At 53.7% G+C, this 57,671-nt stretch carries 47 protein-coding genes and 1 pseudogene (2 of these 48 running past the window's edge); 17 read left to right on the forward strand and 31 right to left on the reverse strand.

All coding sequences use genetic code 11. The features are described 5' to 3' along the window. On the forward strand, positions 1 to 64 hold the end of the coding sequence (locus HA50_RS29385; protein WP_084880910.1) for an MFS transporter. The gene continues 1,250 nt to the left of window position 1, outside the view; only the last 64 of its 1,314 coding nucleotides appear in the window; its start codon lies off the left edge, out of view; it ends in the stop codon at positions 62 to 64. 43 nt (positions 65 to 107) lie between these two features. Here HA50_RS29385 and HA50_RS29390 read toward each other — a convergent pair whose 3' ends face one another. Further along, on the reverse strand, positions 108 to 908 hold the full coding sequence (locus HA50_RS29390; RefSeq protein WP_084880911.1) for a MetQ/NlpA family ABC transporter substrate-binding protein: 801 nt from the start codon (positions 906 to 908) through the stop codon (positions 108 to 110). A gap of 227 nt (positions 909 to 1,135) precedes the next feature. On the opposite strand from HA50_RS29390, the gene HA50_RS29395 reads away from it, so the two are divergent. Both HA50_RS29395 and HA50_RS29400 read left to right on the forward strand, forming a co-directional pair. Then, positions 1,136 to 2,251, forward strand: a complete 1,116-nt coding sequence (locus tag HA50_RS29395; protein ID WP_084880912.1) for a metallophosphoesterase — start codon at positions 1,136 to 1,138, stop codon at positions 2,249 to 2,251. A 379-nt stretch (positions 2,252 to 2,630) separates the two neighbouring features. Continuing rightward, positions 2,631 to 4,991, forward strand: a complete 2,361-nt coding sequence (locus HA50_RS29400) for a glucose/quinate/shikimate family membrane-bound PQQ-dependent dehydrogenase (protein ID WP_084880913.1) — start codon at positions 2,631 to 2,633, stop codon at positions 4,989 to 4,991. A 58-nt stretch (positions 4,992 to 5,049) separates the two neighbouring features. Here HA50_RS29400 and HA50_RS29405 read toward each other — a convergent pair whose 3' ends face one another. The 4 genes from HA50_RS29405 to HA50_RS29420 form a co-directional block, all read right to left on the reverse strand. Beyond that, positions 5,050 to 5,850 carry a pyrroline-5-carboxylate reductase family protein gene (locus tag HA50_RS29405; protein ID WP_084880914.1) on the reverse strand — a complete coding sequence of 267 codons (801 nt, stop codon included), beginning with the start codon at positions 5,848 to 5,850 and terminating at the stop codon, positions 5,050 to 5,052. Continuing rightward, positions 5,847 to 7,031, reverse strand: coding sequence for a M20 aminoacylase family protein (locus HA50_RS29410; RefSeq protein WP_084880915.1), 1,185 nt, complete (start codon positions 7,029 to 7,031; stop codon positions 5,847 to 5,849). Before HA50_RS29410 ends, HA50_RS29405 begins: the two co-directional genes overlap by 4 nt. Positions 7,032 to 7,093: 62 nt before the next feature. Then, a complete protein-coding gene (locus tag HA50_RS29415) occupies positions 7,094 to 7,795 on the reverse strand; it encodes a GntR family transcriptional regulator (protein WP_084880916.1) in 702 nt (233 codons plus the stop codon). 136 nt (positions 7,796 to 7,931) lie between these two features. Continuing rightward, a complete protein-coding gene (locus HA50_RS29420) occupies positions 7,932 to 8,153 on the reverse strand; it encodes a hypothetical protein (RefSeq protein ID WP_084880917.1) in 222 nt (73 codons plus the stop codon). 145 nt (positions 8,154 to 8,298) lie between these two features. On the opposite strand from HA50_RS29420, the gene HA50_RS29425 reads away from it, so the two are divergent. Genes HA50_RS29425 through HA50_RS29450 form a run of 6 tightly spaced genes read left to right on the forward strand, consistent with a single transcriptional unit; the run spans position 8,299 to position 13,537 of the window. Beyond that, entirely contained in the window at positions 8,299 to 9,405 is a 1,107-nt protein-coding gene (locus tag HA50_RS29425; RefSeq protein WP_084880918.1) for an ABC transporter substrate-binding protein, read from the forward strand. A 36-nt stretch (positions 9,406 to 9,441) separates the two neighbouring features. Further along, the gene (locus HA50_RS29430) at positions 9,442 to 10,335 is read left to right on the forward strand and encodes a branched-chain amino acid ABC transporter permease (RefSeq protein WP_084880919.1); all 894 of its coding nucleotides are present in this window, start codon (positions 9,442 to 9,444) and stop codon (positions 10,333 to 10,335) included. After that, positions 10,328 to 11,200, forward strand: a complete 873-nt coding sequence (locus HA50_RS29435; RefSeq protein WP_084880920.1) for a branched-chain amino acid ABC transporter permease — start codon at positions 10,328 to 10,330, stop codon at positions 11,198 to 11,200. Before HA50_RS29430 ends, HA50_RS29435 begins: the two co-directional genes overlap by 8 nt. Then, a complete protein-coding gene (locus tag HA50_RS29440; protein ID WP_084880921.1) occupies positions 11,197 to 11,976 on the forward strand; it encodes an ABC transporter ATP-binding protein in 780 nt (259 codons plus the stop codon). The genes HA50_RS29435 and HA50_RS29440 overlap by 4 nt, the downstream gene beginning before the upstream one ends. After that, positions 11,973 to 12,692 (forward strand): ABC transporter ATP-binding protein, encoded by a 720-nt coding sequence (locus tag HA50_RS29445; RefSeq protein WP_084880922.1) that lies wholly within the window; start codon positions 11,973 to 11,975, stop codon positions 12,690 to 12,692. The genes HA50_RS29440 and HA50_RS29445 overlap by 4 nt, the downstream gene beginning before the upstream one ends. Further along, entirely contained in the window at positions 12,689 to 13,537 is an 849-nt protein-coding gene (locus HA50_RS29450) for a VOC family protein (protein ID WP_084880923.1), read from the forward strand. The genes HA50_RS29445 and HA50_RS29450 overlap by 4 nt, the downstream gene beginning before the upstream one ends. Here the strand turns inward: HA50_RS29450 and HA50_RS29455 are convergent. The 8 genes from HA50_RS29455 to HA50_RS29490 form a co-directional block, all read right to left on the reverse strand. After that, on the reverse strand, positions 13,534 to 15,123 hold the full coding sequence (locus HA50_RS29455; protein ID WP_139811095.1) for a hypothetical protein: 1,590 nt from the start codon (positions 15,121 to 15,123) through the stop codon (positions 13,534 to 13,536). The two genes, HA50_RS29450 and HA50_RS29455, sit on opposite strands and share 4 nt — an antisense overlap. Before the next feature lie 75 nt (positions 15,124 to 15,198). Beyond that, entirely contained in the window at positions 15,199 to 16,383 is a 1,185-nt protein-coding gene (locus HA50_RS29460; RefSeq protein ID WP_084880925.1) for a hypothetical protein, read from the reverse strand. Positions 16,384 to 16,413: 30 nt separating this feature from the next. Next, complete coding sequence (locus HA50_RS29465) at positions 16,414 to 18,048, reverse strand: hypothetical protein (RefSeq protein ID WP_139811096.1); 1,635 nt, start codon at positions 18,046 to 18,048, stop codon at positions 16,414 to 16,416. Between the two features lie 148 nt (positions 18,049 to 18,196). Then, a complete protein-coding gene (gene narI / locus HA50_RS29470) occupies positions 18,197 to 18,874 on the reverse strand; it encodes a respiratory nitrate reductase subunit gamma (protein ID WP_084880927.1) in 678 nt (225 codons plus the stop codon). Next, entirely contained in the window at positions 18,874 to 19,563 is a 690-nt protein-coding gene (gene narJ, locus HA50_RS29475) for a nitrate reductase molybdenum cofactor assembly chaperone (protein WP_084880928.1), read from the reverse strand. Before narJ ends, narI begins: the two co-directional genes overlap by 1 nt. After that, positions 19,563 to 21,098, reverse strand: a complete 1,536-nt coding sequence (narH, locus tag HA50_RS29480; RefSeq protein ID WP_084880929.1) for a nitrate reductase subunit beta — start codon at positions 21,096 to 21,098, stop codon at positions 19,563 to 19,565. Before narH ends, narJ begins: the two co-directional genes overlap by 1 nt. After that, on the reverse strand, positions 21,095 to 24,832 hold the full coding sequence (locus HA50_RS29485; protein WP_084880930.1) for a nitrate reductase subunit alpha: 3,738 nt from the start codon (positions 24,830 to 24,832) through the stop codon (positions 21,095 to 21,097). Before HA50_RS29485 ends, narH begins: the two co-directional genes overlap by 4 nt. A gap of 16 nt (positions 24,833 to 24,848) precedes the next feature. Continuing rightward, the gene (locus HA50_RS29490) at positions 24,849 to 26,222 is read right to left on the reverse strand and encodes a NarK family nitrate/nitrite MFS transporter (RefSeq protein ID WP_084880931.1); all 1,374 of its coding nucleotides are present in this window, start codon (positions 26,220 to 26,222) and stop codon (positions 24,849 to 24,851) included. Positions 26,223 to 26,726: 504 nt separating this feature from the next. On the opposite strand from HA50_RS29490, the gene HA50_RS29495 reads away from it, so the two are divergent. Next, positions 26,727 to 26,996, forward strand: a complete 270-nt coding sequence (locus HA50_RS29495; RefSeq protein ID WP_084880932.1) for a hypothetical protein — start codon at positions 26,727 to 26,729, stop codon at positions 26,994 to 26,996. A gap of 47 nt (positions 26,997 to 27,043) precedes the next feature. Here HA50_RS29495 and HA50_RS29500 read toward each other — a convergent pair whose 3' ends face one another. The 3 genes and pseudogenes from HA50_RS29500 to HA50_RS29510 all read right to left on the reverse strand — a co-directional run bounded on the left by HA50_RS29500 (position 27,044) and on the right by HA50_RS29510 (position 28,195). Next, the gene (locus HA50_RS29500) at positions 27,044 to 27,394 is read right to left on the reverse strand and encodes a TehB family protein (RefSeq protein ID WP_084880933.1); all 351 of its coding nucleotides are present in this window, start codon (positions 27,392 to 27,394) and stop codon (positions 27,044 to 27,046) included. Positions 27,395 to 27,445: 51 nt separating this feature from the next. Beyond that, a pseudogene (locus tag HA50_RS29505) lies at positions 27,446 to 27,787 on the reverse strand (MBL fold metallo-hydrolase); the annotation flags it as partial. A gap of 174 nt (positions 27,788 to 27,961) precedes the next feature. Further along, on the reverse strand, positions 27,962 to 28,195 hold the full coding sequence (locus HA50_RS29510) for a DUF2526 family protein (protein ID WP_084880935.1): 234 nt from the start codon (positions 28,193 to 28,195) through the stop codon (positions 27,962 to 27,964). A 155-nt stretch (positions 28,196 to 28,350) separates the two neighbouring features. On the opposite strand from HA50_RS29510, the gene norR reads away from it, so the two are divergent. Continuing rightward, entirely contained in the window at positions 28,351 to 29,868 is a 1,518-nt protein-coding gene (norR, locus tag HA50_RS29515; protein WP_084880936.1) for a nitric oxide reductase transcriptional regulator NorR, read from the forward strand. 25 nt (positions 29,869 to 29,893) lie between these two features. Here norR and fliD read toward each other — a convergent pair whose 3' ends face one another. From fliD to HA50_RS29550, 7 genes are all read right to left on the reverse strand, one after another. Further along, on the reverse strand, positions 29,894 to 31,306 hold the full coding sequence (gene fliD, locus HA50_RS29520; protein ID WP_084880937.1) for a flagellar filament capping protein FliD: 1,413 nt from the start codon (positions 31,304 to 31,306) through the stop codon (positions 29,894 to 29,896). A 210-nt stretch (positions 31,307 to 31,516) separates the two neighbouring features. Next, positions 31,517 to 33,247: a penicillin-binding transpeptidase domain-containing protein gene (locus HA50_RS29525; protein WP_084880938.1), complete on the reverse strand. Its 1,731-nt coding sequence runs from the start codon at positions 33,245 to 33,247 to the stop codon at positions 31,517 to 31,519. A gap of 370 nt (positions 33,248 to 33,617) precedes the next feature. Further along, the gene (locus tag HA50_RS29530) at positions 33,618 to 34,547 is read right to left on the reverse strand and encodes an arginase family protein (RefSeq protein WP_084880939.1); all 930 of its coding nucleotides are present in this window, start codon (positions 34,545 to 34,547) and stop codon (positions 33,618 to 33,620) included. 132 nt (positions 34,548 to 34,679) lie between these two features. Further along, positions 34,680 to 35,915: a type II toxin-antitoxin system HipA family toxin gene (locus HA50_RS29535; protein ID WP_084880940.1), complete on the reverse strand. Its 1,236-nt coding sequence runs from the start codon at positions 35,913 to 35,915 to the stop codon at positions 34,680 to 34,682. Continuing rightward, positions 35,905 to 36,156, reverse strand: coding sequence for a helix-turn-helix domain-containing protein (locus tag HA50_RS29540; RefSeq protein WP_084880941.1), 252 nt, complete (start codon positions 36,154 to 36,156; stop codon positions 35,905 to 35,907). The genes HA50_RS29535 and HA50_RS29540 overlap by 11 nt, the downstream gene beginning before the upstream one ends. A gap of 105 nt (positions 36,157 to 36,261) precedes the next feature. Beyond that, the gene (locus HA50_RS29545; protein WP_084880942.1) at positions 36,262 to 37,398 is read right to left on the reverse strand and encodes an HlyD family secretion protein; all 1,137 of its coding nucleotides are present in this window, start codon (positions 37,396 to 37,398) and stop codon (positions 36,262 to 36,264) included. A 4-nt stretch (positions 37,399 to 37,402) separates the two neighbouring features. Further along, the gene (locus HA50_RS29550; protein WP_084880943.1) at positions 37,403 to 37,726 is read right to left on the reverse strand and encodes a DUF3302 domain-containing protein; all 324 of its coding nucleotides are present in this window, start codon (positions 37,724 to 37,726) and stop codon (positions 37,403 to 37,405) included. Positions 37,727 to 38,009: 283 nt separating this feature from the next. Between HA50_RS29550 and pqiB the strand changes: the two genes are divergently transcribed. Further along, on the forward strand, positions 38,010 to 39,677 hold the full coding sequence (gene pqiB / locus HA50_RS29555; RefSeq protein ID WP_084880944.1) for an intermembrane transport protein PqiB: 1,668 nt from the start codon (positions 38,010 to 38,012) through the stop codon (positions 39,675 to 39,677). Here the strand turns inward: pqiB and malT are convergent. Continuing rightward, positions 39,648 to 42,350, reverse strand: coding sequence for an HTH-type transcriptional regulator MalT (gene malT / locus HA50_RS29560; RefSeq protein ID WP_084880945.1), 2,703 nt, complete (start codon positions 42,348 to 42,350; stop codon positions 39,648 to 39,650). The two genes, pqiB and malT, sit on opposite strands and share 30 nt — an antisense overlap. Before the next feature lie 285 nt (positions 42,351 to 42,635). Between malT and malP the strand changes: the two genes are divergently transcribed. Beyond that, on the forward strand, positions 42,636 to 45,035 hold the full coding sequence (gene malP / locus HA50_RS29565; RefSeq protein WP_084880946.1) for a maltodextrin phosphorylase: 2,400 nt from the start codon (positions 42,636 to 42,638) through the stop codon (positions 45,033 to 45,035). Continuing rightward, on the forward strand, positions 45,032 to 47,053 hold the full coding sequence (malQ, locus tag HA50_RS29570) for a 4-alpha-glucanotransferase (protein WP_084880947.1): 2,022 nt from the start codon (positions 45,032 to 45,034) through the stop codon (positions 47,051 to 47,053). The genes malP and malQ overlap by 4 nt, the downstream gene beginning before the upstream one ends. A gap of 137 nt (positions 47,054 to 47,190) precedes the next feature. Here the strand turns inward: malQ and malM are convergent, their stop codons facing one another. The 3 genes from malM to malK all read right to left on the reverse strand — a co-directional run bounded on the left by malM (position 47,191) and on the right by malK (position 50,669). After that, the gene (malM, locus tag HA50_RS29575) at positions 47,191 to 48,120 is read right to left on the reverse strand and encodes a maltose operon protein MalM (RefSeq protein ID WP_084880948.1); all 930 of its coding nucleotides are present in this window, start codon (positions 48,118 to 48,120) and stop codon (positions 47,191 to 47,193) included. 95 nt (positions 48,121 to 48,215) lie between these two features. Continuing rightward, the gene (locus tag HA50_RS29580) at positions 48,216 to 49,517 is read right to left on the reverse strand and encodes a maltoporin (protein WP_084880949.1); all 1,302 of its coding nucleotides are present in this window, start codon (positions 49,515 to 49,517) and stop codon (positions 48,216 to 48,218) included. 42 nt (positions 49,518 to 49,559) lie between these two features. Next, positions 49,560 to 50,669: a maltose/maltodextrin ABC transporter ATP-binding protein MalK gene (gene malK, locus HA50_RS29585; protein ID WP_084880950.1), complete on the reverse strand. Its 1,110-nt coding sequence runs from the start codon at positions 50,667 to 50,669 to the stop codon at positions 49,560 to 49,562. A gap of 361 nt (positions 50,670 to 51,030) precedes the next feature. Here malK and malE point away from each other — a divergent pair, with 361 nt between their 5' ends. The 3 genes from malE to malG are packed head-to-tail and all read left to right on the forward strand — an operon-like array spanning position 51,031 to position 54,720. After that, positions 51,031 to 52,221, forward strand: a complete 1,191-nt coding sequence (malE, locus tag HA50_RS29590) for a maltose/maltodextrin ABC transporter substrate-binding protein MalE (protein WP_167379278.1) — start codon at positions 51,031 to 51,033, stop codon at positions 52,219 to 52,221. Positions 52,222 to 52,281: 60 nt separating this feature from the next. Further along, on the forward strand, positions 52,282 to 53,820 hold the full coding sequence (malF, locus tag HA50_RS29595; protein ID WP_084880951.1) for a maltose ABC transporter permease MalF: 1,539 nt from the start codon (positions 52,282 to 52,284) through the stop codon (positions 53,818 to 53,820). A 9-nt stretch (positions 53,821 to 53,829) separates the two neighbouring features. Further along, positions 53,830 to 54,720, forward strand: coding sequence for a maltose ABC transporter permease MalG (malG, locus tag HA50_RS29600; protein WP_084880952.1), 891 nt, complete (start codon positions 53,830 to 53,832; stop codon positions 54,718 to 54,720). A 91-nt stretch (positions 54,721 to 54,811) separates the two neighbouring features. On the opposite strand, the gene HA50_RS29605 is transcribed toward malG, so the two are convergent. The 4 genes in view from HA50_RS29605 to HA50_RS29620 are tightly spaced (at most 11 nt apart) and all read right to left on the reverse strand, a layout consistent with a single transcriptional unit that may run on beyond the window. Further along, positions 54,812 to 56,005, reverse strand: coding sequence for an ABC transporter substrate-binding protein (locus HA50_RS29605; protein ID WP_084880953.1), 1,194 nt, complete (start codon positions 56,003 to 56,005; stop codon positions 54,812 to 54,814). 4 nt (positions 56,006 to 56,009) lie between these two features. Beyond that, positions 56,010 to 57,032, reverse strand: a complete 1,023-nt coding sequence (locus HA50_RS29610) for a CobW family GTP-binding protein (protein ID WP_084880954.1) — start codon at positions 57,030 to 57,032, stop codon at positions 56,010 to 56,012. Next, positions 57,032 to 57,322 (reverse strand): hypothetical protein, encoded by a 291-nt coding sequence (locus HA50_RS29615; RefSeq protein WP_084880955.1) that lies wholly within the window; start codon positions 57,320 to 57,322, stop codon positions 57,032 to 57,034. The genes HA50_RS29610 and HA50_RS29615 overlap by 1 nt, the downstream gene beginning before the upstream one ends. Before the next feature lie 11 nt (positions 57,323 to 57,333). Next, a protein-coding gene (locus HA50_RS29620) for an SDR family NAD(P)-dependent oxidoreductase (protein ID WP_084880956.1) crosses the window boundary here: on the reverse strand, positions 57,334 to 57,671 show its 3' end. It continues 409 nt past the right edge of the window; 338 of the gene's 747 nt are visible here — the last part of the coding sequence; its start codon lies off the right edge, out of view; the stop codon is at positions 57,334 to 57,336.

A 57,671-nucleotide genomic window follows, 5' to 3' on the forward strand; every position in this document is an offset into this window, starting at 1 on the left:
CCTGAAACCATCAGAAGGGTTGGGGGATATGCAGCAGGATAAACTCGCAACCTATAAGCATTAACGGCATAGGCTGTGACGGCGCAATAAATTGCGCCGTCACAAAATTACCAGCCTTTAATGATATCGCCTTTATAAATTTCGTTCGCTTTATTAAGCACTTCCGGTGACTGGAACGCTTCTTTCAGCTTCTGAATATTCGGGCTGTCTTTATTATCTTCACGCGCCACAATCGCGTTCACATACGGGGACGCTTTCCCTTCCATAAACATGCCATCACGTGAGGCGGAGAGATTCGCCAGCGCCGCGAAGTTATTATTGATGATGGAAACGTAGACCTGCGGATCATCGAGCGTACGAGCCAGCTGCGGTGTGTCCACTCCAACAAATTTAAGGTTTTTCGGGTTGGCGGTGATGTCGAGTGTGGTTGGCAGCAGGCCGGCTTCGGGTTTCACGCTAATCAGCCCCTGGGCCTGCAACAACAGCAGGCTGCGTCCGAGGGTGGTGGCTTCGTTAGAAATAGTGATAGTGGCACCATCAGGCAGATCTTTTAACGATTTGATTTTGCGTGAATAGCCAGCGATGGGGAAAACAAAGGTGTTGGTGATCACCGCAAAATGGTAACCACGCTCTTTTGACTGCATTTCCAGATAAGGCAGGCTCTGGAAGGCATTGGCATCGACATCTTTGTTGAACAGAGCTTCGTTAGGTTGCACATAGTCATTGAAGGCCACCACATCGACATCCAGATGATACTTGTCATGGGCAACCTGCTTTACGGTATCCCACAGTGCCTGATCGGGACCGGTGTTGATCGCCACTTTGACACTGTTGTTGCTGTCTTTATTACAGGCGCTGAGTAGCGTCACTGAAGCAGCCAGCAGCACGGAGACTAATTTCTTATTCATAACGAAGTTCCTTTCTAAAAATCTGATGATCTCTACCTGCGTAACAGGTCGGGTACAGGGAGCGCACTATAATCTACATCTGGACGTCTGTACATCCAGATGGAAATCGTTTGCTGAAAATTACAGCGCAGCTGGCGTCGGATTTCGCCAGTTTTGAAAAGTCGCTGCCATGTTTTTCGCCGATAATAGCGCGCTAAAACTTTGCCTAATTTCCAGGGAATATCACGATGTTTCACCTGATTTTCAGCATACCCGGCTGGTATGTCATCGCGCGTTTTATCGCTCCCCTGGCGTTGCCGCTTGGGGTGAAGATTCTGTTCTCGGCTGTGGTGTTGCTTGCCACGCAGTATCTGTGGTTGAGTCGTTTTACCTCCGGCAGCATCATGTCGCCGGAAATGCCGCGTCCGGTGATTATCCTGTTCAACTGGGCTTTCTGCGCGGTGCTGTTTCTCGCCATGCTGCAGGTGCTCATCGATGCGGTGGGGCTGATCGCGCTGTTGGCGGGGCATCCGCTGGTGATTTCGCCCGAGGTTCGTTACCTGGCTGGGGGCATCGCCATGCTGCTGGCCGCAGTGGGTGTACATCAGGCGATACGCGTCCCACCGGTGAAAGATGTGGTCTTCAACATTAAAAACCTGCCCGCTGAGTTTGAAGGTTATCAGTTGTTGCAGCTGACGGACTTACACATCAGCAAACTGTTTAATGGAAAATGGACAGCGAAGATGGTGGAGAAGGCGATGGCGCTGGAGGTGGACCTGATTGTCGTCACCGGTGATGTGATTGATGGCACGCTGAACAATCGACGCAATGATGTTGCACCGTTACAGGGCCTGAGCGCGCCTGATGGCGTGTTTGCCATTACCGGCAATCACGAATATTTCTTTGAGCAGGCGCGCTGGACGGAACATCTCGCCGCGCTCGGGCTGAAGCCCTTGCTTAACAGCCATGCGGTGGTGACCCGCGATGATGCCAGCCTGGTCATTGTCGGCGTAACCGATGCGTCGGCCCCTGGCCGAGGTGCGCCGGGACCGGATTTGGCCCGTGCCTTGTCGGGTGCGCCGCTCAATGCACCGGTGGTGTTGCTGGACCATCAACCGCGCAACGCGCGCCAGAATGCGGCGCAGGGAGCGGATGTACAGCTATCCGGCCACACCCACGGCGGCCTGATTGCCGGGTTTGATCGCCTGTTTGCTAAACCGAATGGTGGATTTGTTTCCGGGCTTTATGCCGTAGAAGGTATGCAACTCTACGTCAATAACGGCACGGCGCTGTGGCCGGGCATGGCCGTGCGTTTAGGACGTCCTTCTGAACTGACGCGCATTACGCTGAAAAGAGCAAACTGAGTGATGGGGGCGCGTAGCCCCATCACTACTGTGCGCGATAAATCGCGCCGCTACGGCTCCGTGCGATTATTGGCCTGGTCGGCATAAATGCCGCCCCCACAGGCGTAAGGTGCGAATTTATTCGCACCAGGGATTGACGCTCAAGACGGTAGCTACGAGTGATATCGTTTCCACTTAAACTCCATTTCATCAAACCCTCCATATCGATAACTTCAATTCAGAAATAAATAACAACAATTAAACATTTGATAAATAAGTTAATTTGTAATTTTTAGAGGAAATTAGCACAGAATTATAATGTAAATACTTTGTGATAACGTTTACACTAATGATGTAAATTATTTACAGTTGTCACGTTTCCCCCTGCAAGGTTAATAAAATGTCACGGGCATCCCGAATTTTAAATTTGTTAACACTCATCTTTTCAGTGCTTTGTGCTGCATGGCTGCTGATTGGTGGTGTCTGGTTACTGTCGCTGGGCGGCAGTGCTTATTACCTGATTAGTGGTCTGGCAATGGCGGCGTTTAGCTGGCTGTTGCTGAAGAAAAAGCGCAGCGCGCTCTATCTTTACGCCGCGATTCTGTTTCTTACTGCTATCTGGGCCTGGCATGAAGCCGGGAGCGATTACTGGACGCTGGTTCCGCGTCTGGATATCTGGGTGTTGTTGGGTATCTGGTTGATCCTGCCTTTCAGCTATCGTCAATTCTCCACCACTAACAAAAAGCCGCTCGGTGCGATGCTGGTCGCCCTGTTGGTGAATGTGGCGTTGCTGGCGGGTTCTGCGCTGCACGATCCGCAGGAAATCAACGGCGAACTGCCGTTAACCGATAAGGCACCGGCTGCCTCCACGGTTCCGGCTGAAGACTGGACTGCGTATGGCCGTACGCAGGAAGGGGTGCGCTACTCACCGCTGCAACAAATCAATGAGCACAACGTTAAAGATTTGCAGGTTGCCTGGCAGTTTGAGACCGGCGATCACAAAACCGCCAATGACCCCGGTGAAATCACTAACGAAGTGACGCCGCTGAAAGTCGGCAACATGCTGTATCTCTGCACCCCGCACCAGATCCTGATTGCTCTGGATGCGGCGAGCGGCAAAGAGAAATGGCGCTTTGATCCCAAACTGAAATCGGATCCGACCTTCCAGCACATTACCTGCCGTGGCGTCTCTTACCATGAAATGTCAGCAGTGGCAGAAGGCAGCGCCAGCCAGCCTGCCAGCTGTGCACGTCGTATCTTCCTGCCGGTGGATGATGGTCGTCTGTTCGCGCTCGACGCGCAAACCGGTGAGCGTTGCCCGTCTTTCGCTAACAACGGCGAACTGAATCTGCAACATCAGCAGCCGAATGCCTATCCGGGCGGCTATGAGCCGACATCTCCGCCGATCGTGACCGATAATATGGTGATTGTGGCGGGTTCGGTAACTGACAACCTGTCCACGCGCGAACCTTCTGGTGTTATCCGTGGTTTTGATATCAACAGCGGCAAGCTGGTGTGGGCCTTCGATCCGGGCGCGAAAGATCCGAATGCGCTGCCAGCGGATGGCGAAACCTTTACCGCCAACTCACCGAACTCCTGGGCTCCGGCAGCCTACGATGCCAAACGCGACATCATCTATCTGCCGATGGGTGTGTCCACGCCAGATATCTGGGGTGGCAATCGCACCGCCGATCAGGAACGTTTTGCCAGTGGGTTGTTAGCGCTGCATGCCTCCACCGGTAAACTGGCCTGGTTCTATCAGACCGTACACCACGATCTGTGGGATATGGATCTGCCGTCACAACCGACGCTGGCAGATATCACTGACAAAGACGGCAACACCGTTCCGGTGGTGTATGTCCCGGCTAAAACCGGCAACATTTTTGTTCTGAACCGTGAAACCGGCAAGCCAGTGGTCCCGGCACCGGAAACCCCGGTTCCGCAAGGCCCGGCCAAAGGTGATCATCTCAATCCCAACCAGCCATTCTCTGAGCTGACCTTCCGTCCGCAGCAGAAATTGCAGGGCAAGGATATGTGGGGTGCCACCATGTTCGATCAGCTGGTGTGCCGCGTGATGTTCCATCGTCTGCGCTACGAAGGCCCGTTTACGCCGCCTTCTGAGCAGGGCACGCTGGTATTCCCAGGTGACTTCGGCATGTTCGAATGGGGCGGTATTGCGGTGGATACCGATCGTCAAATTGCGATTGCCAACCCGATGGCAATGCCGTTTATCTCCAAACTGATTCCGCGTGGTCCGGGCAACCCGATTGAGCCGGGTGCCGATGGTGCTGCGGGCTCCGGTTCCGAATCGGGCGTGCAGCATATGTACGGTGTGCCTTATGGTGTGGAACTGAATCCGTTCCTGTCACCGTTTGGTCTGCCATGCCTGCAACCTTCGTGGGGCTTTGTTTCCGCGATCAACCTGCAAAATCATCAGATCGTCTGGAAAAAACGCATTGGTACGGTGCGTGACAGCGCCCCGGTGCCGTTACCGTTCAAAATGGGTGTGCCGATGTTAGGCGGCCCGGTCACCACTGCCGGTAACGTGTTCTTCGTGGCGGGTACGCTGGATAACTATCTGCGCGCCTATAGCGTCCGTGATGGTCAGTTGCTGTGGCAGGCACGCCTGCCTGCGGGTGGTCAGGCCACACCGATGACTTATGCGGTCGATGGCAAGCAGTATGTGGTGATTATGGCGGGCGGACACGGTTCATTCGGCACCAAACTGGGCGATTACGTTATCGCTTATAAACTGCCGTAAGCCTGATTGTCTCTGTCAATCTCGCCCCCGTCGGGTTCTCCGGCGGGGGCGTTTTCGTTTAATTTCCGGATAATTCGGTGGTTCTGCGCAATGCCGCCAGCACGCTTTGCTGTAGCCCGGCAGCAAAATCACTTTTGTTCAGTTCAAAAATTCCATTGATGCCAACGCCGCCCGGAGAATTGTTGATATCCATCAGCTGGCGCGGATGGCACTGTTTCAGCTTCAGCATCTCCACTGCGCCGATAAGATTTTCATACACCGCCTGAGTGGATTGCGTGCGGGTCAGTCCCGCCAGTACCCCTGCATCCGTTAACGATTCGATAAAGTAATAAACGTAGTTCACCCCGGCGACGGCAAAGGCAGTGAAGGCGTCAATCAGGCGTTCCTCCAGCAACATCACCTTGCCAAAACTCTCCAGAAACGGCAGCAGCGGGCCGCGTTCGACATGTGGGTTAAACGCTACGCCACTGAAGCCCAGCCCGGTATCGGTGAGGGTATTGGGGATGATGCGCGCGATGGGGCGCGTGGCACCCAACAGCGATGCCAGTTTCTCCAGCGTCACTCCGGCGATGATCGAGATGACGGTAGTGGTCGGGGTGGCATACTGATTAATCTGTGCGGCAACCGTGGCCAGATCATCCTGGGGGCGGATGCCCAGCACAATGTAGTCGGCACTGGCCAGCGCCGCGGCTTCCGGCAGGGTGCTGGTGAGTTGATAACGCGTCTGGAGCAGCGCAATGCGCGCCGGATCGATGTCCGAAAGGGTGACGCGACTGGCGGATAATGTGTGACGTTGTAACGCTGCGCGGATAATGGCTTCAGCCATCTGTCCGGCACCAAAGAAGTGGATGTGGCTCATCGGGGCATCTCCTGGTCAGAAAAACGCGAAGGCAATGACCGTTCCACCAGTGAAACCCACAAGCCGATACCAGGGGCGATCAGGTCATCATTGAAATCATAATTCGGGCTGTGCAGCGAAGCGGACGGCGTCGCGCCATCCGCGCCGAGCCATAAATAGGCTCCGGGACAGGCCTGCAACAGATAAGCAAAATCCTCAGCCGCCATTGAGGGACGCGGATTGTCATGCACACAGGTGATAGCAGGCGTCGCGAGGGCGGCCTGGCGCAATGCGTCAGCCTGGCTGGCGTGGTTTTCGGTGACCGGGTATCCATAGGCCCACTCGACGCTCCCCGTGACACCCAGGGCCTGCGGGACAGTGCGGGCATAATCGTCGATTAACTGCCAGCAACGCTCGCGCGTCGCGGTGCTCAGGCAGCGCAGCGTGCCAGCCAACGTCAGGCGATCCGGGATGACGTTAATCGCTTCCCCGGCGTGAATCTGCGTCACGCTGATCACACATTGCTCCAGCGGCGACAGGCGGCGTGCGGCGATGGTTTGCAATGCCAGTACCAGCTGCGAGGCGGCGATAATCGGGTCAGCGCCCAGTTCCGGCATGGCAGCATGGCAGCCTTTACCCTGCAACGTGATGGTGAAGTTATCCTGCGATGCCATCATGACCCCAGGACTGATGGCGCATTCACCCAGCGGCAGGCCGGGCCAGTTATGCAGTGCAAATACCGACTGCATCGGAAAACGGCTGAATAAACCGTCCTCAATCATCAGGCGGCCACCTCCGGCATTCTCTTCTGCGGGCTGGAAAATAAAACAGACGGTGCCGCTAAACTGGCGCGTTTGCGCTAAATGACGCGCGGCCCCGAGCAGGATGGCGCTGTGTCCATCATGGCCGCAGGCGTGCATCGCTCCCGCATGGATCGATTGCCAGTCACAGCCAGTGCGTTCCTGCATCGGCAACGCATCAATATCGGCGCGTAGCCCGATAGTGGGGCCTGGCCCGTTGTGCAGGACCGCCACCATACCGGTCCCGGCAATACCACGATAGACTTCCAGACCAAATCCGCTTAATAACTCAGCGATCTTTTCTGAAGTTTTGATTTCCTGTAAACCAATTTCCGGGATGCGATGCAATTCCCGCCGCCAGTCAATCGCCTGACGGATCAGCTCCTGAGAAATATCTCCCATAGCGCCCCGCAATATCAAAGGTAATAACATGGCGGTGTAAATAACCGCCGCTAATTAATGATTCAAAGACTTAAATATATCCGAGCCAGGCCTTCTTTGGTCACCGCCACGGCATGCTCTGAACTCAGGGAAATATGTTGTTCCATTAAACGGACGCCTTTATCAATATCACGGGCGCGCAGCGCAGCAATAATTTCCACATGTTCGTCGTAAGCGTTATTACGGCGTACCGGGGCTTCCAGATCGATACGACGGAAGAAGCGGCTGAGGGAGTTTAAACTCTCCAGCATCTCGTATAGCCGGGTATTGCGGGCGATACGGGCAATCTCCATATGAAACTGCTCATCCACCTGGGCAATGCGCGCCCAGTAGTCGGCATCCTGCAACTCGGGGGGATGAAGGGTGACGTTTTCCCAGATGGCGGTAGTTCGCGCAATATCTTCATCGCTGGCGCGCAGGCAGGCAAAGCGAAAGGTGGATTGCTCAATCACCATGCGCACTTCATACAGTTCACGCACACCGTCTGGCGTCAGATCGCGCGAATAAAAGCCCCGGTTCGGCACAAAGTTCATAAAACCTTCCTGCGCCAGACGGTTCAGCGCCTCGCGCACCGGGGTGCGGGAAACCCCCAGTTCTGCCGCCAGCTCGACCTCATTGACACGTTCGCCAGGACGAAACTGGTAGTCGATTGCCAACAGCTTAACCTTCTCGTACACCTTTTCCACGCTGTCGGCACTGCGGATTTTCTTTTTTGCGATGACCAATGCTGTCCCCTTAATTCTCTGCTGCATCGTGACTACCGCAGCGCTATTTTTAAATTGTTAGCACAGTCTCGTGGCGTAACTCAACAAATAAATGCATACACTTCTGCGTGCACCCTCTCAGGCAATTCCGCTTTATTTAAGACGTCATGATTATGTTTATTTGCACCATAAAATGACAGCGCTGCACCAAAATAGACTTAAGTGTATTCACTTGTGCATTATGAACAACCCTGCCTGATTGGTTTTTTAATCCCGCGATCGTTTGCCAGGTAAAATTATTTCTGCGGTCACCGGCGTTGTATTTGTTGAGTATTTTCTCACCAGCGGCAGCAAGTCGCTGCTTCATCATCCCAGCCATTGCGGCGCATGGCACAGCCTTTGCTTAATACACAAGTGTATGCACTTCTGCATCGACTTTGCTTCACCTCGCCAACATCAGGGCCCCCTTGTGGGGATAGATACCGGCCTCAGAGCCGGAACTCATTGAAAACTGGAGAAAGATCATGAAAAAGATGTTCCCCTTTTCGGCTGTTACGGGTGTTTTGTTGTCACTGGTTGCACATAATGCGCTGGCGGATATCACGCTGGGGGCGATTTTGCCGCTCACCGGAACCAGCGCCAGCATTGGTGAAGATCAGCGTCGCGGTATCGAACTGGCGGTGAATCAGATCAATGCCGCGGGGGGTGTGAATGGTGAAAAATTACAGGTCATGGTGGAAGACTCAGCAGGTAGCCCGGTGACGGGTCTGAGTGCGGTGCGCAAGCTGACGCAGGTCAACAAAGTGCCGCTGGTGGTGGGGGATTTCTCCTCCAGCGTCACTATCCCGGTGGGACAATATCTGGTGAAGAACCAACTGCTGCATATCAATATTTCCGGTACCAGTGCCGATATCCGCAAAATCGGTAAAACCTCGTGGAGCGTGATTGGTCTTGATGATCTTTCCGCGCGTTTCTCAGCCGCAGATGTGCGCAAACTGGGCTACAGCAAAGTGGCGTTTGTCGCGCCAGATGGGGCCTACGGCCAGGGCATGGCACAGCAATTCACCAAAGCGTTTGAAGCTGCTGGCGGCAAAGTGGTGGCGAAGGTGCTGTATACCAGCGGCCAGCCTTCTTATCGCCGGGAACTGGAGCAAATCTCCCGCGCCCAGCCCCAGGCTTACGTGTATACCAGCTACGGCCAGGATGCCATCGTCCTGAACCGTGAAGCCTGGGAACTCGGCCTGCACAACACCCCGTGGTACGGCATGTATCTGACCATGGCGATTGCCGACTCTCCCGCGCAGTACACCAACGGCCAGTTGGGGATGGAAGTAGGGGGTGCCAGTGGTAATCAGGCGGCGGAAGCCTACAACCAGCAATATCAGGCGCAGTTCAAAGAGAAACCGCGCTCCGTCTACGGTAGCTATGCCTATGACAGCATCATGCTGGCTGCCGCCGCGATCAAGCAGGCGCACAGCAGCGCACCGGCAGCCATGATCAGCGCCATGCAAACCGTCGCACCAGGCTTCAGTGGCCTGACCGGCAAACTCGATCTGGATAGCGATAACCAACGCCAGAGCCAACCGTATCTCAACGTGAAAGCACAGAACGGTGAACTGGTGGCGCGCTAACCCGTGCCTTTACGGTCTTGATTGCAGGAAAACGCTATGTTGCCGTTTATGCTCGATACGCTAATGCGCACTGCCGATTTATCGCTGGTAGCGCTGGGGTTAAGCCTCGTTTATGGGTTGGTGCGTTTTGCCAATATCGCCCATATGCAATACGCCATGATCGGCGCGTTTCTGACCGCCGGGGGGTTGCAGCTCGGTATGCCGCTGTTGCTGGCGATGCTGCTGGCCGCTGGGTTGTGCGGCCTGTTGTCGGTGCTGCTGCATCACTGGGTGTTTCAGCCGTTGCTGAAGAGTGGCACCGCCAACGCCATGATTGGATCGCTGGCGGTGTCGATGGTGATCATCGCGGTGATGTTAGGGGCCGAAGGATCGGCTCCCGTCAGCTTTAACCTGCCGATTGGCAGCATGTGGGAGTTTGCCGGTGCACGTATCTCCAGTGATCGGTTATTCAGCCTGTTGATTACGTTGACGCTGATCCTCGCCTTTGCGCTGGTGTTGTTCTGGACTCCTCAGGGGCGTGCGGTGCGCGCGCTGGCCAGCAATCGTGAGCTGGCGGCGGCATCGGGACTGAATGCCAACGCCATTGTGCATGTGGTGAATCTGGTGGCCGGGATGCTCGCCAGCCTCGGGGGTTCGATGATGGCGATGCAGGGCAGTGCCTACATCAACCAGGGTAATGACCTGATGTTGCCGGTGCTGGCGGCCGCCATTCTCGGTGGGCTGGGTAACCCGCTTGGGGCGGTGTTTGGTGCGTTACTGATCGCCATCACGGAAACCTTCATCACCAATGTCGATTTCGGCAGTCTGATTGACGGGCAAATGGCCTTTGTGCCGGTGACCTGGGTCAATGCCTGCTCGTTTGTCATGCTGCTGCTGGCGTTATGGCTGCGTCCTTTTGGCTTGTTTAACCGCGAGGTGCGTCGTGTCTGATTTTCTCCTCAACATCTTCTGTCTGGTGGGTATCTACGCCGTTGTCGCGCTGGCGCTCAATCTCCAGGCAGGTTACGCCGGACTCCTCAACTTCGGCCACATCGCTTTCGTCGGTATCGGTGCCTACGCAGTGGCATTGAGCAGCCAGTTCGGCTGGTCATTGTGGTTAGACTTACCGGCAGGTATCGCCGTTGCCATGTTAGTCAGCCTGCTGATGGCGACACTGGGTCGTCAGCTGGCGGCGGATTACTGGGGCATCGCGACGCTGGCATTGGCGGAGATCATTCGCATTGTCATTACCAATGAGGATCAGATAACCGGCGGCGCACAGGGGATTGGCGGCATCAGCGCGCCCTGGAACGGCGGGCCATGGGGGTTCGCTATGGTGATCCTGCTGGCGGTGATACTGAGTACCGTAGTTTCGCTACGCTTTGCCGCCAGTCGCTTTGGCCGTGCGCTGCGCCTGATGCGTGAGCAACCGCAACTGGCCATGTGCATGGGTTACTCGCTGCCGTGGCTGAAATGTCGGGCGCTGATGAGCAGTGCGGTGATGGGTAGCCTGGCAGGGATGCTGCTGGCCTGGTACACCAACTACGCCAGCCCGGATTATCTGCTGTCATCCGAAACCTTTCTGATCTGGAGCATGGTGATGATTGGCGGGCTGGGCAACGTGCGCGGTGTGCTGCTTGGTGTACTGGTGGTGGAGACGTTATACAACCTGATTCCGTTCGCCAAGGACTACTTACACTTCAGCGCTGATCTGACCGGCGCATTGCGCCTCGGTCTGGTCGGACTCACTTTACTGCTCTGCCTGCTGCTGCGTCCGGCGGGTCTGCTGCCGGAAAAATTGAGGGTTTTATCATGACACCCATTTTACAGGTCACGGACCTGAGTAAAGCCTTTGGCGGTAACAAGGTGTTGACCTCCGTCAGCTTCAGTCTGGCGAAGGGGGAAATCCTCGGCCTGCTGGGGCCGAATGGCTCAGGCAAAAGTACCCTGCTGAACACCATCTCGGGCTTTGCGCCCGCGGACAGCGGCAGCATACGTTTTGCCGAGCACGCGATTGACCGTCTGCCCACGCATCGCATTATCGCTGCCGGTATCGCCCGTACTTTTCAGTTACCGGCGATGCCGGAAAAAATGACGGTGCTGGAAGTGGTGATGGCTGCCGGGACGCGCGCCCATGGTTTGTGGAGTGGTTTGCTGGCCTTGCGGCAGGCACGGAAAATCGAACGGCAGGATAAAGAGAAAGCATTGCATTTGCTGGAAGTGATGCTGCTCAGCAAGGTGAAAAACTTGCCCGCCGCGGCGTTATCGGGTGGCCAGAAGAAACTGCTGGGTATCGCCTGCGCGCTGATGGGCAATCCGCAGGTGCTGATGCTCGACGAGCCGATGGCAGGCGTGCATCCGCATCTGCGCCAGCAACTGGCAGAGACGCTGCTGAACCTCTCAACACAGGGAATTGCGTTGCTGGTGATTGAGCATGATATGCATTTTATCGCCAGCCTGTGCCAGCGCTGCATTGTGCTGGATCGCGGACAGATCGTCGCCAGTTGCCGCCCGGATGAACTGGCTAACCATCCACAGGTGCTGGAGGCCTATCTCGGCCACGGCACAGCAGCATTAAGGGAAGCAGTATGATCAGGTTGAATGAGGTGGTGGCGGGGTACACACCGGGCATCGATATCCTGCACGGTATTTCGCTTGAGGTTACCGACTGCGAAATCGTTACGCTGCTGGGACCCAACGGCTGTGGTAAATCAACGCTGTTAAAAACCATTGCGGGTTTTCTGGCTCCGCGTCAGGGAAGTGTCACCATCAATGGCCGGGAAACCGGCGGTATTCCGGCACATCGCAAAGTTCGTGATTGTGCGCTGGGATTTGTTCCGCAATTAAATAACGTGTTTAACAACCTGACTATTGCAGAAAACCTGCAAACCGGCGGGCAGTTTCTCGCCCCGCAACAGCGGCGTCAGCGCATGGCCAGCCTGGCAGAAACCTATCCGGTACTTAAGGCCAAATGGCGCATGGCTGCCTCAGCACTCTCGGGGGGAGAACGACAAATTCTGGCGCTGGCGCGGGCGTTAATGCCCGCACCGCAGGTGCTGTTGTTAGATGAACCTTCTGCTGGCCTGTCACCGAAGATGCTGAGTGACGTATTCAGCGCGATTCAGACTATCCGTCATCAGGAAAAGGTGACGGTGTTGATGGTGGAACAAAACGCGATGGAAGCGTTACATATCTCGGATCGCGCCTATGTGCTGGCGCTGGGCAAGGTCGCCATGAGTGGCCGCGCAGACAAGTTACTTAACGATCCGCAGATGCGGGAACTCTACTTTGGAGGGCGGGCAGCATGACATCCACCCTCAAACCGCGTTTTGACCACGCGGTGATTAATGTTGATGACCAACTCGATCTGGCTTGTGATCGTTTTACCCGGATGGGGTTTCTATTACTGGAGCGTGGTCATCACAGCATGGGATCCAGCAATCATCTGGCGATTTTTGGTGAAAATTATCTGGAACTGCTGGGTTATGAACCGACACGCGCCACGGGCAGCCGGGGATTATGGCAGGTGACGATTGGTCTGGCAGGATTGGTATGGAAAACCACCGATGCCCGCCAGGCGTGGCAGATACTGAAGGCACTGCAACTGGAGGGAGAACCGCCAACCCTGTTCTCTCGTGAAGTGACACTGCCTGACGGTGAACAGTGTGACGCCCGGTTCTGTATCACCCGGCTGCGCGCCAGCGCGGTTGCCGGAGGATTCAGTTTTTTCTGCCAGCACCTGACGCCACAGGCCGTGTGGCAACCGGAGTGGCAGCAACATCCCAACGGGGTGCAAGACATTACCGAGTTCGTGCTGGCCGCCGATAATCCCGGTGCCGGAATTGCGCTGTATGCCCGGCTGTTTGCCAGCGAGCCGGTGCTGGATAGCAGCGGCGCGGGCTATGCGTTGCAGGGAGGGCGGGCGCGTATCCGGGTGATCACCCCGCAACAGGTGAGCAGGGAGTTTGGCATGGCGATTACCGCGCCTGAAGCCCGGATGGTGGCACTGGTGTTTGCGGTGCAATCCTTATCGGTGCTGCAATCCTGCCTTACACAGGGGGAAATACCGTTTGCCGTGCGTGACGGTGCCGTACTGGTCAGCGCTGAGGCATCAGGATATTTGCCACTGGTGTTTCGCGAGGCGACGGATTAACTCAGTTCCTGGTCCAGTGACCATTTCAGTTCTTGTTCCGGGTTCAGACGAAAATTGACATCATTGTCATGGCCCGACGCCATCGTCCCGTCATACCACTGTTCCAGGGATGGAATCAGTGCCGGGGTATCCACAACCTCTACGGCGGCGAAATGCAGGGCTGACGGTCCCAGCCATTCCAGGTCCAGTCGTTCATGAGGTGAAGCAGGCGCAGTTTCCTCTCCCCGTGCCTCGGCAAGGGCCATGATCACTTCGGCAAAACTCGCGGGGTAGAACTTAGACTCCCACAATAAACGCAGCGCTTTGGCGGCGCTGAGTTCAGGCAAATCTTCCCACTGACCCAACATTCTCACCATCTGTTGATAGGGGGTACCGAAGACAGGAGTGGCATGAGAGATGATACGAAATCGCGCTGCCTCCTCCCGTGAAACGTGAGTTCTGACCGCCTCGTAAACCTGTCCCAGTTCGGTGCGTTCAATCGGCACACAGGCGAGTTCCATGGCGTCATGCAACTCTTGCAGGGGAATAGATTGATGTTTGAGGCACAGCAACAACAGCATCAGTTGATTGATATTGCTGATATTCTTTCCACGATTGATGGCATCCCAGCGTGATTTAACCTGTGCAATATACTGGTCCTGCGCGATCCCTTGCAGTTTCATCACGTTTCTCACGGTGGTCATACTGGTCTCGGACCCGGCATTGTAGAGCAGCAACCAGAATTGCGGCTCATCCATACCGGGGCGGTCCTTCTGGCTTAACAGGCTTAACAGCCACTCCTGCTTGGTTTCTTTATGTTTTCTGCGTTGGCAACTATCAAACCAACGCTGCTGACGTTCGGCGATTTTCGTCCGAAAGGCGGTCTGCGCCAGCTTAATCATGTCATCACTCATGCGCAGACCGGCGTTATCCAGCGCCGATTTCAATTCTGCCCAGTGGCAATCTTCATAGCCGGGTCGTTGCAGTAAAGCGATCAATATATCCAGGGGTTTACCCGCTCGGGAGGCGACTTTGAGGTTCTCTTTAACCCACTTTTCCATTTTTTCTGACAGGATCACTTTGAACGGTTTCATCAGAGGACAGAGCTTGGGCAACGGGACATTCAGGTGGTCTTTCATCGCCAGCAGGCCGCGTCGCATCTGTGCTGGATGCAGATGCAGATAACTCAATTCGTCCAGCAGCAACTTAAGCCGCTCACACTTGCCTGCCAGATGGCATTCTCGGGCAATCCGGTTCCAGGTGGTCTCAATTAACTGTTGGATAGCGGCATCGAGTCTCACGCGCGCTACGGCAAGGGCGGGTGGCAGCGCGTTTTTGTTTACCTGCACGCCATTGTTATTCAGGATGGCCAGTAGCTCGGATGTTTGTGTTTCCTGCAAAAACTTGTCGCTCAGCAGAAATAGCAATTTTTCTAAGGCGGTGACGACATCATTTTCCTTGATAAACGTTTCCCAGTGCTGAGTAATCAGACCCGGTAGCTCGGGTAACCCGGCACCTGGGCTTTTTTTCACGGGCGTCCGGGAAAGTTGCTGCGCGCTTTGGCGCACGGTGGTAATGGCAAAAGGCGGGTTGAACGGATTCTGCACACAGCCAACCGCGGCTGAACCTGATACGGCAGAGAATGATGTTGAAGGGCTATACATAAAAATGTCTCTGTTTGGTTAGGGGTCCAGTTCCTGGTCCAGCTGCCATTTCCACTCCTGAACCTGAAGTGGGAAAAGTTCGTCTTGCTCTGGCAACTGAAATCGGATGGGAGCGACTGGCTTTGCCTCCGCCGCAGGGGGAGATTCCGGTTCCAGATCGATAAGTTCAGGCAGCGGATCATCAGGGATAATGATCAGGTTATCCCGTTGTTGTCTGACCATGCTGAGCGCATTGCCGATGGTCGCCGGGCAAACATAGGCGTTAATCTCCCACAGTAAACGCACTATCTTGCCAGGGGTGATGTCATCGAGCTGTGGATATTGGTTGAGTAAATCCATTATCTGCATAAACTGCGGCAGCTCCCTGTTGATGCCCGGCCAGGTTAACTTTATCCACTCCACGTCGGCCTGGGTAAACTTTGCCCGCACAGCGGCGGCGGCATGTCCCATCGCGGTGGTATTGACGTCGACATCTCCTTCCGTCAGGGCAACCAGCACTTCAACCGGTTGCAGGCGGGTTTGGTTTTCCAGCAACAACAACAACCTTATTAGCTGTGTCACAATGCTGGTGGTCTGTCGATGGTCGAGGGAATTCCAGGTATCGTTCACCAGCTTTATCTGGGACTGTTCGATATTCACCTTTGCCGCACTCAGCATATTGCGTACCGTCGTCAATCCTATGCGCTGACCCGCGTTATACAGTAATAACCATAACTCTGGAGCCTTGATCGGGGGTCTGCCCGCCTGGCTCAGCAGGCTGGCAAGACGCTCCTTTTTGGTGATGCCAGAAACGTTTCTCCAGCTGGCATCAAACCATTTTTGCTGCGTATCAGAGATATTTGTCCGATGCGCCGTTTGCGCCAGTTTCACCGTATCGCGCGTCACCTTCATTCCTGCCAGCCTTACGGCGTGCGTCAACGATTCAAGGCTGGAGTCCTGATAGCCCGGCATTCTCTGTAGCGCTATCAGCTGCTCCAGTGTAGTGCCTTTACTGGCAACAGCTTGCAGATTGGTCTCGATCCAGTCCCTCCGCCACTTTTCATATTCTTCTGCGCTGTCATGGATATTGGGGCTTAACGAGAGATGCAGGGGGCTTTGGTTAACAAAAGTAATCTGCGATGTGAAACCGGTTGGCCAAAGTATAACGGGGGCGGTTCCCGCTGGCAGCAGGGGCAAAGTCGGGTTGGTTATTTGGCTATTCATAAGGATTCCGTGCCTGGAGAAGGAGGGGGGTTATTTCGTGGGTTCAATATTGAGCAGGTCATCCCATTCGTGCGCATCCTGATAGCCGAACTCATCAGGGATTGCGGATAGCCTTTCAACGTGTTGTTGATCTGCGGTACCAGATGCAGGCGTGGACGATGTGGAGGCAACCGCCTGGCGGGTGATGATGTCCAGCGCGATACTCAGGGTAGTGAAGCTGACATCTGCGCCAATTTCCCACATCAGGTGCATCAATGCGGGCGTGGTCATCTCCTTTAGCGCCTGTGGACACCCCGTCTGGCCCAGCATTTTTAGCACCCGGAATTTTTTATCCTTTTCAGCAAAGGGTGTCACTATTCTCTGGTCAGTGAGTTGTTTCCAGTTGTCAGTTGCCCAATTCAGTACTTCCCGCGCCGGGAGATGGGTTTTGGCTGCCAGTCCCGCGCGGTGCATACTGGTCGGGCAGACTTCGATACCGGCGTGACTCAGGACAAATGACAGTTGAGCGGCATTGATTTTGCACTCTATCATCGTCAGCCCCATCATTTTCTCCGGGGACATGCCCCCCTGTTGACTATAGCGATCCCAGGTCTCGCGACTATGCCTGTTCTGTTCATCGGTGAGGTTCACCACCATACTTTCATTGACGGTGCTGAGCGCCAGACTGAGGCTGGCAAATCCCAGGGTTACGCCAGCTAGCCACAACAGACGCCATAATTGTCCCTGCTCCAGTGGCGGGCGTCCCCCCTGTGACAGCAAAATGACCAGTGCACCTGAAGTGGTATGGTTAGTGAGCTTTTTGCGATTAGCCGCGAACCATGTATCAAACCAGCGTTGCTGCTCGCTATTGATGGTCGCGTTAAATACCGAGAGCGCGCTTTTCATGATGTGGTCATTCACGGCAAGCGCTTTCTGTAACTGATTGTCCTGTAATCCTGACTGCTGATATTCAGCCATATTCATCAGCATAACCAGCCGGCTAATTAAGCAGTCTTCGCTGGCCAGCGATTGCCACAGCTGGTTAACCTGCGTCCGTTGTTCATCGGTGATTTCTACCTTAAGCGCGCGCAGCAGAACATTAAGCGTGGTCGAAATCACATCGACACCAATTTTCAACAGGGCACGTCGCAGGGCGGGTTGTTTAAGCCTGGGACATCCCTCTGCATTCAGCAGGGTTCTGACCCAGCCGGTGACGGGAGCCTGGCGCCTGATGGGATTTTTTTTACTGTAGGCGTCAAACCACAATTGATCATCGGCGGACACTTCCGCTTTAACCGTGGCCAGTGCGTCACTCGCCGCAGTGACGTTAACAGTGATGTCATTAAGCAGCAGCACTTCCCGAAGCTGGTATGCCATCAAATCACCGATTTCATGCCGCCCGAACTGAAACAACAAATGTTCCAGCTGGCTTTGCTTGCTCCCCACTCGTGGGACGTTGTCCCACCAGGTGTTAAAATCCGTCATCAGCGCATGCAGACAGACATTCTCGATTTCCTGATTCAGGATTCTGAGCGCAGTTTTATGGCGGACAGGGGTATTACTGGCGGGTTGAGCAGGGGCGTGTTGTACGCGGTGCAGATTCTGAGTGAGTTTGCGCCTTTTACCCGTACCGGGCATGGCGGAAGTTGATACTGGACGCACGGATAGGGTTGGATTGATATCCATAGGAACTCCGTTTCACGATGGGCATTAATTTGTGCTAATTATATGACTTATTGCCAGATAAAAGCGCCGTATGCCGCGCAGTTTCAAACTTGTCATCGCAACGGATTGGCTTCCGTCCAGCAGGCAGACCCCTGCTGGACGGAGTTTTTCATCGACGAGAACGGACCACCTGGTAGCGGCGGGTAAAGTATTCCACCGGCGCACTCCACACATGTACCAGACGCGTAAACGGGAACACCAGGAATATGGTCATGCCCAGCACCAGATGCACGCGGTAGATCCATTCCACCCCGTTGAGATGCTCTGCGGCATTGCCACGGAAGGTGACAATTGCCTGCGCCCAACCCACCAGTTTCATCATGCCTTCCCCGTCCATATGTTGCATCGAGAACAGGATAGTGGTCAGACCCAGCGTGCACTGGATCACCAGAATGGCAAGGATCAGCACATCGGCATGGGTCGATGTCGCCCGGATGCGCGGGTTATACAGCCGACGCTTCAACAGTAACAAGCCACCCACCAGCGTCATGATGCCAAACACGCCGCCCGCCGCCATCGCCATTTTCTGCTTAGCGGCAATGGAGAGGAATGGCTCGTACACCCAGTGCGGTGTCAGCAGGCCAAACAGGTGACCGAAGAAGATACCGAGGATACCGATGTGAAACAGATTAGAGGCCAGCCGCATGCCTTTTTTATCCAGCATCTGGCTGGAGGAGGCGCGCCAGGTGTACTGACCATAATCGTAACGCAGCCAGCTGCCGACCAGAAAAACGGTGCCGCACAGGTAGGGGTAGATATCAAAGAACAACAAATTGAGATAGTGCATTAGCGTGATCCTCCCGCAGAGAGATCGAGATACTGGGGTGAGTGCTCATCCCGGAAGCGTCGTTGATGTTGCTGCTGCGCGCTGTTATCACAGGCGTTGTCATCAATAAACTTCACCTGTTCTTCCTCCCAAACCGCATCCAGCGCGGCGTGGGTGTCATCGCGAACCTCACTGGCCACCTGTTTAGTGACGCTGTCACTGCGTAGCGGACTTTCCGCCACACGCAGCATCGCATCAAACAGCTGGCTAAAGTTGCTGTCGCGTTCCTTCAGGCGTCCACCGATCAACGCCAGAATCGGGGCGATATCCAGCAACCCCTGACGCGCCTCGCTGGCAGGCAACATACTCAGGTATTCAAGATACAGCGGCAGATAGTCGGGCAGTTCGCGGCAGTTAAGTTGCCATCCGGCCTGTTCATATTGCGCCAGTAAATCCACCATCGCCTGGCCGCGATCGCGTGACTCCGCATGCACATGTTCAAACAGCAGCAATGAGGTTGCCCGGCCACGTTCAAATAAGGCACACCAATCGCTTTGCATATCCAGCGGGGGTGTGGCGAGATACTGCTGCACAAAAGGCAGCAATCCCGGCTGCTGTTGCGCGGCCAGCGACAGCACCTCCTCCTGATGTTGCCAGATCTCTTCGTCGGGGTACTCCAGCAGGATGCCGATGAGTTTCAGAATCTCCATCATTCACCTCCCGCTTTATCGCCAACGTTGATGGCATCAATACGGCGACTGTTAAACAGGTTGAATTTGGTATCGCTGCCGTGGCAGCCATCGCCAAAGCTGAAGCCACAACCATTGCGTTCCGGGAATGCTTCGCGTGCCAGTTCACGATGGCTGGTGGGGATGACGAAACGATCTTCGTAATTGGCAATCGCCAGATACCGGTACATTTCCTCAACCTGGGCTTCCGTCAGGCCGACTTCCTCCAGCGCGCGGGTATCGGTGACGCCTTCTACCGTTTGAGAACGTTTGAAATGACGCATCGCCATCATGCGTTTCAGGGCGCGCAGCACCGGCGCGGTGTCGCCTGCGGTTAACATATTCGCCAGGTACTGCACCGGAATACGCAGGCTTTCGACATCGGGTAGCACGCTGTCATTGCTTTCCAGCCCACCGTTATCGGCGACTGACTGAATCGGAGACAACGGCGGCACGTACCACACCATCGGCAGCGTGCGGTATTCCGGATGCAGCGGCAGCGCCAGCTTCCAGTCCATCGCCAGTTTCCATACCGGTGAAGCCTGAGCCGCATCGATCACATTTTGTGGGATGCCTTGCTTCAGCGCTTCCTCGATCACCTGTGGATCGTTGGGATCTAAAAACACATCGCACTGGCGTTCATACAGTTGTTGCTCGTCTTCGGTGCTGGCCGCCTCGGCAATTTTATCGGCGTCATACAGCAACACGCCAAGGTAGCGGATACGGCCGACGCAGGTTTCAGAGCAAACAGTCGGCATACCGGATTCAATACGCGGATAACAGAAAATACATTTCTCGGATTTGCCGCTTTTCCAGTTGAAATAGATTTTCTTATAAGGGCAGCCACTGATGCACATACGCCAGCCACGGCATTTGTCTTGATCGATCAGCACAATGCCGTCCTCTTCACGCTTGTAGATCGCGCCGCTGGGGCAGGTAGCGACACAGCTGGGATTCAGGCAATGCTCACATAAACGCGGCAGGTACATCATGAAGGTGTTTTCAAACTGCCCGTACATCTCCTTTTGCATCGAATCAAAGTTCTTATCCGCCGAACGTTTACTGAATTCACCGCCCAGTAACTCTTCCCAGTTGGGACCACCGGTGATTTTATCCATGCGTTCGCCACTGATCAGAGAACGCGGGCGTGCCGTGGGCTGGTTTTTTCCCGCTTTGGCGGTATGCAGATGCTGATAGTCGTAGGTGAAGGGTTCGTAATAATCATCAATGGCCGGTAACACCGGGTTGGCGAAGATTTTGGATAACACCGAGGTACGATTACCGAGCCGCGGCGCCAGGCGACCGTTGATTTTACGGATCCAGCCGCCGTGCCATTTTTCCTGATCTTCCCACGCATGGGGATAGCCCAGCCCTGGCTTGGTTTCAACATTGTTAAACCAGGCATATTCCATACCTTCACGGCTACTCCAGACGTTTTTGCAGGTGACTGAGCAGGTATGGCAACCAATGCATTTGTCCAGATTTAACACCATGCCGACTTGTGAACGGATTTTCATTGCGCACCCTCCTGGACCTGATCGCGGTTTTCGTCATCGAGCCAGTTCACCTTGTTCATCTTGCGTACCATGATGAATTCGTCACGGTTAGACCCAACGGTGCCGTAGTAGTTAAAGCCATAAGCCAGTTGCGCATAGCCGCCAATCATATGCGTGGGTTTGGGACAGACGCGGGTAACGGAATTGTGGATACCGCCACGCATCCCGGTGACCTCGGAGCCGGGGATATTCATCAGACGCTCCTGCGCGTGATACATCATGGTCATACCAGCGGGTACGCGCTGGCTGACCACCGCGCGCGCGGTTAATGCCCCGTTGGCATTGAAGGCTTCAATCCAGTCGTTATCTTTGATACCCAGCTCCTGGGCATCGGCTTCGCTCATCCACACGATGGGGCCACCGCGCGACAGCGTCAGCATCAGCAGGTTCTCGCTGTAAGTGGAGTGGATCCCCCATTTCTGATGCGGGGTCAGGAAGTTAAGCGCCTTCTCCGGGAAACCATTCGACGGGATATGGCTTAAATTCGCCACGCTGCGTGTATCCACCGGAGGACGATAGGCCACCAGGCTTTCACCAAACGCACGCATCCACGGGTGATCCTGATACAGCTGCTGACGGCCACTCAGGGTGCGCCACGGGATCAGCTCATGCACATTGGTGTACCCGGCGTTATAGGAAACGTGTTCATCTTCCAGTCCTGACCAGGTCGGGCTGGAGATGATCTTGCGCGGCTGGGCCTGAATATCGCGGAAGCGGATTTTCTCCTCTTCTTTTGGCTGCGCCAGATGCGCGTGATCACGGCCGGTGAACTCGCTAAGCGCATTCCAGGCTTTCACCGCCACCTGGCCATTGGTTTCCGGTGCCAGCGTCAGGATGACTTCAGCCGCATCAATCGCGCTGTTGATCTGCGGTTGTCCCTTCGCTGGTCCTTCCGCTTTGACGTAATTAAGACGACGCAGCAGATCCACTTCTTTGTCGGTATTCCAGCTGATCCCTTTGCCACCATTCCCCAGTTTTTCCAGCAGCGGGCCAACCGAGGTAAAACGTTCGTAAGTGGCCGGATAATCGCGCTGGACGCTGATGATATGCGGTGCAGTTTTACCGGGGATCAAATCACACTGGCCTTTTTTCCAGTCGAGGATGTCACCCGTCTGCGCCAGTTCGGCCGGTGAATCGTGCTGAATCGGCTGCAACACCACATCGGTCTCCTGACCCAGGTGTCCCACGCACAGCTGTGAGAAGGTTTTGGCGATGCCTTTGTAGATTTCCCAGTCGCTTTTTGATTCCCAGGCGGGATCAACGGCAGCGGAAAGGGGATGAATGAACGGATGCATGTCCGAGGTGTTCATATCATCTTTTTCATACCAGGTGGCGGTGGGCAGGACGATATCGGAAAACAGGCAGGTGCTGGACATGCGAAAATCCAGCGTCACCAGCAGATCCAGCTTGCCTTTAAGGGCGGCGGTTTGCCATTCCACCTCTTCCGGCATCAGCGCCTCATCATCCTCGGGTTCCCCCTGAATGCCGCTCTCGGTCCCCAGCAGGTAGCGCAGCATATATTCATGGCCTTTACCTGAAGAACCCAGCAGATTGGAGCGCCAGATAAACATATTGCGTGGATGGTTGTTACCGCTATCGGGTTGTTCGCTGGCCATGCGCAGATCGCCAGCCTTCAACGCGGCGGCGGTCCAGGCTTCGGCAGTCTGACCGGCCTGTTGGGCCTTCGCCGCGATATCCAGCGGGTTGATATTGAGTTGTGGTGAGGAGGGCAGCCAGCCCATCCGTTCAGCGCGAACGTTGAAATCCAGCAAATGCCCAGAATACTGTTGTGGATCGGCTAACGGCGACAGCAACTCTTTTACCTGTAGCTTTTCAAACCGCCACTGGCTGGCGTGGTTATAGAAAAACGAGGTGCTGTTCATATGGCGCGGCGGACGGTTCCAGTCCAGCGCGAAAGCCAGCGGCGTCCAGCCGGTTTGCGGTCTGAGTTTCTCCTGTCCGACATAATGCGCCCAGCCGCCCCCGGTCTGACCGACGCAGCCACAAAAAACCAGCATGTTGATCAGGGCGCGGTAGGACATATCCATGTGATACCAGTGATTGATACCGGCACCGAGGATGATCATCGAGCGTCCGTGGGTTTTATGCGCAGTGCTGGCAAACTCACGGGCAATTTTTTCGATTTGGCTGCGTGGTACGCCACAAATCTGTTCCGCCCATGCCGGGGAGTAGGCACGAACATCGTCATAATCACGGGCGCAGTTGCTATCATCCAGCCCGCGATCGATGCCATAGTTGGCGAGCGTTAAATCATAAACAGAGGCCACCGGCATCTGGCTACCGTCCGCCAGCGTCAGGTATTTCACCGGCAGTTTATGCAGCAGCACCGATTCCTGTTTCACATGGCGGAAATGCGGGCTTTCCAGGCCACCAAAATAGGGGAAAGCCACATCCAGCACCGCATCGCGCTGCTCAATCAGGCTCAGCGCTAATTGCGTGGTCGCGCCTGCTGCTTTCGGCTCCAGATTCCATTTGCCTTTCTCACCCCAGCGGAAACCAATCGAACCATTGGGCACCACCAGTTCACCGCCAGCATCACAGGCCACGGTTTTCCACTGCGGATTATTTTCCTCACCAAGGTTATCGACCAGATCAGCCGCACGTAATTGGCGACCGGGGGCAAAACTGCCATCCTCGCGTGGTTCCAGCACTACCAGCATCGGCATATCGGTGTAGTGGCGCGCGTAGTTGATAAAGTAATCGCTGGGGTTTTTCAGGTGGAACTCATTGAGGATCACATGCCCCATCGCCAGCGCCAGTGCGCTATCGGTGCCTTGTTTTGGGGCCAGCCACTGATCGCTCAGTTTGGCGACTTCGGAGTAGTCGGGGGTGATGGCAACCGTTTTGGTGCCCTTGTAGCGCACTTCGGTGAAGAAATGGGCATCCGGCGTACGGGTCTGCGGCACATTGGAACCCCAGGCAATGATATAGCTGGAGTTGTACCAGTCGGCTGATTCCGGCACGTCGGTTTGTTCACCCCAGGTCATCGGCGAGGCCGGTGGCAGATCGCAGTACCAATCGTAAAAACTCAGACAGGTGCCGCCGATCAGCGACAGATAACGTGTACCCGCCGCATAGGAGACCATCGACATGGCGGGAATCGGGGAAAAACCGGCGATACGATCCGGGCCATAATTTTTGATGGTCCAGACATTGGCGGCGGCAATCAGCGTGTTTAACTCCTGCCAGCTGGCCCGTACGAAGCCACCACGGCCACGCTGGGTTTTAAAATGCTCGCTCTTTGCGCTGTCGGCCATAATCGCCTGCCAGGCGCTAACCGGGTCGTCGTGCTGGCCCAATGCTTCACGCCACAGCTCCAGCAGCGCTTTGCGAATCAGGGGATACTTCAGGCGATTGGCACTGTAGAGATACCATGAGTAACTGGCACCGCGCGGGCAACCGCGTGGCTCATGATTAGGCAGGTCAGGGCGGGTGCGCGGGTAATCTGTCTGTTGTGTTTCCCAGGTGACCAGACCGTTTTTGACATAGATCTTCCAGCTACAGGAACCGGTACAATTGACACCGTGGGTGGAGCGTACAATTTTGTCGTATTGCCAGCGCTGGCGATAGCTGTCTTCCCAGTCACGGTTGGTGTGATACACCTGACCATGCCCATCTGCAAAACTTTCACCTTTCTGTTTGAAATAGCGAAAGCGGTCAAGAAGTTTACTCATGACGCTTCTCCAGTAATTATTCGGTGACCGCTTTACGACGGCCGTAAAGAATCCAGGTGATAAAAAAACAAACGAGGTAGAACAACAGGAATATTTTCATCGCGCCGACGGGGGAACCGGTTATTTCCAGCGATGTACCAAAGGCTTTCGGAATGAAAAAACCGCCAATGGCACCCAACGCAGAAATAAAGCCCAGTGCTGCGGCGGTGTCGGTAATGGCCGTATGACGGGCCACTTCAGGACTGGCTCCTTTTGCCAGCATGCGTTGTTGGGTGAGCTGGCGGAATATCACGGCGATCATTTGATAGGTAGAGCCGCTACCCAAACCTGCGGTCAGGAACAGCCCCATAAACACGATATAAAAACTTAAAAATGAGGCTCCTCGCGCACCAGGCAAGGTTAAAAACACCAGCGCAGAAAAGAACGCCATCAGCAGGAAATTAACCGTCGTGACACGCACGCCACCCAGGCGATCGGAAATCATGCCGCCTGCGGAACGCGCCAGTGCGCCCAACAGAGGGCCAAAGAAGGCGAGATGGATAATATTGACTTCCGGGAATTGCGTTTTAGCCAGCATGGCAAAACCGGCGGAGAAACCGATAAAAGAGCCAAAGGTGGCGAGATACAACATGCCCAAAATCCACAGATGGACACTTTTGAGCACCGGGAGCTGATCACGTAACGACGCACGCATCCCGGCGATATCGTTCATACCAAACCAGGCGGCAAACGAGGCAATAATCAGCAATGGCACCCAAATCCATGCGGCATTCGCCAGCCACAAGGTGCTGCCATCCTGCAGGGTGATGCCGCCGACAAAAGGCACCACAATCACCAGCGGGGCGAGTAATTGCATGACGCTCACCCCCAGATTGCCCAAGCCACCGTTGATGCCTAAGGCTGATCCCTGACGTGCTTTCGGGAAAAACAGGCTGATATTACCCATGCTGGAAGCAAAATTTGCCCCGGCTAATCCGCACAGCAACGCAATGATGATAAACACCGAATAGGGGGTGGCGGGATTTTGCACGGCAAAGCCGAGCCACAGACAGGGGATCACTAAAATCGCGGTGCTGATGACTGTCCAGCGTCTGCCGCCGAGCACCGGTACGATAAACGAATAGGGCACACGAAAAATCGCGCCGGATAATGATGGCAGGGCGGTTAATAAAAACAGCTGGTCAACAGAAAAATTAAATCCGACCCGATTGAGATTTAGCGTAACGGCACTAAAAAGCATCCAGACGCAGAAAGCCAGTAATAACGCGCTGACTGAGATCCACAAATTGCGTCGTGCAATATGTTGTCCTTGCTGTTGCCAAAAATCGGGGTCTTCAGGAGTCCACTGCTGTATTAACGATTTTTCAGATGGAAGCTTTTTTACGCTCACATATTCCTCCTGGTGTTAAAGCCTGACTGCATGGGTTTCTTTTTATTAAATCAATAACAGTAGGTTAAAAACTTTGATCCAGAATCATCTTATGCGCTGATTGTCATACCCCTTTAGAGGTATATTTACCTGCGAGGTGAGCAACTCATCATGAAGGGTTATTTTTACATAGAAAGAAATGGGGAAATAATCAAGCCAGATACCCCTTCAATGTGTAAGGGCAGGTTTCATTTTTTATTAACCACTTGTTTTCATGATTTTTTAATATTTATACCTTGAAAGGTGTTTTATTAGCTCGCAATGGATAATGATTATCATTTAAATAATAGCTGCCGCTTTGCTTTATTTTTATTGTTAATTACACAATTTATGTCGGTAAGAAAGGTCAAATAGACAATTTTCCAGAAAATAGCGGTATTCATCCCTTAAAAACAGGGCTCTTAAAATTGGCACATTACTTGCATTACCCGCTTAACGGTAACAGCGAATTGATAAGGACCTGATATGTTGGTTGAAGAAAAAATGGACCCGAATTTAGTGGTACACAATGCACCTTCCTGTACTTGCAGCCGTATGGTGTGGCTGGGTAATCACTGTGAGGGTTTTCAGTTGGCACTGGCCGAAAAGCCGCATAAATCGATGATAACGGCAACATTGGCAGAGGTTGCAGTGAAGGCCGATTTCGATATCGATGATTTACGTGAGGTTGTCGGTGAGGTGTTCTGGCAGATATGGCATAGCTGGACGCCAGCGGCAGGTATCAAAGTGGAATAAAATCACAGCACGTAAAAAAAGCCGCATTTAATGCGGCTTCGTTTTATTTATTTCTGTGAGTTAACGACCTGTCCTAATCCTGCCCCTTCCAGTTGTGTATCGGGATCAGCAAAGAAATCGATATTGAAATAAGTATCTTCAGTCAGTAACTCAATACGATGCCACTTTTGTGGTGGGCTGACGCCAAATTGCCCGGCTTCAATGATGACCTCTATATCAGGAACAGCAGTATTAGCATCGGGAAAGCCAAAATATTTTACGGCACCCTGCATGACCGATAATCGTCCATAAACACCTTTTTTGGTGTTGTGATGGTTAAATAGCGCGGCAGGAGCGCTCTCTTTATTCCACCAGGGAGTGGAACGGGTATGGATGAAGTTTTGTGGGATGCGTTGCATATTTTTTACCTATTGTGTCAGAGCGTTAATTGCTTAAGCAACGTAAAGGCCATGATGGCCGGTGATGGAATCGACACCATTTGCGGTGCAGTAGATGGGGGGGCCGGGGATAAGCTTCATTAACTCTTCCAGCGCACCGGCATGGTCCTCCTCGGCATGGTTAATCACGATGGCATCGAGGGTCTGTATATCAATCTCCTGCGCCAGGTTTTTGACAAAGTCGGCGCGAAACCGGGGATCAACAGTATCAATCAGAATGTTTTTCTCTTCTTTAATCAGGTAACTGTTATAGCTGGTACCCCGCAGTATTTTGTATTCCTGACCGTGAAAATGCTGTACCTCCCAGTCGCGTTGTCCTACCCAAAAGGTGTTGTTTTTAACATGGATATGCATGGTGTATTCCTGCTCATTTGCAATGAAGGTTGATTCACTTATTGCATCAGGCATGCCATGTTTTAACCTGTTGTATTTCCTGTGTTTTATTATTTAAATGATGTCATTTTTACAATGAATTAAAAATCAAAATTGATTTTTATATTGTCATTTTTACAATTTCATCATGCCTTCTCATTTAATAATTCCGCCGCGTGTGAGCCATTTATGACGTTGTGCAGCAAGTTCCTCCTTTTCCCGATCACGCATAAAAACGGCCTGACGCAGGCGTTGCTGGGCTGCAAATCGATCTTCACGACTCAGCTCAGTATCGGAACTCAGCTGTCCGAGCAATTCGTTCATCTCGCGGATGACATTGTTTTGTATTGCGGCCTCGACCAGGGCAAAGACTTCATCACGATGTTTCATAGTAGGTTCACCTGTTATTTAGTCAGCATGTACTGTTCAGGCATGATCAATGCCAGTTGGTAATTATATGATCTTAAACATTAAACTTTTTATGATTTGTCAATATTACAATGCATTGCTATTGTGTTTTTAACATTATCTGGCGAGAAAACATCATGGCCCTTTCCTTTGACGGTATTGCCGCTCTGGCAGTGGAATTGCAGAGTGGCTTATCCAGTCATGATCGCTTCAGTCGCATCATCCACAGTATCCACCATTTATTTAAGTGCGATGCCACCGCGCTGCTGCGTTATGAAAATCTCAGCTTTCGCCCCCTTGCCACAGCGGGGTTGGCACCTGATGTGATGGGGCGTCGTTTTCGTGTTGACGCCCACCCCCGGCTGGAAGCGATTGCCCGTGCGGGTGATGTGGTGCGGTTTCCTGCGGACAGTGATTTACCCGATCCCTGGGATGGACTCATTCCTGATAATACCGAGCTGCATGTTCATGCCTGTATTGGTTTACCGCTGTTTTATGGGCAAACCCTGATCGGGGCACTGACGCTGGATGCATTGCAGGCAGGTCATTTTGAAGCCTTTCGCGACCGGGAACTGCGTTTTGTGGCGAATCTGGCTGGCACTGCGCTAAACAATGCGCTGTTGCTGGAACAGCTGGAAAAAAACACCACATCCTTCACCTCCCTGCAACGGGAACATAATGAATCTTCGGTCAGTGAGATCATTGGTGAATCGGCCACCCTGCTGCAACTGAAGAAAGAAATCAGCATTGTGGCGCCTTCGGATCTCAATGTGTTGATAACCGGTGAAACGGGAACGGGGAAAGAGTTAGTCGCTCAGGCTATTCACCAGCAATCAACCCGCCGGGCTAATGAGCTTATCTATCTGAACTGTGCCGCGTTACCGGAGACGGTGGCAGAAAGTGAATTATTTGGTCATGTGAAAGGGGCTTTTACCGGCGCGGTGCATAAGCGTGCCGGGAAATTTGAGTTGGCCGATAACGGAACGTTATTTCTTGATGAAATCGGGGAGCTGCCACTCGCCTTGCAGGCGAAGTTGTTGCGCGTTTTGCAATATGGTGATTTGCAGCGGGTTGGTGAGGATAGGGCGTTGAAGGTGGATGTCAGGATTATCGCTGCCACCAATAAAGATCTGAAACAGGCGGTGATTGACGGCACCTTCCGTGCCGATTTGTATCATCGTTTGAGTGTATTTCCGTTGCATGTCCCCGCGCTGCGCGATCGCAATGAAGACGTTATCTTATTGGCTGGATTTTTTAGTGAGCGCTGCCGGATTAAATTTGGGCTGAAGCGAATCTCACTCAACGCCAGCTTGCGCGCGTTGCTGATGTCATATGACTGGCCAGGTAATGTTCGCGAACTTGAGCATACTATTTATCGCGCAGCGGTCATTGCCAGGGCCGATGCCAGTAATGATGAAATTGAACTGCTGCCCTCTCATTTTTCATTACATGCGGGCATGACGATGCCGTTAGCTGAAACCACCGATCATTATGCGCCCGTGAAAAGTTTGCAGGAGGCAACGCGGGAATTCCAGCGCGACTACATTTTGCGGGTGTTTAATAGCAACGGAAAAAAATGGGCGACCTGCGCCAGAGTTCTTGAGGTCGATCCGGGAAATTTGCATCGTCAGGCTAAAAAGCTGGGAATAAAGTGACCCGGTATTTCCGGGTCACCCAGGGCTATGAATTATTGCTCTTTGTCATATTTTCGAACTGTGTTGTCAAATAACTGCTCGTGCTGTTGAGTGAGCTGAGCATCGTGTCCAAATGGGTAAATTGGGTTTTATAGCGGGCAATGGTGTTATCTATTTTCTGACTGGCTTTATTATATTGATCGGTCAACGAATTAAGTTTTTTACTGATACTATCCGTTGCCCCCTGGAGCGCCCCCTTGCTGCTCAGTATTGAAGTCATGCTGGTGGCCAGCACCGTCGCTATCCCGGTGGTTTTCCCATCTCCGGCAAAAATATCGCGGACAGCCTCCGGGGTGACGGAAAGTGCGCTACTAAGCTTGTCCTCATCCAGTTTGAGTTTACCGCTCACAGGGTCGGAAGTGATACCCGCCTGGGTCATGGTTTTGAACGTGGTGGACCCGGAACTATTAGCCAGAATACTTTTTAATTGCGTCTGGATAATGCGCAGCGTTCCATCTCCCAGCAAAGCACCATTTTTACTGTCCTGATCCTGACCCGAATCTACCGGTGTGTATTTGGTCAGATTTCCTATTGTGTCCTGTAGCGAGTTATACGATGTGACCCAATCAGAAATTGCGGTTTTTGCTTTGCCACTGTCACTGCTAACCGTGAGGGCCTGGTTGCCTGTTGTGACATCATTTAATTTAAGCGTGACACCTTCAACCGCATCCGTAATGACATTACTGCTATTTTCAATGCTGACGTTATTAATGCTGAGCAGCGCATTTTTCGCAGCGACATTTTGTGTCATCCCGTTACTATTGGCAGCGGCATCGTAACCAATAAAGCCCTGCAACGTATCATCACCCGTGACCGCAATGGACTTCACCGCATGTCCGATGCCGGTTTCGGTTGATGTTAACGACAGACGGTACTCTTTATCAGAGACCCGAATCAGGCTGGCCGTGATACCCGCATTGGCCTTATTGATGGTATCGCGCAGTGCTGAAAGTGAGGTCTGGTCTTTGCTGAGGGTAATATTGTGCTCTTTGCCATCCTCCATGGAAATTTTTAGCGTCCGGCTATCCGCGTCACTGCCAACTGGCAATTTGGTGTCATTTTTTGCCGCGCTGGTGAGGGTCTGTGCCTGTGCGAGTTGCGTGATGCTGACGGTATATTTTCCCGGAATCGCTTTGCCGTCAGAATTGGCACTAAACGCTGTGGAGCTGCTGACTGTGTTGGTCTGGGTATAAAGCCCGGTTTCCTGCAACTTACTGTTCGCTGTCTGAAAACTCTGGATTGCTGTTTTCAGCGTTCCGTAAGCAGAAAGCTTGGCAGTCGCTGCTGATTGCTGCTTTGAAATAGGGGTTAAAACCTGTTTCTCCGCAGTGGTTAGCTTGGTGAGAATCTCATCAAGTTTTAACCCCGAGCCGATACCTAACGTAGAAATCCCTACCATTTTCTCCTCCTGTTAATATTTTATTACATTTACTGACTCAAAAATTACAACAAGATGGGATCTTATGATCGATAAACTTACGCAATCCTTACGTTATGGCGTGTTTTTCAGGGCATTTGTACTGATGGGTTGGTTCGGAGGTTAAAAAATAAGCAATAAGGAAAGGGCGACTGTAAAGCCGCACGCCTTTCCTTATTGTATTGACTTACTTCAGGAAGAAGTGGCGGGAGATTTCAGGTTAATTGCATCAGGTGGCACATTCATATGTTTAAGCACCGGCCCCATGATCTTGCCAAAAATGGGAGCCGCGACAGAACCACCAAAGTGATCGCCAGCTGTAGGGTGGTTAACCATCACAACGAGTGCCACATCCGGATGGCTGGCAGGCGCAACACCTGCAGTGTAGTTGATGTAACCGCCATCATATTTGCCGTCGGTCCCCATTTTTTCCGCCGTACCGGTTTTCGTTGCGAGACGGTAGCCGGGTACTGCTGCGCGTAATCCCGAGCCACCCGGTAAAACATCACTTTCCATCATATGTACGACGATTTGGCTAGTGGCCTGATTAGCGACCCGAACCCCCATCACCGGCGGTGTCACTTTAGTAATTGAAAGCGGTCGATAAATGCCGAAGGAGCCAAGCGTTGCATACTCACGCGCAATTTGCAGTGGCGTGACCCGCAGGCCATAACCAAAAGCGAATGTAGCACGTTCGATATCGGCCCAACGCTGGCGATGCAGGGGGAAGTAACCCACACTTTCACCCGTCAAACCTAACCCCGTCGGTTTACCCAGGCCAAACGCCTGATAGGTATCGACAATGGCCTGAGCAGGCATCGCCAGCGCAATATGAGAAGCCCCGGTGTCGCTCGATTTTTGCAGAATTCCTGTTATCGTCAGGCGCGGCCAATGTCCCACATCGCGTATCACATGGCCGTTTACCACGTAGGGAGAGGTATCGATAACCGAATCCGGGTTAATTAAATGCCGCTCCAGTCCCTCAAGAACCACCAATGGTTTGACCGTTGAGCCGGGTTCATAACTATCGTTGATAGCGGTGTTACGCATATCAGTGGGGGAGGCGCTCTCATAATTATTCGGGTTAAACGAGGGATAAGAGGCCATGGCCAGAATTTCCCCGGTATCGATTTTTATCAATACCGCCGCACCTGAATCGGCTTTATTCAATAGCACGCCATCACGTAACGCGCTGTAGAGAGTGTATTGATCGAATTTATCGATGCTGAGTTGCACCGTTGGCGGTGACTGTGGAGGTTCGTAATCAATCATTGAAATGATATGACCGTCACCATCCTGGCGATACTCCTCTTTACCCGGTTTTCCCTCAAGGACGGCGTTATAGCCTTTTTCCAGCCCATTCAGACCGGTATTATCGGCCCCGACGATACCTAAAAGCGGTGCTGCGGCTTCACTCATGGGATAAAAGCGGCTGTCATCGTCTACAGAGCTAATACCTTTAAGGTGCAGCTCAGTAATATCTTTGGCAATGCCCAGTTCGATTTTTCGTCCAAGGTAGAGGAAACGTTTGTCTGGATTATCGGTAATTTCCGCGCGTAATACTTCAGGACTCAGATTAAGTGCGGTTGTCAGATAGCTCCACCTGGCACTGGTGAAGTCGGGGTTAGCTTCCAGTACGCGTTTGGGATCGGCAATGATGTCACGCGATGGCACGCTGAGGGCCAGCGCCTCGCCATCACGGTCAACCAGCGTGCCTCGATTGGTCGGCAGCGTCACGGTCCGTAACGAACGCTGATCGGCCTCATGTTCCAGCATCGGATGATTCAGCAACTGTAGATCAGCGATACGAGTCAGCAGCAATCCCAAACAACCGAGGACGCCAACACATATTAAGTTGTATCGATAACGATTAAATGAGGATCGGGACGAATCCGTTCCCTGGTGCTTTTTTGGGGGAGGCATATTATTCCGCTATGATCATCTAAATTCCCCAATCACTTATAAATAAATAATTTACCCGGCAACAGACAAACTATGTGTCAGTTCGTTAAGAATCTTAATCAGAATATATACCTATAACATCTATGTAGCATAGGGCGCATTACCTGAGCAGATTGAGGGTAAAACGGACGGTTTTTTTAACATAACATGATCCACGATTTAATGCGCACAATCATGATTATGTTAAATGAGATATTCGCACACACCCCGGACCACACCTCGCCCGTCGCGGCGTGATTTATCACGCGGGTTTTCCCTCATCATCGCTGGACGATGCGCGATAAATCGCGCCGCTACGGCAAAACTCCACCACCATTACCCTGCTCTTTTCTCAGATTTCACGTAGCGACGTCATTCTGGTGATCTGACTGATAATCCGCGTAATCAGTTGAGCCTGCTGACCTGAAGGATCAAGGTCTGGGTCGTAGATGGTTACAGTGATGCCACAACAGCGTGGATTTTCAAATAAGCGACGACCAATGTGAGTAAGACTTTGCGATGTCAGACCTGGTGAACCTGGGCTATCGACTGCCGAAATCTCTGACTGATCCAGCACATCCATATCAAGATGGATCCAATAACGCCAGCTTGGGAAGTCATTAAGACGACGGTATATTCGTGTGATGATTTCGCTGTCACTCAGCTTTAAAGCGTCGAAAATTGTCATTCGTTCAATGTCGGTAGCAAAGATATCTGCCCAGACATAACCCTCATCGAGAGATTCTCGTTCGCCCAGTTGAATCACGGCCCTATCCGGAACCAATGGCCCCTCAATGCCTGGCCATCTGGTTAGAATGGCTTCTCCTCTGCCAGTCACCAGAGCGAGATCCATTCCGGCAGCCGCCGCTGGTTTTTGAGCTTCCTTGCGGTTCCAGTTTCCGGGATGACGAAAATCGCTGTGACCATCAATATGCACCAATGCCACTGGCCCGAGTTGTCGGCTGCCGACCAGCGCACCAGGAAGGATTGCGCAATCCCCACCAATAACTATCGGTTTTAAGCCACTGTTTTGAGCTGAACTCACCTCAGCGGCGAGCCGTATATTCAACTCGCGTAGCTTATGGCCGTTAAGGATGTCGGTTCCCGGTTCAGGAAATGGACTGTACTCGGGCGGTGACATTGTCACAATTTCATATCCAGCGAAGGCTTTCCCTAACCCGTGCGCCATTAACACGTCAGGTGCCTTAAAAGTCCCGGGGATATGATTCTCCCGCAGTGGATTCAGCCCTAAATTCGACGGAACCAGAATGATTTTTTTCATCAGGGGCTGCTTCTGATTGTCAGATACCTTATTTATTCATAGCTTATAATTCTCGATCCTTTTGCAATTAACACATTCCTTGTCTCCATATGGTGACATATTTTCATTTTCACTTAAATTGTCACTATATGACTACAATAAAGAATCCGTTTTACGCTTTTTAGGCCGCTTAACATCGGTGGTTAAAAAAAGGTTGTTGGTTGCCCCGCTTCGGCTCAAAGAATGACTGATGGAAGTATGCAACTCCGGGAAGTCAGCGAATAATGCCTGATTAGCCAGCTGATCGCTGATCACATCAGCAAATTGTTCCAGCACATGGGCGGGATTGATAATTTTCAGTTCTCGTCCGAATTTGATCAAACTGTCGCGGTCGGGGAACTGTTTGCTTTTATTCAACTTTAACGCCAGATCATTATCGTTGGTGGGATAGATCAGCGTATTTACCACATCATATAACGGAGAAAGTCGCGGCGACGCCTCACTTTCAGCCGGATAAACCAGCGAAAAGTTCTTCAGATGAGCATCGCCGTTGCCGACCATGCAGCTAAACAACACATAGCGCCAGTAAAGCTCAACCTGCGACTGATCGCGGGTAAACAGACTGACGATTTTCGCGCCAGTTTCATACGAGCCGCTGTATTTATGATCGGACGATCTCCCCGATAGCACACAGAAATCCTCCATCGCCTGCCGCTTATCCCCAGCAATATCAAAACGTTCCATGATAAACAGTTCTTTATTGTCTGAAAGCCAGAAATTGGCGACAGGTAAACCACAGGCTTTTGCCAGCGACATACAGATGAATTCGTTCTCTGCGAGACGGGGATATTCTTCATCACCGGTTTTTGCGATCAGATTTGGATAAAGTACCGTGCCACGGCTTTCAGTGCTGATCATCACTTTAGGTTGCACACCGGAAATCGTAGTTTGCAGCAGGTATTTATTGAGCAGATATTGAAACGCACTCTCTTTGTGGTCCCATCTCAATAAATCTTCCAGTTTTTCCGGGGATGGCCGCGGTAAATCGATATCGCTGACATAAGATAGCGCGCCAATACCGGTATCCTGCTGCAGCGCGAGGAACAGCATTTCGGAGATATTACCCACATAACGGCGCAGGCGTTCGGCAATGTGATACCGCACATAGCCTTCAGGTATGTTCATCTCAAAGATATTAAACAACCGGCTGCTGTTATAACTCATACGGTTGTCCGGCAGCATGGTTAACGAGACACGCCGGCTGTGCGGCGAGGAATAGGTGAAGTTGTAACTGCCATGCTCATGCAGTAATTTGCCGGTGTATTCTCCCCCGTTGTAGACCTCAATCTGGCGTATTGGCTGGGCAAGCTGTTGCAGATCAGTCATCATCGAACAACGCCCCCAGTTCATCCAGCTGCGGCAAGCCAGCAGTCTGAACCGTTAACATCAGGTCCATGGCCGTCAGATAGATGGTTAAGGCTTTCAGCGATCCGGTATAAACTCCGTTCTCAATTTCAGAGACCAGAGTACGGTGGATGCCTGCGCGTGATGCGGCAACCTGTTGTGTCCACCCCCGCGCTTTGCGTCGTTCACGACATGTTGTTCCAATCGTGTGCATTCCTGGCAACATAGATCCCCCCTGCATGATGTAGATATATAGTGACAAAGTCGCATATAAATGCTTTTTTGTCACCATATAGCTACTATTATCGCAGAAGCATCATTTCGCCGGGAATTAGTGATCAAGATACAGATAATGCATCCAACTGGTCATGCGTAGCAGCACTTTACGCATCACCGAAACATGCGAAAAGTGATCCGAGTAAACAGCAACCTGGGCAAATATGCCATCTGGCAAGGCATCAACATCAGCATTAGGTATCAGTTCAATCACTGCCAGCACCCCATCACTGCCGGGCGTGATGGTGAGCGATTGCAGCGAACCCTGCGCCTGATAGGTGCCTCCCGGCACAACAGGAAGAATAGTGGTTAATTTTCCCGGAAAAACCTGGCCGGGAAGCGCGGTGAAGACCACTTCAGCTTCATCACCTGCTTTCAGTCGCAGCAGAGAGTTTTGTCTGAACTGAGCAATAATCTGGCGTTTTTGATCCGGTATGAAAATCATCACCGGGCGCAACGGCAAGGCGGCGGCATAGGTTCCGGGCCGGATAAGCACCTGCGTGGCATAACCATCACTTGGGGCACGAACGATGGTTTGATCTAAATTATATCGGGCCTCAGTCAGCTGAGCTCGGAGGCTGACAATTTGTGATTGTTCCCCATTAACCTGGCTATCCAGCTGGCTCTTAATTTGTGCCTGTTCAGCCAGGGAACTTTTTACCAGGGCATCCTGTGCCAGAAAGTTTTGTCTGGCATTATCAATATCCCTTTCGGAAAACGGATTTACTTTTGCCCTGCTCCCCGCAAGATAGCGTTGATAATCCTCGTATAACCGGTCTCGCTCCGCACTGACATGTTGCGTATTGGCGATGGCTTCATCCAGCTGCCCTTTCAAGCTTTGGGTATTGTGAATCGCCGTGGTCAGATCCGCCTGTAATCTATCTACCCGCGCCTGGTAGCGGGTGTTATCAAGGCGAAATAACATCTCACCTTTCTTAATTAACGTATTTTGTTTATTAGTCACTTCACTAACGACCCCGGTAACCTGGGGAGTGATTGGAATAGCAACAACGGCTTTTTGCGCCAGCGCGGTATAAGGGTGGTTATAATTCATTAACAATATCAGGGCGCCGACGATAAAAACCCCACCCAACGCAGCAGTGGGGACGGTCCATTTGTTTACCGGTATTTTAAAGATTTTAAAAATAGACCATGCGATGGCAACATAGGTCAGAATAATTAGCAAATCCATAGATTTACTCCGAAGGCGGCTGGTTGGTTATACCTTGTTTTCTTTCCAGTTCCGTCACGCGCAGTTTAAGCAACTCCAGACTTTCATTGGTGCTTTGCATTCCCCATCCACGTTCTGGTCGATATAACGTGGCCCAGATCCATAAAAAGGGCCAGATAACATGTAGTGTGAACAAACTCACCCAACCGGCAACATGGATAGCGTCAGCATGCGGATGGTTACGTGATTTAGCAATAAGATAAGGAATATCATGGAGAATGATAATCCCGTAAAAAATAATAAGAAATACAAAGACGAGAACGCCCAGCGCGAAGTAGTTTAGAAACATATCCGCCTCGTTAGCAAACCAGCTTGCTGATAAATATAGACGTTGTAAATAACTGAAGAAAGTATAGCAATAAAAAATTATTGCATGTCAGTAATGTCTGGTACTACCACTGCCACCTGCCTTCCCTGTCAGTATTTTAAGCCAAGCGGCAATTTACCCTGATAATAATTATTTCTGTGACGAACTTTCAGATTGTCATTTTTCATAAGAATCAGATAAGGTGATTTTTCTATAATCAGTGTGGCCTCCCGGCTCCTTTAAACACATGCTGATGAGCTGAGTCATAATGGAAAAGAATGACAAGACTACCCCTGTCAATAAAATTAAACGCTGGTCGCCGGTGTGGTTTTTTCCATTTCTCACCCTGGTGATCGGTGTCTGGATTATCTTCTATCACTTCAGCCATCAGGGACCGGAAATCACCCTGATTACCGAAAATGCCGAAGGGATCGAGGCCGGAAAAACGGAGATTAAAAGCCGCAGTATCACTGTTGGTAAGGTCGAAAGTACCGTTTTATCGGATGATCTTCAGCATGTCGAAATTAAAGCGCGCCTGCAGGAGGGGATGGAGACATTGCTGCATGGCGACAGCCTTTTCTGGGTGGTAAAACCGCAGGTGGGTTTCCAGGGCGTTAGCGGGCTGGGTACCTTGCTTTCAGGCGCTTATATCGAATTACAACCCGGTTCTGCGGGCAAAGAACCCCCGAGCTATGTTCTGGGCGACACCCCTCCGCCCGCAGCCGCCAACGCGCCCGGTATCAGAGTGACCCTTTTCAGCGAGAAAGCCGGCCAGCTGAGGGCGGGAGACCCGGTGTTATTCAGGCGTTACCCTGTGGGTACGGTGGAGAGCAACCATTTCGATACGGATAAGCGCATGATGTCCTATCAGCTGTTTATCTCTGCCCCTTTTGATCGACTGGTCACGACGAATGTGCGTTTCTGGAAGGACAGCGGCATTGCCATCGATATGTCAGCTGCCGGGATGCGGGTAGAGATGAGTTCCCTCACCACGTTACTCAGCGGTGGCGTCAGTTTTGATGTCCCCGACGGCTTGCCCTATGGCAACCCGGCAAAGAATAAGGCGGAATACCCGCTTTTTAATGACCAACACAGTATTCAGGATTCGCTTTATACCGAGCACGTGGATTATCTGTTGTTTTTTAACAGTTCGGTGCGCGGGCTGGAAGCGGGTGCGCCTGTTGAATTCCGTGGGTTGCGCGTTGGTACGGTCGCACAGGTGCCGTTCTTTTTACCTGGCGTGGTGCAGGATCTGCAACGTAATTATCGCCCTCCCTTGCTGATCCACATTGAACCCGAACGCTTTGTCCGCAGCATGGGAAGCAATTTCAATCTGCAACAACGACTTCAGGAAGCGAAAAAGAACGGTCTGCGTGCCACGCTGAAAACCGGCAGCCTGATTTCTGGCTCGCTGTATGTTGACCTGGATTTCTATCCTAATGCGGAGCCGTATACCGGTCACACTTCCCTTGCTGGCTACGAAATTATTCCAACCATGGACAGCGGCCTGGGTCAGATCCAGCAAAAACTGGTGGCGGTGCTCGATAAACTCAACACCTTGCCGCTTAACCCCTTACTGACACAGGCGACGGATACCTTTAAAGCCAGCCAGCTCACCTTACGTGAGTCGCAAACGGCGCTGAATAATCTCAACCTGTTTATGGGCAGCCGGGCGATGAAATCCTTACCAGAACAAACACAACAAACGTTACGGGAACTGAGACGCAATATGCGCAGTCTGCAACCCGGCTCTCCGGCTTACGAAAAAATGGTGGCAAACATGCAACGTCTTGATCAGGTCCTGCGGGAGTTACAGCCGGTATTGAAGACCATCAACAACAAGAGCAATGCCCTGGTTATCGCTCCTGCCGTTGCTCAGGATCCGCAACCGAAAGCGATGCAGTCAGACATACCCCATCATGCGCAGCATTGACTGTGCCTGATTTACCGCATCGGAGCGATGGGACACCCCCAGCTTCTGATACAGATTTCGAATGTGCGTTTTAATGGTGGTGGCGGCAATATCCAGTTCACCGGCAATCTGGTCGTTACTGTAACCTGAGTAAATCAATCCCAGTACCTGCCATTCACGCTGGGTCAGCGGGCTGGTCCGAATCAGCTCAGGTACATCAGGGTGACTCAGCAGGCGGCTGACAAAACCTTCATCAAAATGAGCAAACTTGTGGCGATGATGTTTATTGATCTCATCAAGAATGCGTCGTGCCCGATGGTTATCCAGTTCATTCAGAATGTTGAGTTGAATCAGCTGGCGTAGCTGCTGTGCCATCATCTCGCCTTCAATGACAAAGTGGCAGATGAAACCGGTGCTACGCGCCAGTTGCAGTGCTTCAATCAACGTTCGCTGCGCGTCGGCTTTACGATCGGTCTGCCAATGAATCTGGTTCATCAGCAGCAGGTTACGATTTAAGTCACTCATCAGCCGCAACGCACGGGCGTTGTCATTTAACTCATCCAGCACCACTTCGGCATGGGTCAGATTGCCCAGCAGAATCTGTGCCCGGGCGATATTGCGCCATTGCCCTTGCAGGAAATGATTATTGGCAAACTCCGGTTTAGCGGTTTGATGCAGCCAGTTGCTGGCGCTTTGTTTGTCGCCGGTCATCTGCCAGTAAATGACTCTGACCTCATCAGCATTGGTGATCCAGTCACTGTGCCAGCTGCCATTGTTCAACAGATTTTCCAGCCGGTTGAGATGACTGCGTGCATTATCGAGGTTGCCGCGCGCGAGGGAACATTGCACCAGCAGACCGAGACACTGGATTTGTTGCTGTTGCTGAAAACCTTTCAGCACCTTGATCCCGGTCCGCGCCGCCTGCTCCGCCTCTTCCAGCCGTCCCCATGCCCACATCAGCTGCGCACGGATACGCAACAGAAACTCATGCAGAGGAAATTGCGTCAGATGCTGCTCGTGGACCAGCACAAATGCCTTCTCCTGCGTTTCATAAGCATTCTGCAGATAGCCCTGCGCAAACAGAATTTCGCTTTGCTGAATCAGGCTCCATAGCGCGTAATGCCAGGCCTCATCACGCCGGGCCATCTGCTCCGTCTGACGCATCAATTGCAGGGAATTCACCAAATCGCCTTTACAGTGCATCACTTCACCGAGCACGGAAGTGGCCACAATGCGGCTGTAAGTGCAACTGTCGGGCAGGGTTTCCAGCGCCAGCATAGCCAGCCGTTCGGCGTCCTCAGCATTGCCATTATTGATAGTCACCTGGGCGCGCACGGCATTGAATTCACCGCGCAGGGCCTCATCAACCTGGCAACGCCCTTCCTCCTCAAACCTCGCCAGCAGACTATTCACCTCATAAAACCGATGCTGACTCTGCATCAGCCAGGCCTGGAGCAGCACCAACCGGGGATTTTCCAGCAACGTCTCCCACGGCAGGGTTTTCAGCGATGCCTCCAGCAGCGTCAGTTCACTTTGATTGAACAGCGTCCAGGCATGTTCCAGCAATACATCCCTCAGCATACCGGTGTCCCCGGAAGCCAGCGCATGATGGATGGCTTCGCGCGGAAATCCCTGCGCCATCCAGCTTTCTGCCGCTGCGCGATGGATAGCAGGCAGCTCCGCAGCCAATTCGCGCTTACAACGCAGCCGAAGAAAGCTGCCAAATAATGGGTGATAACTAAACCACTGCCCGGAATCGTCCATGCGCTGTAAAAAAAGCCCCTGCCGTTCCACTTCTTCCAGCCGCATCTGACCGTTCTCTTCCCCGGTTACGCAGGCGATCAGCGCGTCGTTCATCGAACGCAACAGCGAACTTTTCAGCAGAAAATGACGCGTTGTTACATCGACGTTATCCAGCACTTCCTCAACCAGGTAATCTGACAGGTGGCTGGCATTGATACCGGAAAGACGCCGCGCGGAATCCTGAGCCGCGCTGGCTCCCTGCCGGGCGGAAAGGGCGATAAGTTGTAACGCGGTGGCCCAGCCAGCAACGTCATCACATAACTGGTCACTCTCTTCGGATGCCAGCGGTGCCGTCAGTCGACCATCAAAAAACTGGCGCGCTTCCTGATGAGTAAACGCCAGTTGCTGGCTGCTCAGTTCGATGAGTTGTTCGCGCACGCGAAGGTTAGCGATACCCAGCTGAGGTAAGTTGCGCGACAGTAGTATCACCGTCAGGTTATCGGGCTGGTGGCGTAAAAAGAACCGCATCGCTTCATGAATCGCGGGATTGGTGATGTGGTGATAATCATCAACGATCAGCCAGAGCGGTTTTTGCCATTCCGTCACTTCAATAAATAACTGGGCAAATAACGCATTGAGGTTTACATACTGGCGTTTCTGCGCCAATGCCTCACTGCGCGAGCAGCCACCTTGTGTGGCTTGCTGAAGTGCTGCGATCAGGTAATCGGCAAAGGGTTCAGGATGATTGTCTCCTTCGTCTAATGAATACCAACCCAGATTTGTTTTCTCCGCTGCCCACTGCGAGACCAGCGTAGTCTTGCCATAGCCTGCCGGGCTGGTGACCAGCACCAGTCGGTAATTGCCAGCAGCGGTCAGTTTTTGCAGCAAGCGATCGCGCATAACGGTGCTTTCAAGGCGAACGGGACGACTGAGTTTCGAGGGTATTAACATAGTCGCATGCTCCTCCCTTTACATGTTGCGAATTATTTTTTTACGCTTCGAAATTATTATTCATACACGTTCGATTATTCGTGTACTGATTGCAAGCAAACTCATTAACTAATCTTTACAAAAGCGGCAGTTATCACATTCCTGGTACGCTTTCAGAATTCCCGCATCCCTCTCCACCCCGTTACTCCTCCCCGGTGAATTTGTCGCAGGAGGAGGAGCACAGCGGGTCACACGGGCAAACTGACTCGCATATTTTCTCTGGCGACTTACAGGACTAACCCGGCTATGACACAGCAATTTGATCACGCCCGTTTTATCGATGCCCTGACACGGCAATGGCAACGTTTTGGCCTGCGTGATGCACGCGACATGACGCAGCATCAATGGTGGCAAGCCCTGAGCGGTGCGCTGGCTGATATGCTGGCGAACCTCCCCACTCAACCCGCCAGCACGCAACAGCGCCATGTTAACTACATCTCTATGGAGTTTTTGCTTGGCCGACTGACCGGCAACAATTTGCTCAATCTGGGCTGGTATGACGCGGTTAATGATGCGCTGAAACAATGGGATATCTCGCTCAGCGCGGTACTGGAGTGTGAAACCGACCCCGCGCTGGGCAATGGCGGGCTGGGACGCCTGGCGGCATGTTTTCTCGATTCAATGGCCACCGTCGGGCAGCCCGCAATCGGTTATGGCCTGAATTATCAGTATGGTTTGTTCCGTCAACGTTTTGTCGATGGCAGACAGCATGAGCAACCGGATGACTGGCAACGTGACAGCTATCCGTGGTTTAGCCATAACGCGGCGCTGACGGTGCCGGTGGCGATCGGGGGAAAAGTCATCAGCGAAAACGGTGTGTCGCGCTGGGAACCGGCTTTTTGTTTACAGGGGGAAGCCTGGGATCTGCCCGTGGTCGGCTACCAAAACGGGGTGACACAGCCGCTACGTCTGTGGCAGGCAAAACATGCTGAACCCTTTGATCTGCAACGCTTTAACGACGGTGATTTTTTACGTGCCGAACAGCAGGGTATCACGGCGGAGAAGCTGACGAAGGTGCTCTACCCCAATGACAACCACCAGGCGGGTAAAAAGCTGCGTCTGATGCAGCAATATTTCCAGTGTGCCTGCTCGGTCGCGGATATTCTGCGCCGCCATCATCAGGCCGGACGCGCCATTACCACGCTGCCTGATTATGAAGTGATTCAGCTGAATGACACCCACCCAACGCTGGCGATTCCCGAGCTGATGCGTCTGCTGTTGGACGAACATCAGATGAGCTGGGATCAGGCATGGAACATCACCCGCCGCACCTTTGCCTACACCAACCATACGTTGATGCCTGAGGCGCTGGAGCGTTGGGACGTGCGCATGGTCCGCGCCCTGCTGCCCCGTCATATGATGATCATCAACACCCTGAATGCACAGTTGAAAAAGCAGGTTACCGCCCGCTGGCCGGATGATGAAGCGGTGTGGGCAAAACTGGCGCTGGTGCACAGCAACCAGTTACGCATGGCGAACCTGTGCGTGGTCGGAGGCTTTGCGGTGAATGGTGTCGCCGCCATGCATTCACAGCTGGTGGTGGACGATCTCTTTCCCGAATATCACACGCTGTGGCCTGAGAAGTTCCATAACGTCACCAATGGCGTAACGCCGCGCCGCTGGATTAACCAATGCAACCCGGCGCTGGCGACGCTTATCAGCGCTACCCTGCGCCAGCCGTGGGTCAACAACCTTGATGCGTTGCAGGGGTTAGCCCCGTTTGCTGATGATGCAGAATTTCGTGCTCAGTACCGCGCCATCAAACAACGTAATAAAGCCGAATTGACGCGCTGGATTGGTGCGCGCACCGGTATCGTCATCAATCCGCAAGCGATGTTTGATGTGCAGATCAAACGCCTGCATGAATACAAACGGCAGCATCTGACCTTGCTGCACATCATTGCCTTGTGGCAGACCCTGGTCAGTGATCCGCAGGCCAATCTCACCCCGCGCGTGGTGCTGTTTGGTGCCAAAGCCGCACCCGGTTATGTGCTGGCGAAGAACATCATCTATGCCATCAATAAAGTAGCGCATATCGTCAATAACGACCCACGGGTGGGAGACCGTCTGAAGGTGGTCTTCATTCCTGACTACAACATTTCGGTGGCTGAACGGTTGATTCCGGCAGCGGACCTCTCCGAACAAATTTCTACCGCCGGAAAAGAAGCCTCCGGCACCGGCAATATGAAACTGGCACTGAACGGTGCGCTGACCATTGGCACGCTCGACGGCGCTAACGTGGAGATTGCTGAACAGGTTGGCAGCGAAAATATCTTTATCTTTGGTCACACGGTTGAACAGGTTAACGCATTAAAAACCGAGGGATACGCGCCTGCGGTCTGGCGCAAAAAAGATCCACAGCTCGACAAAGTGCTGACTGCGCTGGAAGACGGCACTTTTAGCGATGGCGATACGCACGCGTTTACCGAACTGCTGCACAGCCTCAGTCCGCAGGGCGGCGACCCTTATCTGGTGCTGGCGGACTTCCGCCACTACCTGAAAGCGCAGGAGCAGGCGGAAGCGCTGTGGGCCGACCAGGAAGCCTGGACGCGAGCAGCGATCCTCAATACGGCACGCTGCGGCATGTTCAGCTCCGATCGTTCTATCCGCGACTACCAGCAACGTATCTGGCAGGCATCACGATGAAACCGCAAAACCTAATCGCCCTGGATTACATTGATGCCCATGGCCAGTCGCAAACGATCTCTACCCTGACCCGCCAGCGTTTGCTGGCGGTACTCAAACCGGCGGCCCCAGGATTATCCCCTCTGCCGTCCGTAAAAGTATTTCGTCACGGCGAGCCGCTGCGGTTATCTCCCGCATGGTCCAGCCCGGCTGAGTGGCAATTGCAAAGCGAGGACGGACATCGCTGGACAGGACAATGTGCCGCCAATCAGCCTCTGCAACTGCCGTCTCTGTCAGAGGGCTATCATCAGCTGCATCTCAGCATGGGAGAAGCCCGCTGGTCTTGTTCGATAATCGTGACGCCGTCACGTTGCTATGAACCTGAAGCACTCCTGCAAGGCGAATCGTTGTGGGGCTGCTGCGTACAGCTTTATACCCTAAAGTCGGAACAGAACTGGGGCATCGGCGATTTTGGCGACCTCCAGCAGATGTTGCGCGAGGTCGGCGAGCGCGGCGGCGCCTTTATCGGGCTGAATCCGCTGCATGCCCTGTTTCCGGCCACACCGGAAAGCGCCAGTCCTTACAGCCCTTCGTCACGTCGCTGGCTCAACACTATCTATATCGATGTCTCCGCAGTGCCGGATTTTATTCAAAGCCTCGAAGCACAAGCTTGGTGGCATTCAGACCAGACACAGCAGGCATTACAATTGGCACGCGTGACAGCATGGGTTGACTATCGTGCCGTCACCGCCTTGAAACTGACGGCCCTGCGTCTGGCATGGCGGCACTTCCGACAGCGAGCCGTCGCCGATCCACAGGTGAAAGCCTTTGAGGCATTTGTCACTGCCGGGGGAGAAAGCCTGTGGCATCAGGGCGTCTATGATGCGCTGCATGAGGAGCAGATGGCGCAGGATGGCGCGCGTTATGGCTGGCAGCAATGGCCAGAGGCATACCAGCATCCCGGCAATGCGGCAGTACGGGCCTTCGCCATCGAGCACAGTAGCGAGGTACATTTTTACCTCTGGTTGCAATGGCTGGCGGAGGCGCAGTTCGCCGCCTGCTGGCAGCTTTGTCAGCAGCAACAAATGCCGATCGGACTCTATCGTGATCTGGCGGTAGGCGTGGCTCAGGGTGGCGCAGAAACCTGGAGTGACCGTGAGCTGTATTGCTTGCAGGCCAGCGTTGGCGCGCCGCCGGATATACTGGGTCCGTTGGGCCAAAACTGGGGACTGCCACCGATGGATCCACAGGTGATGCAGGATCGTGCTTATGACCCGTGGATCGCCCTGCTGCGCGCTAACATGCGTGACTGCGGGGCGTTGCGTATTGACCATGTGATGGCGTTGTTGCGCCTGTGGTGGATTCCGCAGGATGGCAGCGCGGCTCAGGGGGCCTACGTTCATTACCCTATTGATGATCTGCTGGCGATCCTCGCGCTGGAGAGTCAGCGCCATCGCTGTATGGTGATCGGTGAGGATCTGGGAACGGTGCCAGCAGCTATTGTCGGGAAATTGCGCGATGCCGGGGTTTATTCTTACAAAGTGCTGTTTTTCGAGCAAACCTCAAAGAAAGCGTTTCGTCCACCGCAGCAATGGATGCGTCAGGCGATGGCGGTCGCCACTACGCATGATATGCCCACGCTGCGTGGCTGGTGGCAAAGTGACGATTTAACTTCAGGCAGCCAGCTGGGACTGTATCCCGACAAAGTGATTCTGGCCGGGCTGCATCAGGATCGCCTCGCAGCTAAACAGGCGCTGCTGCGCACCCTGCAACAGGCTGGGTATCTGCCAGCCAGCAAACATCCTGTCACGATGGGTAAAACGTTAAACCAGGCGATGCACCGTTTTCTCGCTGACAGCAACAGCGCATTGCTGGGATTACAGCCGGAAGACTGGCTGGATATGGCCTCGCCGGTGAATGTCCCTGGCACCACCAATCAATACCCCAATTGGCGACGTAAGCTGCGCGTCTCGCTGGAAGCGTTGTTCAGCGATCCGCATATCAATACCCTGCTGGCGGATATTAACCAACGACGTTAACTGCATGACCCCGCGCGATAAATCGCGCCGCTACGACCCAGTGCGAGGTTCAGTAGCGGCGCAATTTCCGGTTGAAGACATAAAAAAGGTGCGCCGTAGCGCACCAGGTGGGGCAACTCAGCATTGCCGGGGTCGCATCACCCCTTGCCTTTAACACTGCTGATAAAAGTGGGCCGTGCGGTGGTGGATCCCAAACGTTCGGCCTCATCAAGCAGCTTAAGTGCCTTATCGATATTGCCCTGTTTCACTGCCTGCTGGATGCGCTGGTTAAAGTAACTCTCGGTATCATCCATGATCGGCTCATGTTTTACCGCGGCTTGTGGTGCCGCAACGGCTGGCGCTGGAGCCGGTGCTACGGGTTGAGTGCTGCCAATCGTTACCGGAGCCGGGCCGGAGGATCCAAACAACGGCCCGACCAGAATCGACGATCCAGAATTGGTTTTCACTTGCACTTTCAGCTCACCTTCGCGGCTATGGCGCGCAATAGGATCCGGAATGTCAGGAATAGCGTTGCTGGTGCCTTTGGCATAGGCTTTGGCCGGATCCAGCAGCGTGGTGGTTTGCGTCAGATCTTTTTCGGTGGTGAACACCAGCAAATAGATCTTTTGCTGTCCTGGCACTGGCGTCAGTTTCATTACCCCTTCCAGTCGATCGGGGGTCATCACACCAGGCTCCTGATAAGTAAAAAACTGGCTCGGAAACCAGGCCGCGGGACGCAGGTTTTCATCCAGTACCAAAACGTTAGGCGCAAACACCTGGTTATTCTTCACTTCACTGCTTAACGTCACCGTCAGCTCACCGATACTGGCAGGCAGGCTATAGGCCGCTACCGCACCGGTCACGCCGGTGGCGGTTAACTGCGGGCCAGTGTCAGTCAGGCGGGTGACGTGTTTGCGAGAAGCATCCAGCGGCGTCCAGCTCAGTTGTTGCAGGCTGCCTGCCGCGAAGGTGGGCGCCGACGAGAGATCCTGCGGCACCAGGGTAATGTCAGCCTGTGCTGGCAAGGTGGTCCCCACCAGCAGCGCAGCGCTCAGGCACAGCGCGGTGAATGTTTTTGTCATTTTCATAGTATTGACCTTAACGGGGTGTCAGGCAGCGGCGTAAACCAGGCAATGGCCGCCGCTGCCGAAGAGACATTATTCAGAGGTGATGCAAGATCTGCTTACCACCAGATCTCCATCTGTGCACCAAACGTCCACTCGTCGTTGTTACCACGACTGTTGGTTAAGATGCCGTTGCCGGTACTATCGGCAGAGGCAAATGAGGTCAGATCACCGGAGGAATCTTTGGTGTAGCCCCATTTCTCATCCCATTTGGCGTAAGTAGCGAACAGACGCAATGCCGGGCGTGACCAGATGCTGTCGCCAGCCTGCCACTGCTGGGCAAGGGTGATTTTGTACTGGCCGTTGCGCTCTTTCGCCTGCTGAGATTTGACGTTGTCGTAGCCCACTTCCAGCAGGGTGCTCATGATCGGCGTCCATTTGTACATCGGGCGCACACCGACGGTGTACCACTCGGTACCACGATCATTGTCGAGGTCGATGTTCTGATACATGGCGACGTACATCAGGTCCCAGTCATCTGCCAGCGAGATCGCCCCGTGGTCAAGAATGCGGTACATGTTGCCGTTGTTATTGATGTTGGTGCCTTGCGGAATGCCTTTGCCCTGTGAAGTCATCGCGTCGGTGGCATATTGCAGCACAAATTTGTTGTAGCCTTTCAGCATGCTTTGCGTGTGTTCGGCGGTGAACATCCAGCCATCTCGGGATGCACCGTCTTCCAGATGGTAGCCATCACGTTCGTTGGCACGACCGTAATCGACACCTAACTCCAGCACCCCATTCGGGTTGGTTTGCAGGCCAGCAAGACGCACATCGAATACGTCATTAGCGGTGGCGGTGGCGTAATCACGCGTCTGATCGCTGGAGAAGGCGTAAGAACCCCCTGATTCTGATGAGCGGGTCGCGGCGAAAGAGAGTTTACCGAAACCGAGGTCAACATCTTCCAGACCGGCACCAGGACCCGAGATATCCCAGTAGTAGAAGTCGATCATATGCACGTCATGGCGCTGATAGAAGCGTTTACCGGCCCACATGGTGGCGCCTGGCAGGGCATCAATCAGGTTTTTACCTTTGACGTTGGCTTCACGGAAAGCCGGGGAAGTCGCTTCCCAGTCGTTCTGCTGAGAAACCGAGTAAGCCACGTTAGTATCGAAGTAGAAGCTCTTATCGCCCTCCTTCCACACTTCCTGGCCCAGTTTCAGCTCAGCATAGGTTTCGCATTCGTTTCCCAGACGGTATTTGCTTTGCGCACCGGTTGCCTGAAAACATTGTTGTTCACCGCCACTGCCGGTCCAGCCGATGCCGGAACGGGCATAGCCGGTAAAATCGACCGCCATAGACGGGGCTGAAAGCGTACCCGCCGCGATGGCAACCGCGAGGGGAAGTTTGCGCAGAGTTAACATGTTTTATCTCCTGAGGTCATTGCTTTTCTTGTTTTTACGGGGCTAAACACCAGGCTCCTGATGCAACCTGCGACAAGCGCTCCCGTCCTCACGGAACAGGTGACAACGCTCAGGCGGCAGACCAATGCCCATCAGGGCGCCCTCTTCTACCAGCACGACGTCTTCCTGGCGGTAAACCAGGTTCTGACGAATGGCGGGAATTTGGATGTGAATTTGCGTTTCAAAACCCAGCTGCTCGACCACCTGCACCTCTCCTTCGAGGGTGACATCGGCGATCTCACTGGAAATCAGATGTTCGGGACGGATGCCTAACGACATGTTGCTGCCCACCTGCACGCCTGCGCTGTCCACGGGCAGCCACACCAGTTGATCGTTGGGCAGACGCACCTGCACCTGCTCAATGGCGGTGGCAGTCACTTTGACGGGCAGGAAATTCATCTTCGGGGAGCCAATAAAACCGGCAACAAAACGGTTGGCGGGATAGTGGTAAAGTTCGAGCGGTTTGCCGACCTGCGCCACGCGCCCGGCATCCAGCACCACGATCTTATCGGCCAGCGTCATCGCTTCGATTTGATCGTGCGTGACGTAAATCATGGTGCGTTTCAGGCGTTTATGCAGACGGGAAATCTCAATGCGCATCTGCACACGTAACGCCGCATCCAGGTTAGAGAGCGGTTCATCCAGTAAAAACACCCGTGGTTCCGCCACCAGCGTGCGGCCAATCGCCACGCGCTGCCGCTGACCGCCGGAAAGCGCTTTCGGACGGCGATCCAGCAGGTGCGCCAGTTGCAACACCTCGGCGACCTGGTTCACCCGTTGCGCGATTTCTGCTTTTTTCACCCCGGCCAGTTTCAGGCCAAAAGACATATTCTCCGCCACGGAGAGATGGGGATAGAGCGCATAGGACTGGAATACCATGCCAACGCCGCGTTCAGCGGGAGGCACTTCATTCATCCGTTGATCGCCAATACACAATTCGCCACGGGTGATGGTTTCCAGCCCGGCAATCATGCGCAGCAACGTGGATTTCCCACAGCCTGACGGGCCAACAAACACCACAAACTCCCCTTCAGCGATCTCCAGGTTGATATCTTTCGACACCTCGGTATCACCCCAGGCTTTGGTGACATTGCGTAACGTGACGCTCGCCATGATGCTAATTCCTCTCAACGTGCTAATCCTTGTCCACGAAACGGTGGACAGACCCCGGCGACCACTATGGGCATCGACATCAAAGACAACATCCTCCGCACCGGGCTGATTTATGGGGGAGGAGGCAGGAGGAGGAGATCAGGCGTACCCATCGTCGTCGCGCGGGGTGCAGACCATTTTTGTGACCGGCAAGACAAACCGGAGCTGACAATTTTGTGCGCCAGACCGTGATAACCGCGCTGTTTTGCAACGCAGATCACAGCAAGCGGCAGGCAGGCGTAGAACGCAGGAGGATGAGAAGTTAGCGGAGACAAACAAAATGAAACGACAAGATTACCGTTTCTGCTAACAGGATGGAGTTATGACGATGAATACCGGTGCACGAATTCTGGCCTTATCCGCCCTTACCGCCGTGCTTTTTTCGGCCTCGGCGATGGCAAAGATCGAAGAAGGAAAACTGGTCATCTGGATCAACGGCGATAAAGGCTATAACGGCCTGGCTGAAGTCGGCAAAAAGTTTGAACAGGAAACCGGTATTAAGGTGACCGTCGAACATCCCGACAAGATGGAAGAAAAATATCCGCAGGTGGCGGCAACCGGTGATGGCCCGGACATCATATTCTGGGCGCACGATCGCTTTGGCGGTTATGCCGAATCAGGGCTGCTGGCGGAGATTAACCCGGACAAGAATTTCCAGGAGAAAATCTTCCCGTTTACCTGGGACGCGGTGCGCTTTAACGGCAAGCTGATTGGTTATCCGATCTCGGTTGAAGCCCTGTCGCTGATTTATAACAAAGACCTGCTGCCAGAACCGCCGAAAACCTGGGAAGAGATCGCCGCGCTCGACCAGAAAATGCGTAAGCAGGGTAAAAGCGCCATCATGTTCAACTTGCAGGAACCCTACTTCACCTGGCCGCTGCTGGCCGCAGGGGGTGCCTATGCCTTTAAATACGCCGATGGTCACTACAACGTGAAAGACGTGGGCGTGGATAATGCCGGAGCCAAAGCCGGGATGCAGTTCCTCGTGGATCAGGTCAAAGCCAAAACCCTGAATGCCGATACCGATTACTCCATCGCTGAAGCCGCGTTCAATAAAGGCCAGACAGCGATGACCATTAACGGTCCCTGGGCGTGGAGCAATATCGATAAAAGCGGTATCAAGTATGGCATCACGTTACTGCCAACCCTGAAGGGTAAACCGTCGAAAGCCTTTGTGGGTGTACTGAGCGCCGGTATTAACGCCGCCAGCCCGAATAAAGAACTGGCGAAGGAGTTTCTGGAAAACTACCTGCTGACCGACGCCGGTCTGGATGCGGTGAATAAAGACAAACCGCTCGGTGCCGTCGCCCTCAAATCATTCCAGCAGCAACTGGAGAAAGACCCGCGTATTGCCGCCACCATGAGCAACGCGCAGAACGGCGACATTATGCCTAACATCCCGCAAATGGCGGCCTTCTGGTATGCCATGCGTACCGCAACCCTCAACGCCCTGAGCGGCCGCCAGACCGTGGACGCCGCGTTAAAAGACGCCAAAGCCCGTCTGACCAAGTAATTTCCACTACCAGAGCCGGAATGATCCGGCTCGTCACTGGCTGTTAAGGAAAACCGAATCATGTCAGGAAAACCGCAATCGAGATGGCAAAGTGCAGTGCTGAAGGGCCTTCTCGTCGGGATCTGCTGTCTGCTGGTCGGCTACCTTCTGGTGCTGATGTATGCCCAGGGTGAGTACCTGTTTGCGCTGGTCACGTTGATTATCAGCGCGGTCGGCATCTGGATTTATGCCAATCGCCGCGCCTATGCCTGGCGCTATGTCTACCCCGGCATTGCCGGGATGGGATTGTTAGTGTTGTTCCCGCTGGCCTGTACCGTCGCTATTGCCTTCACCAACTACAGCAGCACCAACCAGCTGACGCTGGAACGGGCGCAGCAGGTGTTGCTCAGCCGACAATATCAGGATGGTGCGGGGTTAAATTTCTCGCTGTTCGCGGCGGGTGAACGCTGGCAGTTGGTGTTAACCGAGGGAGAGAGCGGGCAGACTTTTGTCTCAGCGCCCTTCTCCTTTGGTGGTGAGCAGTCGCTTAAATTGACCAGCGCCCCTGCGCCTGGCGGTGAACGCGCGACGCTCAGGGTCATCACCACCCATCGCCTGGCGTTGAGCCAGATTCATGCCGAACTGCCTGATGGTCGTCAGCTGGTGATGAGTTCTTTACGCCAGTTTTCCGGCACCCGCCCGCTTTACCAGCTGAGTAGCGATGGGACGCTGAAAAATCAGCAAAGTGGCGTGCTTTATCGGGCAAACGGTGCCAGTGGCTTTTATCAGACCCGCAATATCGATGGCAGCTGGGGCAGTGAAAAACTCAGTCCTGGCTTTACGGTGAATACCGGCTGGAAAAACTTTATCCGTGTCTTTACTGACGCTGGGATTCAGAAGCCGTTTCTGGCGATCTTCGGCTGGACGCTGATCTTTTCGCTGCTGACGGTAGTCCTGACGGTGGCGGTTGGCATGGTGCTAGCCTGCCTGGTGCAGTGGGAGGCATTGAAAGGCAAAGCTGTCTATCGCGTGCTGTTGATCCTGCCCTACGCGGTGCCTGCGTTTATCTCGATCCTGATCTTCAAAGGGTTATTCAACCAGAGTTTTGGCGAGATCAACGTGATGCTAAAGGCGCTGTTTGGTTTGCAACCGGCGTGGTTCAGCGATCCTTTACTGGCGCGATCGATGCTGGTGATCGTTAACACCTGGCTGGGCTACCCCTACATGATGATTCTGTGCATGGGGTTACTGAAAGCGATCCCTGATGATCTTTATGAAGCCTCCGCGATGGACGGTGCCGGGCCGTTGCAGAACTTCTTTCTCATCACCCTGCCGCTGCTGCTGAAACCGTTGATGCCACTGATGATCGCCAGCTTCGCCTTTAATTTTAATAACTTTGTGCTGGTACAACTGCTGACCAATGGCGGCCCGGACCGGATTGGCACCACCACCCCGGCGGGCTACACCGACCTGCTGGTGAATTACACCTGGCGTATCGCATTTGAAGGCGGCGGCGGTCAGGACTTTGGTCTGGCAGCGGCGATTGCCACCCTAATCTTCCTGCTGGTGGGTGCGCTGGCGGTGATCAACCTGAAAGCTGTGCGGATGAAATTCGACTAAGGAGACGTTATGGCTATGGTGCAACCTAAATCGCAGAAGCTGCGCCTGTTGCTGACGCATCTGCTGCTGCTGACCTTTATCGCGGCGATAGTATTCCCGCTGATGATGGTGCTGGCAATCTCGCTGCGTGCCGGTAACTTCGCTACCGGCAGCCTGATCCCGGATCAGGTGTCGTGGGAACACTGGCGGCTGGCACTCGGTTTTAGCATTACCCATGCTGATGGCAGCGTGACGCCACCGCCCTTTCCGGTGCTGTTGTGGCTGTGGAACTCGATAAAAATTGCGGCAATCAGCGCACTCGGCATCGTGACGCTCTCCACCACCTGCGCTTATGCATTTGCGCGCATGCGTTTTGCCGGACGCGCCAGCCTGCTGAAGGCGATGCTGATTTTCCAGATGTTCCCGGCGGTGCTGTCGCTGGTCGCGCTGTACGCGTTGTTTGATCGGCTGGGTCAGTATCTGCCGTTTATTGGTTTGAATACCCACGGCGGCGTGATCTTTGCTTATCTCGGCGGCATTGCGCTGCACGTCTGGACCATCAAAGGCTATTTCGAAACCATCGACGGCTCGCTGGAGGAAGCGGCAGCGCTGGACGGCGCGACACCGTGGCAGGCTTTCCGGCTGGTGTTATTACCGCTGTCCGTGCCGATTCTGGCGGTGGTTTTTATCCTCGCCTTTATCGCGGCCGTTACCGAGGTGCCGGTTGCCTCGCTGCTGCTGCGCGATGTTAATAGCTACACGCTGGCGGTCGGCATGCAGCAATACCTCAACCCGCAGAACTACCTGTGGGGTGACTTTGCCGCAGCGGCGGTGCTCTCTGCCATCCCCATTACGCTGGTGTTCCTGCTGGCCCAGCGCTGGCTGGTCAGCGGTCTCACGGCGGGAGGCGTCAAAGGATAAGTCTTCATCATTGCGTTGCCACTGCTTCCTCAATGTTCACTGCCATTGAGGGATTGAGAGTCTTTGGCGGCCTGCGGGCCGCCTCTTTTCTTCACGAACGCAAAAAATCCTGCCAGCGACGCGTCAGATAATTGTGCTCATCCATCACCGAGTTCCACACGGCGATATGGCTCATCCGCTGTTCATAACTGCCACCATCGCGACTTTCTCCCTGTGGAATCAGCGGAGCACCCCAGGCGTCATACAACATTTCCGCAGCAGGTTTGCCGCCATACCAGAAATCCCACTCGGCCGCAGAGAGATGCGCCTTGCTGCGCTGTGGATTGGAGATGTAATACCCCTGACGCGCCATCACTGCCCCCGGCCAGCCGGATTGCCACCAGTTAAGATACGCGTAAGCGGCATCTTTAATTCTGCCGGTGGCGCAACGAGACAGCGACATGCCGCCATACCAGGCGCGATAGCCTTCACGCGGATGCGCCATTTTATAGCCACGCTGATGGAAATGATGACGAAAGTAGATCGGTGCCCACAGGCTTTGTACTTCCACCTGGCGATTTTCAATTAAATCGCACGCCTGCTCCTGACTGGCCCAGAACGCCGCAAAATGGCCCTGCCGATTCAGACGCGTCAGCTCCTGGGCGAGGGTATCAATTTCTTCCAGCGTCAGATTGCCGGTGTTGGCGAAACGCGCCAGTCCAGCCCCCTGCATCGCCAGCGCGGCATCCAGCCCACCCATGGCGGCATCTTCCTGCAACGCCACCTGGCCGGTAAGTGCCGGATGCAATAACCAGCTCCAGCTCTCTTCCTCTTCGCGCAACGCGGCGGGCAGACGATCGACGTGATAAGCAAAGCTATCGGCGTTATGCGTCAGCGGCAGCATACTGATACGGTCGCTCGGCTGGCTGCCGAGATGCAAATCACGCTGCACATACAACCGCTGAGAGGGCACGCTGCCATCGGCCAGTGCGCCATCACTTTGCAGCGTGCCGGTCTTGGCTAGCGCATTGACTTCGTCCCAGTAGGTCAGCCGCTTAATCTCCAGCGGCTGAATGGCACGCGCTGGCCAGACGAAATCGATATTGTGGAACCATTGATCGTAGAGATCGTAACTTTCGGGATGCATGACGGCGATTCGCTGCGCATCTTCCACGCTACGCAACATATATTCGATTTTAATGCCGAGATCCTGCTCCGCGCACACGCGCAGCATCTCCAGCAACGTGACGGAGGTTCCGAGCACGCGTAAGGTCAGCTGGTCATTGACCACTGCCGCAGAATTCATACCTTTATGGCTCCTCAAACGCCTGCAGGTAGCGCCTGAACGCCTGTTGCAGACGATCGGCCTCCAGACCGCGCAAAATAAATACCAGTTTTGAACTCTCAAGTTCGCCGGGCCAGTCAGCCAGATGTACCGGCGGATGCAGCGTATGCTGCACGCCATGAATCACGACAGGCGCGCTGCTGTCGCTCACGCGTAATATACCTTTCATGCGCAACACCGTACGGCCATGGCAATGTAATAGCATTGACAGCCAGATAGCAAACGCTGGCCAGTTTATCGTCTGGTGCAGGGTGATCACGCAGGTTTGCGTAACCGGATGTGAAGTGCTGTGCGCAATAGGGGTTAACGTGACACCGTCACTGGCACAAGCGCCCAGCCAGCGGAAGCGTTGCTGCCGTGACCCGCTGGTAACTGTCTGACTAAACAGGCTGAGCGGATCGCGCATTGCCTCTTCGTTCTCGTTCAGTTGGGCCAGTGGGTTGAGCTGGCGTAGCCAGGCCAGCATGTCTGTGCGTGCCTCTTTCGTTACCCTGTCACCTTTACTCAGCAACAGCTTATCTGCCGCGCTGACCTGAGCCAGCCATTCGGGCTGGGTATCCGCCTGCATAGTCGCGTGTTCCGCATCTACCAGCGTGACCAGCGTTCCCTGGGTGAAATGATGTTGCAGCTGACGATCATGCAGCAGCGTTGACAGAATCGGTGCAGGATCGGCCAGTCCGGTGGTTTCCAGAATCACCTGTTTGAACGGCGGGAGCTGCCCACGGGCGCGACGTTCATAGAGATCGATCAGCGCGGTTTTGAGTTCACCACGAATCTGGCAGCAGACGCAGCCGCTGGGCAGCAACACGGTGTCGGGCGCGACTTCATTCAGCAAATGGTGATCAATGCCCACTTCGCCAAACTCATTCACCAGCAGCGCAATATCATTCAAATCCTGCTGTGCCAGCCAGCCTTTCAGCAGCGTGGTTTTGCCACTGCCGAGAAAACCGCTGAGTACATGCAGGGGTAACTTCTCTTCGTATTGCATCAGCCCTCCAGCGCCGCCAGCCAGTTTTCATCGAGGGGATCGACAGGACGCCGCATCATCTTTTCCGCTTCTTTCCACAACACATCCAGCGAGTTGACCAGCGTTTGCTGGCCGGTCGGGCTGGCCAGCAGCCAGCTGTTGTGAAACTCCGTCAGGGATAACCGCCACGGCTTAAGTGCACGATTGAGCAGCGCCAGTTGTTGCAGGCGTAGCTGGCGGGCGGGCAGATCCTGCCACAGTGGATCGCTCCACTGCGGCCCGTTATCAAGCAGACCGCAGACTCCACACATCATGGCCTCCGTTACGGCATCACATCGCCGGAATTCGGTCCCAGCGTCTGGCCGACAAACAAATTGCCGCCCGGCTCACTTGCCAGCAGTAACGCCACCGGCGCTACCTCTTCCGCCCGGCCAAAACGTCCCAGCGGCAGCTCTGCCGCTTTCGCCTGTTTCCACGCCTGATTGATGCCATCAATTAATGGCGTTTCAATCGGGCCAGGCGCGATGGCGTTGACCAGCACGTTATCGGCGGAAACCTCCAGCGCCAGAGATTTGGTAAAACCGATCACACCCGCTTTAGCCGCGGCGTAATGACACAATTCAGCACCGCCTTTAATGCCCAGCTGCGAAGCGATATTGA

This window comes from Pantoea cypripedii, from assembly GCF_002095535.1.
In the GTDB taxonomy this organism is placed as follows: domain Bacteria; phylum Pseudomonadota; class Gammaproteobacteria; order Enterobacterales; family Enterobacteriaceae; genus Pantoea; species Pantoea cypripedii.

Coding starts and splice junctions, on each gene's coding strand:
- HA50_RS29390 (WP_084880911.1), bottom strand. CDS start 908: ATGAATAAGAAATTAGTCTCCGTGCTGCTGGCTGCTTCAGTGACGCTA.
- HA50_RS29395 (WP_084880912.1), top strand. CDS start 1,136: ATGTTTCACCTGATTTTCAGCATACCCGGCTGGTATGTCATCGCGCGT.
- HA50_RS29400 (WP_084880913.1), top strand. CDS start 2,631: ATGTCACGGGCATCCCGAATTTTAAATTTGTTAACACTCATCTTTTCA.
- HA50_RS29405 (WP_084880914.1), bottom strand. CDS start 5,850: ATGAGCCACATCCACTTCTTTGGTGCCGGACAGATGGCTGAAGCCATT.
- HA50_RS29410 (WP_084880915.1), bottom strand. CDS start 7,031: ATGGGAGATATTTCTCAGGAGCTGATCCGTCAGGCGATTGACTGGCGG.
- HA50_RS29420 (WP_084880917.1), bottom strand. CDS start 8,153: ATGGCTGGGATGATGAAGCAGCGACTTGCTGCCGCTGGTGAGAAAATA.
- HA50_RS29425 (WP_084880918.1), top strand. CDS start 8,299: ATGAAAAAGATGTTCCCCTTTTCGGCTGTTACGGGTGTTTTGTTGTCA.
- HA50_RS29430 (WP_084880919.1), top strand. CDS start 9,442: ATGTTGCCGTTTATGCTCGATACGCTAATGCGCACTGCCGATTTATCG.
- HA50_RS29440 (WP_084880921.1), top strand. CDS start 11,197: ATGACACCCATTTTACAGGTCACGGACCTGAGTAAAGCCTTTGGCGGT.
- HA50_RS29445 (WP_084880922.1), top strand. CDS start 11,973: ATGATCAGGTTGAATGAGGTGGTGGCGGGGTACACACCGGGCATCGAT.
- HA50_RS29450 (WP_084880923.1), top strand. CDS start 12,689: ATGACATCCACCCTCAAACCGCGTTTTGACCACGCGGTGATTAATGTT.
- HA50_RS29460 (WP_084880925.1), bottom strand. CDS start 16,383: ATGAATAGCCAAATAACCAACCCGACTTTGCCCCTGCTGCCAGCGGGA.
- HA50_RS29465 (WP_139811096.1), bottom strand. CDS start 18,048: ATGGATATCAATCCAACCCTATCCGTGCGTCCAGTATCAACTTCCGCC.
- narI (WP_084880927.1), bottom strand. CDS start 18,874: ATGCACTATCTCAATTTGTTGTTCTTTGATATCTACCCCTACCTGTGC.
- narJ (WP_084880928.1), bottom strand. CDS start 19,563: ATGGAGATTCTGAAACTCATCGGCATCCTGCTGGAGTACCCCGACGAA.
- narH (WP_084880929.1), bottom strand. CDS start 21,098: ATGAAAATCCGTTCACAAGTCGGCATGGTGTTAAATCTGGACAAATGC.
- HA50_RS29485 (WP_084880930.1), bottom strand. CDS start 24,832: ATGAGTAAACTTCTTGACCGCTTTCGCTATTTCAAACAGAAAGGTGAA.
- HA50_RS29495 (WP_084880932.1), top strand. CDS start 26,727: ATGTTGGTTGAAGAAAAAATGGACCCGAATTTAGTGGTACACAATGCA.
- HA50_RS29500 (WP_084880933.1), bottom strand. CDS start 27,394: ATGCAACGCATCCCACAAAACTTCATCCATACCCGTTCCACTCCCTGG.
- HA50_RS29510 (WP_084880935.1), bottom strand. CDS start 28,195: ATGAAACATCGTGATGAAGTCTTTGCCCTGGTCGAGGCCGCAATACAA.
- norR (WP_084880936.1), top strand. CDS start 28,351: ATGGCCCTTTCCTTTGACGGTATTGCCGCTCTGGCAGTGGAATTGCAG.
- fliD (WP_084880937.1), bottom strand. CDS start 31,306: ATGGTAGGGATTTCTACGTTAGGTATCGGCTCGGGGTTAAAACTTGAT.
- HA50_RS29525 (WP_084880938.1), bottom strand. CDS start 33,247: ATGCCTCCCCCAAAAAAGCACCAGGGAACGGATTCGTCCCGATCCTCA.
- HA50_RS29530 (WP_084880939.1), bottom strand. CDS start 34,547: ATGAAAAAAATCATTCTGGTTCCGTCGAATTTAGGGCTGAATCCACTG.
- HA50_RS29535 (WP_084880940.1), bottom strand. CDS start 35,915: ATGATGACTGATCTGCAACAGCTTGCCCAGCCAATACGCCAGATTGAG.
- HA50_RS29540 (WP_084880941.1), bottom strand. CDS start 36,156: ATGTTGCCAGGAATGCACACGATTGGAACAACATGTCGTGAACGACGC.
- HA50_RS29545 (WP_084880942.1), bottom strand. CDS start 37,398: ATGGATTTGCTAATTATTCTGACCTATGTTGCCATCGCATGGTCTATT.
- HA50_RS29550 (WP_084880943.1), bottom strand. CDS start 37,726: ATGTTTCTAAACTACTTCGCGCTGGGCGTTCTCGTCTTTGTATTTCTT.
- malT (WP_084880945.1), bottom strand. CDS start 42,350: ATGTTAATACCCTCGAAACTCAGTCGTCCCGTTCGCCTTGAAAGCACC.
- malP (WP_084880946.1), top strand. CDS start 42,636: ATGACACAGCAATTTGATCACGCCCGTTTTATCGATGCCCTGACACGG.
- malQ (WP_084880947.1), top strand. CDS start 45,032: ATGAAACCGCAAAACCTAATCGCCCTGGATTACATTGATGCCCATGGC.
- malM (WP_084880948.1), bottom strand. CDS start 48,120: ATGAAAATGACAAAAACATTCACCGCGCTGTGCCTGAGCGCTGCGCTG.
- HA50_RS29580 (WP_084880949.1), bottom strand. CDS start 49,517: ATGTTAACTCTGCGCAAACTTCCCCTCGCGGTTGCCATCGCGGCGGGT.
- malK (WP_084880950.1), bottom strand. CDS start 50,669: ATGGCGAGCGTCACGTTACGCAATGTCACCAAAGCCTGGGGTGATACC.
- malE (WP_167379278.1), top strand. CDS start 51,031: ATGACGATGAATACCGGTGCACGAATTCTGGCCTTATCCGCCCTTACC.
- malF (WP_084880951.1), top strand. CDS start 52,282: ATGTCAGGAAAACCGCAATCGAGATGGCAAAGTGCAGTGCTGAAGGGC.
- malG (WP_084880952.1), top strand. CDS start 53,830: ATGGCTATGGTGCAACCTAAATCGCAGAAGCTGCGCCTGTTGCTGACG.
- HA50_RS29605 (WP_084880953.1), bottom strand. CDS start 56,005: ATGAATTCTGCGGCAGTGGTCAATGACCAGCTGACCTTACGCGTGCTC.
- HA50_RS29610 (WP_084880954.1), bottom strand. CDS start 57,032: ATGCAATACGAAGAGAAGTTACCCCTGCATGTACTCAGCGGTTTTCTC.
- HA50_RS29615 (WP_084880955.1), bottom strand. CDS start 57,322: ATGTGTGGAGTCTGCGGTCTGCTTGATAACGGGCCGCAGTGGAGCGAT.